This window comes from Deltaproteobacteria bacterium, assembly GCA_023382265.1.
Lineage (GTDB): Bacteria > JAMCPX01 > JAMCPX01 > JAMCPX01 > JAMCPX01 > JAMCPX01.
Genome location: JAMCPX010000047.1, coordinates 1 through 57,671 on the forward strand (window position 1 = coordinate 1; position 57,671 = coordinate 57,671).

General features: G+C 40.6%; 57 protein-coding genes (1 of these 57 running past the window's edge). 22 read left to right on the forward strand and 35 right to left on the reverse strand.

What is annotated here, in order from left to right:
* Positions 1 to 843 (reverse strand): PQQ-binding-like beta-propeller repeat protein (locus M1381_08355; GenBank protein ID MCL4479089.1); only part of this gene is annotated, 843 nt, incomplete at its 3' end.
* A 109-nt stretch (positions 844 to 952) separates the two neighbouring features.
* Here M1381_08355 and M1381_08360 point away from each other — a divergent pair.
* Entirely contained in the window at positions 953 to 1,240 is a 288-nt protein-coding gene (locus tag M1381_08360) for a hypothetical protein (protein ID MCL4479090.1), read from the forward strand.
* 638 nt (positions 1,241 to 1,878) lie between these two features.
* Here M1381_08360 and M1381_08365 read toward each other — a convergent pair.
* On the reverse strand, positions 1,879 to 2,436 hold the full coding sequence (locus tag M1381_08365) for a four helix bundle suffix domain-containing protein (GenBank protein MCL4479091.1): 558 nt from the start codon (positions 2,434 to 2,436) through the stop codon (positions 1,879 to 1,881).
* Between the two features lie 233 nt (positions 2,437 to 2,669).
* On the opposite strand from M1381_08365, the gene M1381_08370 reads away from it, so the two are divergent.
* Positions 2,670 to 2,828 (forward strand): hypothetical protein, encoded by a 159-nt coding sequence (locus tag M1381_08370; GenBank protein MCL4479092.1) that lies wholly within the window; start codon positions 2,670 to 2,672, stop codon positions 2,826 to 2,828.
* Between the two features lie 104 nt (positions 2,829 to 2,932).
* Here the strand turns inward: M1381_08370 and M1381_08375 are convergent, their stop codons facing one another.
* From M1381_08375 to M1381_08425, 11 genes are all read right to left on the reverse strand, one after another.
* Positions 2,933 to 3,247, reverse strand: coding sequence for a HigA family addiction module antitoxin (locus M1381_08375; protein MCL4479093.1), 315 nt, complete (start codon positions 3,245 to 3,247; stop codon positions 2,933 to 2,935).
* 16 nt (positions 3,248 to 3,263) lie between these two features.
* Complete coding sequence (locus tag M1381_08380) at positions 3,264 to 3,545, reverse strand: type II toxin-antitoxin system RelE/ParE family toxin (GenBank protein ID MCL4479094.1); 282 nt, start codon at positions 3,543 to 3,545, stop codon at positions 3,264 to 3,266.
* A gap of 311 nt (positions 3,546 to 3,856) precedes the next feature.
* Positions 3,857 to 4,681, reverse strand: a complete 825-nt coding sequence (locus tag M1381_08385) for a hypothetical protein (GenBank protein ID MCL4479095.1) — start codon at positions 4,679 to 4,681, stop codon at positions 3,857 to 3,859.
* Positions 4,682 to 4,816: 135 nt separating this feature from the next.
* Positions 4,817 to 5,590 (reverse strand): hypothetical protein, encoded by a 774-nt coding sequence (locus tag M1381_08390; protein MCL4479096.1) that lies wholly within the window; start codon positions 5,588 to 5,590, stop codon positions 4,817 to 4,819.
* Positions 5,569 to 5,757: a hypothetical protein gene (locus M1381_08395; protein MCL4479097.1), complete on the reverse strand. Its 189-nt coding sequence runs from the start codon at positions 5,755 to 5,757 to the stop codon at positions 5,569 to 5,571. Before M1381_08395 ends, M1381_08390 begins: the two co-directional genes overlap by 22 nt.
* Positions 5,754 to 6,275, reverse strand: a complete 522-nt coding sequence (locus M1381_08400; GenBank protein ID MCL4479098.1) for a hypothetical protein — start codon at positions 6,273 to 6,275, stop codon at positions 5,754 to 5,756. Before M1381_08400 ends, M1381_08395 begins: the two co-directional genes overlap by 4 nt.
* Complete coding sequence (locus M1381_08405) at positions 6,256 to 7,413, reverse strand: XRE family transcriptional regulator (GenBank protein ID MCL4479099.1); 1,158 nt, start codon at positions 7,411 to 7,413, stop codon at positions 6,256 to 6,258. Before M1381_08405 ends, M1381_08400 begins: the two co-directional genes overlap by 20 nt.
* A gap of 189 nt (positions 7,414 to 7,602) precedes the next feature.
* Positions 7,603 to 7,911 carry a hypothetical protein gene (locus tag M1381_08410; GenBank protein ID MCL4479100.1) on the reverse strand — a complete coding sequence of 103 codons (309 nt, stop codon included), beginning with the start codon at positions 7,909 to 7,911 and terminating at the stop codon, positions 7,603 to 7,605.
* A 426-nt stretch (positions 7,912 to 8,337) separates the two neighbouring features.
* Positions 8,338 to 8,622 carry a hypothetical protein gene (locus tag M1381_08415; protein ID MCL4479101.1) on the reverse strand — a complete coding sequence of 95 codons (285 nt, stop codon included), beginning with the start codon at positions 8,620 to 8,622 and terminating at the stop codon, positions 8,338 to 8,340.
* A gap of 129 nt (positions 8,623 to 8,751) precedes the next feature.
* On the reverse strand, positions 8,752 to 9,612 hold the full coding sequence (locus M1381_08420; protein ID MCL4479102.1) for a hypothetical protein: 861 nt from the start codon (positions 9,610 to 9,612) through the stop codon (positions 8,752 to 8,754).
* Entirely contained in the window at positions 9,599 to 12,532 is a 2,934-nt protein-coding gene (locus M1381_08425; protein MCL4479103.1) for an N-6 DNA methylase, read from the reverse strand. The genes M1381_08420 and M1381_08425 overlap by 14 nt, the downstream gene beginning before the upstream one ends.
* Positions 12,533 to 12,926: 394 nt before the next feature.
* Between M1381_08425 and folD the strand changes: the two genes are divergently transcribed.
* Genes folD through M1381_08460 form a run of 7 tightly spaced genes read left to right on the forward strand, consistent with a single transcriptional unit; the run spans position 12,927 to position 19,350 of the window.
* A complete protein-coding gene (folD, locus tag M1381_08430) occupies positions 12,927 to 13,781 on the forward strand; it encodes a bifunctional methylenetetrahydrofolate dehydrogenase/methenyltetrahydrofolate cyclohydrolase FolD (GenBank protein ID MCL4479104.1) in 855 nt (284 codons plus the stop codon).
* Positions 13,778 to 14,437, forward strand: coding sequence for a methylenetetrahydrofolate reductase C-terminal domain-containing protein (locus M1381_08435; protein MCL4479105.1), 660 nt, complete (start codon positions 13,778 to 13,780; stop codon positions 14,435 to 14,437). Before folD ends, M1381_08435 begins: the two co-directional genes overlap by 4 nt.
* On the forward strand, positions 14,437 to 15,324 hold the full coding sequence (locus M1381_08440) for a methylenetetrahydrofolate reductase (GenBank protein ID MCL4479106.1): 888 nt from the start codon (positions 14,437 to 14,439) through the stop codon (positions 15,322 to 15,324). Before M1381_08435 ends, M1381_08440 begins: the two co-directional genes overlap by 1 nt.
* A complete protein-coding gene (gene gcvT / locus M1381_08445; protein ID MCL4479107.1) occupies positions 15,299 to 16,372 on the forward strand; it encodes a glycine cleavage system aminomethyltransferase GcvT in 1,074 nt (357 codons plus the stop codon). Before M1381_08440 ends, gcvT begins: the two co-directional genes overlap by 26 nt.
* Positions 16,373 to 16,388: 16 nt before the next feature.
* A complete protein-coding gene (gcvH, locus tag M1381_08450) occupies positions 16,389 to 16,778 on the forward strand; it encodes a glycine cleavage system protein GcvH (protein MCL4479108.1) in 390 nt (129 codons plus the stop codon).
* Between the two features lie 2 nt (positions 16,779 to 16,780).
* Positions 16,781 to 18,160 carry an aminomethyl-transferring glycine dehydrogenase subunit GcvPA gene (gene gcvPA, locus M1381_08455; protein ID MCL4479109.1) on the forward strand — a complete coding sequence of 460 codons (1,380 nt, stop codon included), beginning with the start codon at positions 16,781 to 16,783 and terminating at the stop codon, positions 18,158 to 18,160.
* 14 nt (positions 18,161 to 18,174) lie between these two features.
* The gene (locus M1381_08460) at positions 18,175 to 19,350 is read left to right on the forward strand and encodes a thiolase family protein (GenBank protein ID MCL4479110.1); all 1,176 of its coding nucleotides are present in this window, start codon (positions 18,175 to 18,177) and stop codon (positions 19,348 to 19,350) included.
* A 24-nt stretch (positions 19,351 to 19,374) separates the two neighbouring features.
* On the opposite strand, the gene M1381_08465 is transcribed toward M1381_08460, so the two are convergent.
* The 6 genes from M1381_08465 to M1381_08490 form a co-directional block, all read right to left on the reverse strand.
* Positions 19,375 to 19,917, reverse strand: a complete 543-nt coding sequence (locus tag M1381_08465) for a GerMN domain-containing protein (GenBank protein MCL4479111.1) — start codon at positions 19,915 to 19,917, stop codon at positions 19,375 to 19,377.
* A complete protein-coding gene (gene murI, locus M1381_08470; protein ID MCL4479112.1) occupies positions 19,904 to 20,713 on the reverse strand; it encodes a glutamate racemase in 810 nt (269 codons plus the stop codon). Before murI ends, M1381_08465 begins: the two co-directional genes overlap by 14 nt.
* 102 nt (positions 20,714 to 20,815) lie before the next feature.
* Positions 20,816 to 22,432, reverse strand: coding sequence for a tetratricopeptide repeat protein (locus M1381_08475; protein ID MCL4479113.1), 1,617 nt, complete (start codon positions 22,430 to 22,432; stop codon positions 20,816 to 20,818).
* A 1-nt stretch (position 22,433) separates the two neighbouring features.
* Entirely contained in the window at positions 22,434 to 23,576 is a 1,143-nt protein-coding gene (locus M1381_08480; protein ID MCL4479114.1) for an acyl-CoA dehydrogenase, read from the reverse strand.
* Between the two features lie 11 nt (positions 23,577 to 23,587).
* Positions 23,588 to 24,370: an enoyl-CoA hydratase-related protein gene (locus tag M1381_08485; protein MCL4479115.1), complete on the reverse strand. Its 783-nt coding sequence runs from the start codon at positions 24,368 to 24,370 to the stop codon at positions 23,588 to 23,590.
* Between the two features lie 8 nt (positions 24,371 to 24,378).
* Entirely contained in the window at positions 24,379 to 25,224 is an 846-nt protein-coding gene (locus M1381_08490; protein ID MCL4479116.1) for a 3-hydroxybutyryl-CoA dehydrogenase, read from the reverse strand.
* A 242-nt stretch (positions 25,225 to 25,466) separates the two neighbouring features.
* On the opposite strand from M1381_08490, the gene M1381_08495 reads away from it, so the two are divergent.
* From M1381_08495 to M1381_08510, 4 genes are all read left to right on the forward strand, one after another.
* On the forward strand, positions 25,467 to 26,420 hold the full coding sequence (locus M1381_08495) for a zinc-dependent alcohol dehydrogenase family protein (protein MCL4479117.1): 954 nt from the start codon (positions 25,467 to 25,469) through the stop codon (positions 26,418 to 26,420).
* A 253-nt stretch (positions 26,421 to 26,673) separates the two neighbouring features.
* Positions 26,674 to 26,895: a hypothetical protein gene (locus M1381_08500; GenBank protein ID MCL4479118.1), complete on the forward strand. Its 222-nt coding sequence runs from the start codon at positions 26,674 to 26,676 to the stop codon at positions 26,893 to 26,895.
* 74 nt (positions 26,896 to 26,969) lie between these two features.
* Positions 26,970 to 28,841: a GMC family oxidoreductase gene (locus tag M1381_08505; protein ID MCL4479119.1), complete on the forward strand. Its 1,872-nt coding sequence runs from the start codon at positions 26,970 to 26,972 to the stop codon at positions 28,839 to 28,841.
* Between the two features lie 103 nt (positions 28,842 to 28,944).
* On the forward strand, positions 28,945 to 30,348 hold the full coding sequence (locus M1381_08510; GenBank protein ID MCL4479120.1) for a B12-binding domain-containing radical SAM protein: 1,404 nt from the start codon (positions 28,945 to 28,947) through the stop codon (positions 30,346 to 30,348).
* 54 nt (positions 30,349 to 30,402) lie between these two features.
* Here M1381_08510 and M1381_08515 read toward each other — a convergent pair whose 3' ends face one another.
* From M1381_08515 to M1381_08530, 4 genes are all read right to left on the reverse strand, one after another.
* Positions 30,403 to 31,284: an MBL fold metallo-hydrolase gene (locus M1381_08515; protein ID MCL4479121.1), complete on the reverse strand. Its 882-nt coding sequence runs from the start codon at positions 31,282 to 31,284 to the stop codon at positions 30,403 to 30,405.
* A gap of 4 nt (positions 31,285 to 31,288) precedes the next feature.
* Complete coding sequence (leuS, locus tag M1381_08520) at positions 31,289 to 33,757, reverse strand: leucine--tRNA ligase (GenBank protein MCL4479122.1); 2,469 nt, start codon at positions 33,755 to 33,757, stop codon at positions 31,289 to 31,291.
* Between the two features lie 627 nt (positions 33,758 to 34,384).
* Positions 34,385 to 35,044 (reverse strand): outer membrane beta-barrel protein, encoded by a 660-nt coding sequence (locus tag M1381_08525; GenBank protein ID MCL4479123.1) that lies wholly within the window; start codon positions 35,042 to 35,044, stop codon positions 34,385 to 34,387.
* Positions 35,045 to 35,095: 51 nt separating this feature from the next.
* The gene (locus M1381_08530; GenBank protein ID MCL4479124.1) at positions 35,096 to 36,277 is read right to left on the reverse strand and encodes a YncE family protein; all 1,182 of its coding nucleotides are present in this window, start codon (positions 36,275 to 36,277) and stop codon (positions 35,096 to 35,098) included.
* 339 nt (positions 36,278 to 36,616) lie between these two features.
* Here M1381_08530 and fabG point away from each other — a divergent pair, with 339 nt between their 5' ends.
* The 3 genes from fabG to M1381_08545 are packed head-to-tail and all read left to right on the forward strand — an operon-like array spanning position 36,617 to position 38,645.
* A complete protein-coding gene (gene fabG / locus M1381_08535) occupies positions 36,617 to 37,348 on the forward strand; it encodes a 3-oxoacyl-ACP reductase FabG (GenBank protein ID MCL4479125.1) in 732 nt (243 codons plus the stop codon).
* 2 nt (positions 37,349 to 37,350) lie between these two features.
* On the forward strand, positions 37,351 to 37,980 hold the full coding sequence (locus tag M1381_08540) for an outer membrane lipoprotein carrier protein LolA (protein MCL4479126.1): 630 nt from the start codon (positions 37,351 to 37,353) through the stop codon (positions 37,978 to 37,980).
* The gene (locus M1381_08545) at positions 37,977 to 38,645 is read left to right on the forward strand and encodes a hypothetical protein (protein ID MCL4479127.1); all 669 of its coding nucleotides are present in this window, start codon (positions 37,977 to 37,979) and stop codon (positions 38,643 to 38,645) included. The genes M1381_08540 and M1381_08545 overlap by 4 nt, the downstream gene beginning before the upstream one ends.
* Here M1381_08545 and M1381_08550 read toward each other — a convergent pair.
* From M1381_08550 to M1381_08560, 3 genes are all read right to left on the reverse strand, one after another.
* Complete coding sequence (locus tag M1381_08550; GenBank protein ID MCL4479128.1) at positions 38,561 to 39,007, reverse strand: hypothetical protein; 447 nt, start codon at positions 39,005 to 39,007, stop codon at positions 38,561 to 38,563. The two genes, M1381_08545 and M1381_08550, sit on opposite strands and share 85 nt — an antisense overlap.
* A gap of 19 nt (positions 39,008 to 39,026) precedes the next feature.
* Positions 39,027 to 40,259, reverse strand: coding sequence for a beta-ketoacyl-ACP synthase (locus M1381_08555; protein ID MCL4479129.1), 1,233 nt, complete (start codon positions 40,257 to 40,259; stop codon positions 39,027 to 39,029).
* 98 nt (positions 40,260 to 40,357) lie between these two features.
* Positions 40,358 to 41,068, reverse strand: a complete 711-nt coding sequence (locus M1381_08560) for a hypothetical protein (GenBank protein MCL4479130.1) — start codon at positions 41,066 to 41,068, stop codon at positions 40,358 to 40,360.
* A 269-nt stretch (positions 41,069 to 41,337) separates the two neighbouring features.
* Here M1381_08560 and M1381_08565 point away from each other — a divergent pair, with 269 nt between their 5' ends.
* The 4 genes from M1381_08565 (at position 41,338) to M1381_08580 (ending at position 45,271) form a co-directional block, all read left to right on the forward strand.
* Positions 41,338 to 42,291, forward strand: coding sequence for a serine/threonine protein kinase (locus M1381_08565; protein MCL4479131.1), 954 nt, complete (start codon positions 41,338 to 41,340; stop codon positions 42,289 to 42,291).
* Between the two features lie 16 nt (positions 42,292 to 42,307).
* Complete coding sequence (locus tag M1381_08570; protein ID MCL4479132.1) at positions 42,308 to 43,177, forward strand: FHA domain-containing protein; 870 nt, start codon at positions 42,308 to 42,310, stop codon at positions 43,175 to 43,177.
* 33 nt (positions 43,178 to 43,210) lie between these two features.
* A complete protein-coding gene (locus tag M1381_08575) occupies positions 43,211 to 44,437 on the forward strand; it encodes a 2,3-bisphosphoglycerate-independent phosphoglycerate mutase (protein ID MCL4479133.1) in 1,227 nt (408 codons plus the stop codon).
* A 369-nt stretch (positions 44,438 to 44,806) separates the two neighbouring features.
* Positions 44,807 to 45,271 (forward strand): Lrp/AsnC family transcriptional regulator, encoded by a 465-nt coding sequence (locus M1381_08580; GenBank protein MCL4479134.1) that lies wholly within the window; start codon positions 44,807 to 44,809, stop codon positions 45,269 to 45,271.
* 52 nt (positions 45,272 to 45,323) lie between these two features.
* Here the strand turns inward: M1381_08580 and sat are convergent, their stop codons facing one another.
* The 9 genes from sat to M1381_08625 form a co-directional block, all read right to left on the reverse strand.
* Positions 45,324 to 46,553: a sulfate adenylyltransferase gene (gene sat / locus M1381_08585; protein ID MCL4479135.1), complete on the reverse strand. Its 1,230-nt coding sequence runs from the start codon at positions 46,551 to 46,553 to the stop codon at positions 45,324 to 45,326.
* Between the two features lie 124 nt (positions 46,554 to 46,677).
* A complete protein-coding gene (locus M1381_08590; GenBank protein ID MCL4479136.1) occupies positions 46,678 to 47,220 on the reverse strand; it encodes a cysteine hydrolase in 543 nt (180 codons plus the stop codon).
* A gap of 97 nt (positions 47,221 to 47,317) precedes the next feature.
* On the reverse strand, positions 47,318 to 48,118 hold the full coding sequence (gene tatC, locus M1381_08595) for a twin-arginine translocase subunit TatC (protein ID MCL4479137.1): 801 nt from the start codon (positions 48,116 to 48,118) through the stop codon (positions 47,318 to 47,320).
* A 131-nt stretch (positions 48,119 to 48,249) separates the two neighbouring features.
* Positions 48,250 to 49,080, reverse strand: coding sequence for an SDR family oxidoreductase (locus M1381_08600; GenBank protein ID MCL4479138.1), 831 nt, complete (start codon positions 49,078 to 49,080; stop codon positions 48,250 to 48,252).
* Positions 49,081 to 49,250: 170 nt separating this feature from the next.
* A complete protein-coding gene (locus tag M1381_08605; protein MCL4479139.1) occupies positions 49,251 to 50,225 on the reverse strand; it encodes a phosphatidate cytidylyltransferase in 975 nt (324 codons plus the stop codon).
* Positions 50,179 to 51,222, reverse strand: a complete 1,044-nt coding sequence (locus M1381_08610; protein ID MCL4479140.1) for a hypothetical protein — start codon at positions 51,220 to 51,222, stop codon at positions 50,179 to 50,181. Before M1381_08610 ends, M1381_08605 begins: the two co-directional genes overlap by 47 nt.
* A gap of 160 nt (positions 51,223 to 51,382) precedes the next feature.
* Positions 51,383 to 51,979, reverse strand: coding sequence for a D-sedoheptulose 7-phosphate isomerase (locus M1381_08615; GenBank protein ID MCL4479141.1), 597 nt, complete (start codon positions 51,977 to 51,979; stop codon positions 51,383 to 51,385).
* Between the two features lie 2 nt (positions 51,980 to 51,981).
* The gene (locus M1381_08620) at positions 51,982 to 53,448 is read right to left on the reverse strand and encodes a glycosyltransferase family 39 protein (protein ID MCL4479142.1); all 1,467 of its coding nucleotides are present in this window, start codon (positions 53,446 to 53,448) and stop codon (positions 51,982 to 51,984) included.
* Positions 53,445 to 53,996: an isoprenylcysteine carboxylmethyltransferase family protein gene (locus M1381_08625; protein ID MCL4479143.1), complete on the reverse strand. Its 552-nt coding sequence runs from the start codon at positions 53,994 to 53,996 to the stop codon at positions 53,445 to 53,447. The genes M1381_08620 and M1381_08625 overlap by 4 nt, the downstream gene beginning before the upstream one ends.
* A 135-nt stretch (positions 53,997 to 54,131) precedes the next feature.
* Here M1381_08625 and M1381_08630 point away from each other — a divergent pair, with 135 nt between their 5' ends.
* Positions 54,132 to 56,375, forward strand: coding sequence for a PBP1A family penicillin-binding protein (locus tag M1381_08630; protein MCL4479144.1), 2,244 nt, complete (start codon positions 54,132 to 54,134; stop codon positions 56,373 to 56,375).
* A gap of 105 nt (positions 56,376 to 56,480) precedes the next feature.
* Positions 56,481 to 57,671, forward strand: partial view of a diguanylate cyclase gene (locus M1381_08635; GenBank protein MCL4479145.1) — the 5' portion only. Its footprint extends 675 nt past the window's final position; only the first 1,191 of its 1,866 coding nucleotides appear in the window; it begins with the start codon at positions 56,481 to 56,483; its stop codon lies off the right edge, out of view.

Below are 57,671 nucleotides of genomic sequence, written 5' to 3' on the forward strand. Positions count from 1 at the left end.
ATAGATTGTACCGTCTGTCCCGATTGCAGGCGATGTCTGTATGGCAGTGCTGTTGGGAGTCGGGTATGACCATTTCAGCGTGCCATTCGGATTGATTGCATAAAGACTGTAATCAGTCGATCCGGCATAGATCGTTCCGTCTGTCCCGATTGCAGGCGAGGATTCGACGTCATCCCCGGTTGGGTATGTCCATTTTACCGTGCCGTCCGGATTGATCGCGTGAATGTAGTTGTCGTCCGAGCCGACATAGATCGTACCATCCGCGCCTATTGCCGGTGAGGAGTACACACCGTTGCCTGTGGTGTATGACCATTTCAACGCCCCTGTCGTTAAACCGGTATCGACGGAGCTTAGCCCTGTCGATTGGATATTCTGTCTGAACCTGGGCCATGGCGCACCGTTCTGATAACCGCCGGGAGATGGCATCGTGGTAATTGTGTTGGAGTATCCGCTCTCGCCCTGACTGTTGATCGCAGTGACAACAAAGTAATAGGCCGAACCGTTTGTGGCCCCGGTATAGGTGTAGGTGGTATTATTGCTGGAACCAACCTTCAGATACTGTCCCTGGGTTGTTGCAAGTGAGTTCATGACTGCGGCAGTTCCAACGGCCGGCGTAAACGAGTAGATATTATAACTCGTTGCACCTGCGGACACTTGCCAGGTCAGCGGGACCTGCGTATTGCCGATACTTGCGATCAGATTGGTCGGTGGATTTGGTTTTACAGAACCACTGTTAGAACTGCTGCTCGTTCCACTGCTGCAGTCAATAGTGCCGGCACTGATTGCAACCGACAGCAAAAACAATCCCAAACGCCATATATATCTCAATTTCTTAATTTCCATAATTTTCTCCTTTATTTATATTTTATTGAACGGAATCCTTATCACTTCTTTATTTAAGAGCGGACCGGTTGCGTTACGATTTCAGAACTCCTTCTATTCCTCTTATCTTATGAGGAAAGATAACGAAGTAAGAGTTTATCCCCGTGGAGGAATAAAAGGTTTTCTTATGACATCAGATTGCATAAGAGTTGTGTTGATTATAGAGAATGTTAAGCAGTCAAGTCTGGGAGCCGAACTGCTTGCCGTTAGTATTACCGTGTCATCAGAAGGATCGTCATCAATACCTTTCCCTCTGGAACGATGGGCAGACACGTACATACGTATATGCAGCTTCAGCCTGTTAAAAAGCCCCGTAAAAAAGGTATGGTTTGTTTTCTGGGACGAACAAACATGGTGAATTGCCGTAAGGGCGTCGTCATTAACCCCGTGCCCGGGGAAAAAGGCTAAAGCAGAGCAAACAGGTGGGGCGAACGGATGTTCTTCCCTGCCTTGCCTGTCTGAAGACAAGATATAAGTTTGCGGGAAAACGGACATAAGCCGTTGAGCAGCCGATGCATTTTTAATAAAAGAACTCGCTGTTGCTCCGGAGAGTACCAAAAAAAAGACTATCGGCAGATATTTTGTCCTATACAAGCGTTTCATAGAACAACCCTTCTTTATATCCTGTCTGAATGCACGTCAATGATCAAGGTCACAAATGTTCATAGGGTTTACCGGGGAATGCAATAATGGGGTTTACTTATTCCCGCGATTGCACAACCCTACTCATGCCCCCTGATAAGGGGGGGAAAGGGGGTTAAAACGAGATTTAAGTCTTCAGTCTGTTTACCCCGTTAGAAACTAAGTCAATGCAATATTTTGTCATTCCCGTGAAAACGGGAATCCAGTATTCTTTTCCCCTCTAATAAGAGGGGCAAGGGGCGTTATAATTTAAAACAAATGCTGTCCCTCATTTTTCAGTTACACCTGCTTGTTAACCTATTTCACCTTTCAAGGACTGAACCTGCGGTTCCTTTAACTCGTCTTCGGAATAGCTCAAGGTTTTTTCCACGAGCGCACCTGCGTACGCGCTTTGTAAAGCCTTTCTGTGAAGCCACCTTCGGTCAGGAATTGCTGTTCGAGGTTCTGAAGCTGCCGCCCAAGGAGATAGCTTGCCTGATTAACAAGACAAATCAGAGTGTTTGCGGCAACCTCCGGGTCAGAAGAGTCCGACAAGTCCGCCCTGTCAGACAAATTCTTTTTCCGGATCGCAAGCGCCTCCGGTGCATCCTTAGCCCAGATGTGCAAGCCGCGCTGACGGAGAAAAGCTTCAAAGTCCAGCAGCAGCTCCTCAAGGCTTGCCCGCGCAACGCCGGTCAACTTCAGTTCGGTCTTTTTTGAAGTGCCGCTCGCCATACTGCCCTCTGCAATGTTCTGCACGCCGCTGCGTGCAGCCTGCACCATCTGGTCATGCGTGCGCGAGCGCTTGTCGATAAAGCGGTTGCAAAAGGCCACGGTTGCATCATAGACCATCTCGGCAACCTGATAAGACCTCAGTTTCCGGTATCCGCCGTGCGGCGGGATAAGAGCAGGGAGATCGTTTTGATTAAACATCGTGGAGGTTCCTTTTTAGGTAGAATACGCCAACTGGGCGTATAAGTCAATATAACTATAGATTGCGAGGCTTGACGTTATAATAAAAAATGGTTCGTTATTTTATCCCCACGTCCGGGGGGAACACGTGGAAGAGTTTCAATCCTTGTTTTAATGGAACATGGTCTGAGAGATAAGCAAAGGACCGGCACTTTACCCCGTTAGAAAGCCCCACCATTTATGGTGGGGCCAAAATGATAATTGTTAAATTCCTTATAGAAAGGGCGTGGTTTAAAGCCACGTCCTTTCTAACGGGGTTTACTATGGCCAAAAGGAATAAAAAATCCCCTAAAAGCATCCCGTCAGGAAACCCTGATCCCGTTAACGTACCAGATAAGGTTGACTCATCTTAGAGGGTAAAAATAGTATAGCAGAGAAAAAGGTGAGGTCAAAATGCCCCGCGCGGCCTATTTCATATTTCAAGGACACACCATGCGGTTCCCTGTTGATTTGCTTCTCATGCCGCTTTCAGCGTCTTTATTTTTTTAAGTATTCTCTTGTTTTTATTCTGTTCAATCCAGAGGTCTACGGCTCTCTGCGCGTTCAGCCAGAATTCCGGCGTGTTCCCGAACAGGCGGGAAAGCCGCAACGCTATTGATGGGGTAAGAGCACGTCTTTCGCGGAGTAGCTCATTGATTGTTTGTCGGGACACTCTTATTTTAGCTGCCAAGGCCGCGGTAGAAAGACCATAATCCGGCATAAAATCCTTTGTCAGAATCTCACCGGGATGGGTCGGTTTTACCTTCCTTATACTAATGTTCTGTATGCTCATAACACACCTCCTTTCTTTAGTGATAGTCTATTATCTCAACATCATATGCATCTGCATCAGCAAAGCGAAAACATATTCTCCATTGATCATTTATCCTTATACTATATTGGCCTAAACGGTCGCCGCTGAGTTTTTCCAATTTATTACTTGGCGGTACCCTAAAATCTTCGATGCATGTCGCATAATCAAGATATTCCAGACGTCGCAAAGCCCTTTTTAAAATATCGCCCGGCAATCGCTTCGATTTACCGGATATATAGAGTTCACGAGTATGTTTGTCGGCAAACGTCTTAATCATGAACATATATGTAACGAGTCTCGTGACAGTTGTCAAGAGAAGTTTTATCTGTTGTTCATCCAATGTGATATGCTTTTGAAAAAGAGGAACAGATACCCGTTTTAAGAAATACAAAAAAGGGGGTAAATATTTCCGGGCTGATTGTCAATTGTCATTCCGGACTTGTTTTGTGCTCTCAAGGTGATGTAACATGATAATAATACGTGATGCTGAAATAAACTTGTCCTGATGAAGATCGGTGTTCAGCACGACGCTGCGCAGTGGTTTTCCGGCTTCCTTCAAAATCTGATAAGCAATGTCCTTGAATGAGTTCATGTTGTCCTTTCATAAGAAAAAACAGGTGGAACAAAACTACCAGAGCGAAAGAATTCTCTAATATTAGATGCAAGAGCTATAGAACCGCTACTATTCATCGAGAATTTTAGTTCTTTTTGAATCGTCAACTTTGTAAGCATCCTCGAAGCTATTGCTACACGTCCAATGTTTGTAGTCGTTTTGCCAATTTTGATTTTTTCTCTATATGGAAAGACGCCGCTATGTAAAAACTTATTCCTAAATCGAAACAATTCAACAACAAGCAATTCAATCTGATTATACGGTACATCTATATTCCATACAGCTACAAGTTCGAAAAAGAGATCATTTATGGGCTTGTATCTTTTAATAATTTTATTACTATAATCAGTACTGATACGAGGAGCGAGGCACTCAAGAACACTCGTAAGAAGTGCGACTTTGAGTTGAAGTGGACGTACATGTCTCACCTCGAGGTAAGTAAGTAATGCTGATTTTATCCTACGATTAACTGGTCGATGTCTGATTTTGCCATAAGCATCTGTTACGAACTTGGCAATAGATATAGAATCTTCGAGTTCATATGTGCATTCATTCGCTACAGGACAATGCATCTTCGTTGGAGAAGTGCCAACTTCTAAACCGCCGGCAAAAGACCACAAAGCCAAAATATCATCGAGCGAATTGCCATCTTTGAACCACATTGCTTTCTGTGATGACGATGTATTCTGAGTTGCATGGAATGTTACAATATGTCGTCCTTTTCGCGCACGATATGATCTACCTCCGCTCGAATCTCCAAGTGCCGGTAGTTCTTTTATTCGTTGCTCATATTCAGCCACACGCTTAAAGTGGTAACCACCAGCATCCCATTCTGGAATATCAGAGATACCATTATAAATTGGAATCTGTATAGTGTTCATTATCGTTTTAAATCTTCATTATTACTTAAAAAAGATGGAAGCCTCTTACAGAATTTATCTGCTATAGAAGTTTCGGTAATATTTATATGTAGATACAATTTTATCAGTTTTAGCATAGAGATCAAAACAGTATTTTTTGTCCCATTGCCATTGTCCCTTTTCATCCAGATTGAGAATCATAGCGGCATAGCCTTTGGGGGAGATATGAAACAAAAACAAAATTGATTGAAAATTATTCTGCTTAATTTGTGATAATTTATTTTGCAATGCTTCACGATCTTTATCAGATAAACCAGCACACTTTATAATTACAAATAAAACACGCCCTTTATAATCATGTTTTGAATCATCTAATTTCTTTAACACAACATCATAGAGGTCATCTTTTTTAATTACTTGGGTAAGCTCTATATTATACAATTCCTTTGCTAGGAATAGCTCCATACCGCTTTTATAAACATAATCTGGTTTACTACTGATAGGTAATCTACTAATTGTGAAATCATAACTTTCATCTTCGGGATAATAAACCCAATGCTCATAGCTTGAATCCCTTTCATTATAAAGCATCGCAGCAATACAACCAAAGCTGAGTTCATATTTTTTCTTATCATTTTGTTCAAGAGTGTACATACCTTTATTAACTACTGTCTCTAAATCAAGTTGACTTTGGGCAATATTATCCTTTTGTAAGGCTTCAAACCCTAAAGCTATAGCTTCTCTTAAAATGTCCTCGTACATTTTATTAGGAATTTTGGTAAAAAGACGGAGGGTAACATCGATTGTTTTTTTGTCGTCGTGAATATTTATTCTCTTATCTTCTTCCATAATTTTCCCCCCTCAATTATCTTCCTCTCCTCCTCTGTTATCCCGTACAACTCGTACGCCAGTTCATCTATCTGCTTGTCGGTGGTATCGATCTGGCGCTGGAGGACGGTCTTTTCATGGGCTGTTATAACTGTTGGCTGTTGTTTGTTGAGTGGTAGTATCATCATTTCCCCTTTTTCAGTCCGCTTTCTTGTATTTTCATTATGCTACCTTCTGTTAACCATAATTTAAAATATTTCTCGGTATGTTTTTGATCTATTTTTTGGGATATTCCACTTTTATTTAATAGATTTTCAAAAGATATTCCCTGCCTGGATAAATCAAGCAATGCCAAAGCTTTTATTGCAGCCTTATCGCATGTGCATAATATAAGTTCTTTCTGTTTTTGTAGCAGTACAAGTGCCTCTATCTCCCCGCCATGAAGGCTCTCCTGAACATTGTAGTCAAATTGCTCAATGAATTGTGCCAATTCTACCGGTAAACAGGCAAGCTCCTGAATGGTTTTACCAATCTCTTTCTCAAGTTCTATAGGATGTATTTTACCGCCGGTATCCTCGTAATAATATGCTTCCTTATGCAGGACTATTGAGGAAATATAGACCTCGTGCTTTTTGACTATAATTTCCCAAACACCTAACCTATGAAGGTCGATTATTACATCCGCATCAAGAAGCAGTAAAAGCAATAGAGTAATCCTCATTCTCGGTATAACCGTATTTCTTTACAAACGAGGAAATTTCACTGAATGGTTTATTAACATATTCGGCGAATTTTGCTTTCGATATCTTACCCATCTGCATTGCTTTAATGGCAAGGGTAATATACCGGGATGAAATATACGGCCTTTGATCTGCGATATTTGTTTGCCTCATTTCTTTATCGATTTTTCTAATACCTTCTTCTTGCACGCATTTCTCAACATCTTTTTTTCTTAAATGTCTAAGATTTACGAGTCTCCAAAGTAACGCATCAATAGAAACATCAAACTCTCTGGCAATCTCAACAAGGCTTAAATAGGTGATTTTGTTATCTATTAGCTTTTTGGAAAATTCCCTGCTTACTTCTTCAACAGGCAATAAAACAGCTGATGCAAACGCATCTGCCCATTGTTCTACTTTGCTTTTTCCGTCTTTTGATTTTGGATATATTTCCTCATCAGAGAATATTTCCCATGTAATAAGGTGAAAGAATTCGTGAGCAAGATCATAATTACGCCTCCATGGAGCATCGTTAGAATTTATAAGAATTGCCTTGCCAAAATCACTCGCTGTGGAGGCACCAGACCCGGTTATCCCTAAATCCAGATAAAGCACCAAAACATCTAAATCCTGTTCTAATTTGCGAGATATAACGTAAGCAGGCCTCCCTCCAAGATCCAAAATTTTCCTGTAGTATTCTGCCAGCTCTAAAACGTAACTGAAGCCACGATTTGTAAATTCTTGTTTATTCGGTGCTGGAACTGTGGCAATGGAGAGTGCTGTGTGTTCTTCATTTGTAAGTTCTAAAAGTTTTTTATAGTTTTGACATAGCGTAATAAATTGTCGTTCTACCTTTGTTTTATCTTCTGTTTGCTTAGGATCTCTCCATAATATTTTAGTATGTGAAGGTTCCGTCTTCCCGGACATAAAATAATTAATATCCCGTCCGTAGATTCCTGCCAATTTAGAAAGCTCCCAAACCTTTATGTCTCTTTGTCCTGATTCAATATTACTTAAAATTTGATAATTCTGGAAACCCATCTTTTGTGAAACCTCTTTTAATGTATAGCTGAGCGCCTCCCTCTCTTGTTTCAGCAAAAATGATATGCCTTTGACTTTCTCCATCCTTACCTCCTTCCTACCGTCTATACTAATATAAGAAATAATTATATTTATGTCAAATCAATTCAAAATTATATAATAATTTCTTATCCTTCAATTATCTTCCTCTCCTCCTCTGTTATCCCGTATAACTCATACACCAATTCATTTATTCCTTCTGATGTAATATGAAAGTCCAAGCCCATATCCTTATTATTGTTTACTGTGCCCATCCTTCTTTTCGTTCTCAATATCCACATTGCTTGTAGTTACGTTAGGAAAGTAAGCCGTCATCATCCCCATCAGTACGATCAAATAACAATAAGACTGAAAACAAATAAAGTCGCATAGCTCTGAATCTTTGATAACTTTTCCAACTGAATAGCCCAATCCCCCATTACTAAGGGGAACTAAGTTCCATTGTGAACTAATGGGATCGCCGTGCACAATATGACCGAAGGTTTCGCATAGTTGCTTTGCTGCTGTAATATCAATATCGCCGCCACCCATTGTTTCAATCATCTTTGCGAGACTTGGTCTCTCCCGAAACTGCCATCCCTTTTGCCAAACTCCGAGTTCATCACGATGAACGTGAAGATATGAGATAATGGCAGCGCACTCAATCAACGGCCGCATAAGTACTAAGGCGCCGAAAAGGTAGCCCTGTCGAATAAGCTCACGTATTGTTAAAGCAAGATTGATCCCTTGAGGAATAATTTGGCAAGCTGCTTATTGAAGTTCTGACAATTCAGTACGATGAGTATAAGCGACTATGTTTGCATTCGTTTCCAGACAAGTTATGATTACGTTGTCAAAATGAAAAACTGATTCTCTACCCATGTAGGGCTCATTTGATGGTAAATATACTGCTTCAGAATTAGATTCTTTATTGTTCATTTCGTTACTCATATTTTTCCCTCTTCAAGATAGAAAGGACCGTGACCGTTTTTAAATGGCACCATTTCTATTTTTAATCTTTTTTAATTCTTCATCATATTCTTTTAAGACTTCTCTTTTTAACAAGCCTTTCTGTAAGCCAATTTGATTTGCCACTTCCTTACAACTTGCAGGTAAGCTCCAATTGCTATATTGCCTTTCTATTTGCTCACATATGTCTCTATGATTCTCTTTTTCCTCCTGAGAGAATTTTACAATCAGACGACAAATTCTATGTCCTGTCCCGTAATCATCTTCTTCTTTTATATCTATATTTACTCTTTCATCTTCTTTCAATTTTATCGTCTCCTTCAACAATAATAAGTCACAGGACATCTTGCATTATTTTACCTTTGATTATTTTCCTATATCAGCCTCTTAAACCATAGAGCTTATAAAAAAGTTGATCAATTAAGCATTCATTGGTTAATAGTTTAGTTTTAAATACCGTGATACTTTAAATTTCCTCATATATGGTCTTTCTCTAACTTCGTTCATTAATTCCCAATAGGCATTTTGGGGAAACTTATTGTTAATACCTTTAGGAAATGTATACTTTGGCGGCTTTCCATCTTTCAATATTGCTGATCGAGAAAATTCTGGTTTAAGATATTCATAAATCCCCCACCTTATATTATTTAGGAATTCAGCGATTGTGCTACTGTGATAGTTTAGAATGTCAGTATGAAATCTATCATAAAACACATTAAGGCTAAGGAGGGTATCTTCAAAATCAATATTGCATAACTTATTTGATTGAAATATCATTGTAAGTTTTTCTACTATTCCAGATAATCTGGTAAAATTATGCTTTGAAATGTTTCCGCATATTTTTAAGACATCAAATCTTTTTATTGATAAAATGAACTCTTTTTCTATAGAAGGTAACCATACTGGTACTTTGACCTCGCGCTCAAGCCAACTAGTGAATTCTCCTACGACCGATTTTAAATCGTTAATAGAATTATTTTCGTTGAAAGATGGCTTATCACATATTTTTTTTATAGCACTTAAGTATGATTGCTGTCTCCCAGTTATTTTTTCGTCTGGACATGATAGGAAATCTACAAATATAATATTAAATAATTTCTGATGCGTTGGTGAGATAAACATAATATTTGAATGAGGGTCATTACCGGCTAAATCTAATATTTCATAATTAACCATTGAATCAATAAGCTCTTGAATAGCCTTTAAAAGGATCACTTCCTTTTCAACTTCTGAAAAGGGCAATTCATTCATATAAATATTTTCCTTGCTTGATTTCGGCAATTTATCCCCCTTCAATTATCTTCCTCTCCTCCTCTGTTATCCCGTACAACTCATACACCAGCTCATCTATCTGCTTGTCGATGGTATCGATCTGACGCTGGAGGGCGGTTTTTTCATGCTCTGTTTTTGCTGATGGTAATTGCTTGTTGAGTGAAAGCATTTGGTCTACAAGCGATACCATTTTATCATGGCTCGATTTATCTGATGGATTGGCCAAATTTATTGAACGGATTGGAAGTTTAGCAATATCAGATACAAGCACCTTAGGGAAAAGCGCTTTTTGTGATTTTGGGCTTCGCTTGTGATGATACCACGTTATAAGCTCAGAGTTTAATATACCAAGTATGTAAAGAGGAGAAACAGGACTGTTGTCACATTTAATCGGGATAACATCTCTGCTATGATAAAGTTCTCCTTCAAAATAAGCCGCTATGATTCGTCTATCTTTGCCACCGGTAATTTCTTGTACCAATATTCTTTTACCTTCAAAATTATCAGGATCTCTTGGGGCAGCCAACCATGGTCCATATTTTATCCATCTCTTCCCTGTAACTTGAACAGAATACCTGCTTAAATCTCTACCTATAATCTCTGGTTTCCAAAGCTTCCCTTCTTTACTTATTGAATGATAGGGCTTCGATTCAACAGTTTCTTTACTTTGCAGTCCTCCTTTTGGACGTTCACCTTTACCTACTTCATACGGGTTATAGCCAGAGCAAGGCTTAGCCAAGGTGTCTAAGGGAACAGATGCATGGGTAATCTTTTTCAATAAATTACTATCAAGACCTCTCTCAAAAATTCCTATAAAATAGCCCGCATCTATAAAATTATTTTGTTTTATTGAAAAATCTTCTCTCGGTATTTTCTGAAATCCTAATGAGTCATAAATTTTTATATGGACGTCTTTCTGCCGGTTACTCGATATAATAGATACCAAAGTGTTCACTTTAGCATCTTTAAAAACAAATTCCGGCAACCAAACTATTTCGTCGATTGAATACTTCCCTAATATAAATTTTCTTAATGAAAGTGCAGATGGTATCGTTAGCCATGTAACTGGTACAATAAAGCCGTGTATCCCTCTATTATTAAGCAGTCTTAAAGATGCTTCATAAAAAAGAAAATAATGTTCATAGCTACCTTGAGAAGCTATAAAATGATTTTTAAAATAAACTTTTTCATTATCGCCATGTATTTGATGAAATCCATACGGTGGATTGCCGATGACGGCATCGAAGCCGCCGGAGGTCATGATGTCTTTGAATTCGGCGTTCCAGTCGAATGCGTTGATGCGGAGGCGCTCGTCATCGTTGAAGAGGTTCAAGCTTTGCTGTTGATAGAAATCCGGTCCGATGAGGGAGTTGCCGCATTTGATGTTATTTTCGAGATCAGGTAGGGCGCGCTCGTGGAATAGTTTAAATTGCACATCCAATGTCTGGCTGTTCTCGCCTTCCAGAACCTTGAGTAACAGTGACAGCTTTGTAACCTCAACTGCCTGCGGGTCTATGTCGACACCATAAATATTATTGAGAAGGATGCGCTTTCTTTCGTAAGTAGTCAGTCTATAGCTGCCCGACCCATGCCCCGCATGGGTACCCCCTGCCTGATACAATATAGGTCTGGCAGCTTTAGCGTATTTTTCTGCTCCGTCTTTTACATACCAATCCAGATGCCAATCCAATAGATACTGAAAAGCACCGATGAGGAATGACCCGGAACCGCATGCGGGGTCAAGGATACGGAGCTTGCTGATCTGTTTGGGTGTTTTGCCTTCAACCAGTTTGCCGACCGAATTTTTTACAATGTAGTCAACGATGTATGTCGGTGTGTAATAGATACCGCCTGCCTTCCTGACCTCCGGCTTTTCTTCAATCTTGGCATGATGCCCTTCCGTCAGTCTGATGACCTTGCCGAGGAACTGCTCATATACCTGCCCCAGTATGTCGGCAGAAAGAACTGAAAACTCATAAGGGCTCTCGGGATAGTAAAGCCGGTTGATAATATCTTTTATCGGCTCATCATCGATGTTCAGGAAGGGAGTAAGATTGTCCGGCTCTTCTTCACGGTCCCTTTCCTTGCTGAAATGGAAAAGCCCTGAGTTATAGCGCTGGTCTGCACGCTGGAACAATTCGAAAAGGCGTTTATAAACATTTACTCCGTTCATCATGGACTGGAGCTTGCCGTATTGCTCCATGCCCCTGTCCTCACAAATACGCAGGAATATGATCCTGTCTATCGTGCGCTGCACGGCAAAATTAAGCTCCCGTGTAGTAAGCTTGGTATTACGAATAGCTATTTTATGTGCAAGTCCACTGCGCCATGATTCGATTTCTTTGAGGAACTTCTCATCAACAGTAGCCGTGCCTCTTTTAAGCTTGCTTGATTCAGCATACTTGTCAAAAGAGCCTTTGAGCACGGATTCTTTCGAGAATACCGACACAAGGTAATCCCATTGCTGCGGATAGTCTTTATAGATAAAATAGCTTATGCGTGCGGTTGAAGCCTTATCGTCTTTTACAGGGTCTATACGACAGTCATAAACTGCAAATTCTTTAAAATTGGTTAGTATGCCAAGCGGCAGCTTTGCAGACCACGCATACCTTCTAAGCTGGAATGCTGCATCTATATTATCATCAATCTTGATAGAAGGTTTCTTGGCTTCGACAAAGAACTTCCTTGTCCCGCCGATTCTGAAGCAATAATCGGGTGCTTTGATTGCACTGCCAATCTTGATTGCATCCTCGTGTATGACGTCCTTATATGCCTCTGCATTGCCCTGTTCGTTGCTGACATCCCAGCCGAGTGCCTCAAAAAAAGGATTTATAAATTCCTGTCTGAGCTGGGCTTCATTGTATTGGCTGGAGGTGTAGGACTGCTGGTTTCTTTCAAACCGTTCAATGAGTTCGGAAACTTGTTGGGGAAGCTGGTTATCCATGAATAGGATATATCAGACCCAGTTAGAAAGAACAAGTCTGTCTAATCTCAATAAAATGACAGAATTTTGTAACGGGGTAAATTACTGAGGAGTTTTCTATAAAATTCCTCAATACCGCTATGTTTTATTCTTAAACTATTCAACATGGTTTTTAATTCTGCTTCATATAAATTGTATTCAAATGTTTGATAGTACATATTTTACTGGCGTCACTATAAGCAATGGCCGATCGCAGCAGCGTAAAACAAATAGAAACGCGGCTTTGTTGAGCGAAATAGGATTTGCAAGTAAAGCTGATGTATCCGTCCTTACCATTACAAGGATAAAAACATGGGTGAACAAAAAATTAAATTTATTATTGACTAAAAATACTGATATTGTTTAATTAACATATATGGCACAAATAATCGATGGAAAACGGGTTTCGCTCCAGATAAAGTTAGAGATAAAAGGGGCGATTGAGCAATTTAAAAAACGGTATAACATGATACCCGGGCTTGCTGTCATACTGGTCGGTGACGATATAGCATCAGCAACTTATGTAAGAAACAAGCAAAAGGCATGTGAGGATGTTGGTATAAATTCAAGAACATTCAGTTTTTCATCAGATATTGATGAAAAAGAATTGGTCGCCCTTATCAAGGAACTTAACAGAAGTCCGGAATACCACGGCATACTTGTCCAGCTGCCTCTCCCTAAACATATAGATTCAAAAAAAGTCCTAAATTTAATAGACGGACAGAAGGACGTGGATGGATTTCTCCCTGTTAACATAGGCAAGCTTTTTACAGGGGAAGAAACGCTTTATCCGTGTACCCCGAATGGTATTATGACACTTTTAAATGTGTACAATATTCCTGTTTCAGGCAAGCACGCCGTTATAGTTGGAAGAAGTAACATCGTGGGTAAGCCGCTTGCAATTATGATGCTGTCAGCCAATGCAACCGTAACGATCTGTCATACAAAAACAAAGGACATTGAAGGCCTTGTAAATCAGGCAGACATCCTTGTTGCAGCGGCAGGCAGAAGAGGGCTTATAAAAGGAGAATGGATAAAACAGGGTGCCGTTGTTATAGATGTTGGTATGAACAGGTCGGATGATGGCAAGCTTGTAGGTGACGTGGAATTCGAAGAAGCGCAAAAAAGGGCATCCTATATCACACCCGTTCCGGGCGGGGTTGGGCCAATGACTATAGCCATGCTTATGAAGAACACCCTGCTTGCCGCTGAAAGACAGCTCAAGTCATGATCGTAACAGAAAAAAAACCTGAGCGGGAAATCATTGAAGCTTTGAAAGGTTATGAAAGCATATTTATCATAGGATGCGGCTCATGTGCGGATGCATCGAGAACAGGCGGGGAAGAAGAGTGCATGGCCTGGGCAGGGCTCATAGAAAAGACAGGCAGGAAAAAACCATCATACTTTGTTCCCGAAGAAACCTGTCATGTCTTTCATTTGAAAAGCCTTATAAGACAATCAGAACAGGCAAGTAATGCTGATGCATTCCTTGTGCTTGCATGCGGTGCAGGCATACAGTCCGTCGCAGCAGCAATTGACAAGCCTGCTGTTGCAGGACTTAATACCGTATTTCTCGGCACGACGTACAGAGCCGGTGAATTCCTTAAGTACTGCTCAATGTGCGGCAATTGTGTGCTTTCAAGAACGGGCGGTATATGCCCTGTGACAAGATGTCCCAAGGGCTTGTTGAATGGTCCATGCAGCGGCATGGTTGACGGCGTATGCGATGTCGACATCTCAATGAGATGTGTATGGGTTGACATATATGAAGCATTAAAAGTGCAGCATAAAGAAGGGATGCTTTTGGAGATCAATAAACCAAGACCCTATGTGCATTCAAAATACAAAAAGGTTCAGCCGAAGTCAGGTCTAAGGAAATCTATTTAATGTCAAATCTCAGTGAATCATTAAAGCATCGCAAATTTGTTATAACGGCAGAAGTAGCCCCAAGAAAAGGCACGATTGTTTCAAATTTTATAAAAACCGTTAATGCCTTAAAGGGCCATGCCGATGCAATCAACATAACAGATAACCAGAGGGCCATAATGCGTATGAGTTCTCTCGTTGCATCGTACCTTGTTTTAAAAGAAGGGATAGAACCGATATTCCAGCTTACATGCAGGGACAGAAACAGGCTTGCAATTCAATCAGACCTTCTCGGCGCGGGCATGCTTGGGATAAAAAACGTGCTTGCGCTGACAGGAGATCATCCTTCGGCAGGAGATTTTCCCGATGCAAAACCCGTGTTTGACCTTGATGCAACAACACTTCTTTACACCATATCAAGGTTTAACGAGGGTTTTGATCTTAATAATCAGCCGTTAAACGGGCGTACGGAGTTTTTCCAGGGTGCTGCACTTACACCACAGCTCAATCCTTCAGCTCCGGTACTCTTGAGCATAGAAAGAAAGATCAATGCAGGTGCAAGGTTCTTTCAAACACAGCCTGTTTTTAATGTGGAAATGTTTGCCGGGTTTATGGAAAAGATGAAGAGGTTTAATGTCCCCGTAATTGCAGGCGTACTGCTTTTGCACTCAGCGGAACAGGCAAATAAACTCAACAAACAGGTCCCCGGCATAAACATACCGGATAGACTTATCAAAAGACTTGAATCTTCCGCAAACCCCCTAGAGGAAGGGATAAATCTATCGGTAGAACTAGCTGTCAATTTACAACATATTGCACACGGTGTGCATATAATGACAGTAGGACAGGAAAAGGCATTACCAATAATAGTTAAAAGGATCTATGATGAAGTACACCCCTCTTTATGAAGAACATAAAGCACTCGGTGCAAAGTTTATGGAGTTTGGCGGATTTGATATGCCGCTTCAATATACCGGCATTATAGACGAACACCTTACAGTAAGAAACAATGCCGGCATATTTGATGTAAGTCACATGGGAGAAATATTCATAGCAGGTCAGGATGCACTTGAATACTGCGAATACTTAACACCAAACAAGGTCTCAAACCTATTGCCCGGGCAGTCCCAGTACACCTTCCTTTTAAATGAAAGGGCAGGGGTAATCGATGATCTGATCATCTACAGGATCTCAGAAAATGAGTTTATGCTATGCGTAAACGCATCAAACATTGAGAAAGATTACGACTGGTGTCTAACCAATAAAAAGGGTAGTATCCGGATAACGGACAGATCTCCGGATATAGGCATGCTGTCTGTTCAGGGACCTTTTGCCAAAGAAGTAATGCGAAAGATATTTTTATCTATTGAAGGACTTAAAAGACCCAATTTTTCATACACCGACTTCGAGCGTAAGCATTTAATGATATCCAGGACCGGGTATACCGGAGAAGATGGGTTTGAATGTTTTATTGATAAGGATACTGTTGTAGAATTATGGAATAGCATAATGGAGGCAGGCAGGCCGTATGGCATAAAACCTATAGGACTTGGTGCAAGGGACACATTGAGGGCTGAGATGGGGTACCCGCTCTATGGCATGGAATTAAATGAAGATACAACACCTTATGAAGCAAACCTTGGATGGGTAATAAAGATGGATAAACAACAATTTATAGGCAAATCTGCACTGATGAAAGTCATAGAAACAGGATTAACAAAAAAGCTTGAAGGTATTGTTATGAATGGTAGATCAATACCGAGACATAAAAACTATGTTGTTTTTAAAGATAAGATAATTGGTGAGGTGACAACAGGTACATACTCGCCATCTCTGAGCAAAGGCATTGCAATGGCTTATATAGATAACAATGTTTCTCCATCAGAGGTAGGTGTTGACATAAGAGGTATTCTTCATACGGGTTCGTTAATACAATTACCTTTTGTGAAAAAATAAAAGAAGGAGACAGAATATGCAATTTCCAGCAGGACTTAAGTACACAAAAGACCATGAATGGGCAAAGATCAATGAGACATATGTAACAGTAGGTATAACGGATTATGCGCAGGACAAGCTCGGCGATATCGTTTTTGTCGAATTAGAGGAGCCGGGAACACAACTTAAACAGGGCGATAAGTTCGGTACCGTAGAGTCTGTAAAATCGGTTTCAGATCTGTTTATTCCTTTCAGTGGAAAGATCATCGAAATCAATAAAGAACTGCTTGAGCATCCAGAGATTATAAATAAGGAGCCTTTCGGAAGGGGATGGATGATCAAGATAAGTACAGGCTCGATAGACCATGAGCTGTCAAATCTTCTTGATACGGATGCTTACGAAAAATACTGTAAAGAGTCTGATTAGAATTGAAGCTGCCTTTTATTTCAATAACGGAGAAAGAAAAACAGGAGATGCTTGCTGCCATAGGGGTACATTCAACCGATGAGTTTTTTAGCCATATACCTGAAAAAATAAAGGCAAAAGCATTAAAAGCATTTTCAAAGTCTTATGCATTCTCAGAACCATTGAGTGAAATGGAGATAATTGAAGAGATAAAAACCTTCGCAAGTATGAACGAAAAGGCTTTAAAAAAGATAAGCTTCCAGGGTGCAGGTGCTTATAGACATTTTATTCCATCCGCTTTGAACTACGTGTTAAGCAGGTCTGAGTTTCTAACAAGCTATACGCCGTACCAGCCGGAGATAAGCCAGGGCACACTGCAGGCAACGTTCGAGTTTCAGAGTTATGCTGCAATGTTAACAGGCATGGATATTGCCAACGCATCAATGTATGATGGCGCAACAGCCACCGCAGAGGCTGTGTCGATGGCTATGAAAATAACAGGCAGAAACCGTGTGCTTTTGTCAAAGGCATTGCATCCTAATTATGTTGATGTGATAAAAACCTATACCAACGGTATTGGTGCTAATATTGAGTTTATAGATTTTGATCGGGAAACGGGGTTTACATCGGATAAAAATCTGCACTCGATGATAAATGAACAAACCGCTTGCGCTGTTATAGGGTATCCGAATTTTTTTGGCATTGTTGAGCCTATTGACAGGCTATTCGGTATTGTAAAAGAAAACAAAGCTATTCCTATTGCGGTTATCACAGAGGCAATGTCAACGGGTATGCTTAATCCCCCCGGTAGTTTTGGAGCAGGTATCGTTGTAATGGAGTGCCAGTCATTTGGAGTGCCGTTGATGTTTGGCGGTCCTTATATAGGCGTTATTGCAACAAAAAAAGAGTATGTAAGACAATTACCCGGCAGGCTTGTTGGCGAGACCGTTGATAGAGATGGTAACAGGGCATGGACGTTAACCCTTGCAACGAGGGAACAGCATATAAGACGCGAGAAGGCAACATCCAATATCTGTAGTAATGAAGGACTGCTCGCAATTACAGTAGCAATGTACCTCAGTCTTATTGGTCAAACAGGGCTTATTAACACCGCACGGATAAATCATAAGAATGCAGTATATCTTTTGAATAAGCTCAAGGAGAACAATGGCATAACAATACCATTCAGCGGTCCGATTTTTAATGAATTTGTTGTAAGTATAAAAGGCATGGATAGAATGTATGATCAATTGATAAGGCGTGGTTTTATACCCGGTGTAAGCGTCGGCAGGTTTTATGAAGACATGGATGATTACCTTCTTATCAATACAACAGAGCTTCATTCACAAAGGCAGCTGGATTTATTCGTAGAAGCGGCGTATGAGTCGGTGTACAGTAAATAAGGGAGGATTGAACAATGAAAAAAACCGTAATTTTGAGTGCATCGAGAACGCCGGTTGGGAGCTTTCTCGGTTCACTGTCGACGGTGAGCGCACCAAGACTTGGGGCCATTGCAATAAAAGAGGCTACTGCCAGGATCGGACTTGATCCGGCAAAGATTGATGAGGTGGTCATGGGCAACGTGCTTACAGGTGGAGAAGGCCAGGCACCTGCAAGGCAGGCCATGAGATACGCCGGCATACCCGATCATGTCGGTGCAATGACCATAAACAAGGTGTGCGGTTCAGGATTAAAATCGGTGATGCTCGCTGATCAGATCATCCGTTCAAAAGATGCAAGACTGATGATTGCAGGTGGAATGGAAAGCATGAGCAATGCACCGTATTTTATAGATAAGGCAAGAACGGGCTTAAAAATGGGCAATGGCAATATAGTGGATTCCATGATCTGGGATGGTTTATGGGACCCGTATAACAATTTTCACATGGGGAATGCAGCAGAGCTGTGTGCAAAAAAATATAACTACACAAGAGAGGCTCAGGATAAGTTTGCAATAGAGAGCTATAAGAGATCACAGAATGCTATTGCCAAAGGGCTTTTTAAAAATGAGATTATGAAAGTGGAGATAAGTAATAAAAAGGGCACGGTTATTGTTGAAGACGATGAAGAGCCAAAACGCGTTGATTTTGCAAAAATACCAACCCTAAAACCTGCATTTCTGCCTGATGGAACCATTACTGCCGCTAATGCATCAACTATAAATGATGGAGCCGGTGCTGTAATTGTAGCAGATGAGGATTACGCAAAAGAGCTTGGAATAAAACCGCTTGCAAGGATTGTTGCATCAGCACAGGCTGCAATAGAGCCGCAATGGTTCACAATAGCACCTATATATGCCATAAAGAATGTTGTGAATAAGGCTGGCATGAAGCACGGCGATATTGATCTCTTTGAGATAAACGAGGCATTCAGCGTTGTTACAATGGTTACCGTTGATCAACTAAACCTTGATTATGCAAAGGTCAATGTGCGCGGCGGTGCCGTATCAATCGGGCATCCAATCGGGGCGTCTGGCACCAGACTCCTCGTTACATTACTTCATGCAATGAATGATATGAATAAATCAACAGGTCTTGTTACATTGTGCATTGGCGGAGGTGAGGCGGTAGCGATGATTGTTGAACGTGTTTAAACTAAAAAACGCAATGAACGGCCTCTACTTTGTATAATCTGGGGATATCGGTTGTGCAATATCAATGTGTGTTTTAAGGGTTTCAAGCCGTTTGCCATTAATAGTGATCTGAACTGCATTTAAACCATTAATGTTTTTAGCAAGTGAATTAACAATAGAGTATATCGTCGTAATCTCTGCAGAAGAACCCTCCGGTATCTCACTGATAATGTTACCGGATAAATCAATATGAAGTACTCCCTGTCCCTGCCAGCTTGCGTTGTTCACCTTTACGTCTCCTGGTATTGGTGTTGTGAGCCCTGTCATAGAGCCTCTTTCGAGCTCCGAGATAATCATCCTGCATTTGTACAATATATCGGTGGTTGTTAAAACCATTCTTTGTTCCGGTTTAAGTGTATCGGTGTTTGGATCGTAAAAATAAAGCGTTATCAATTCCTGTGATGGTATGGGCTTAATTTTTACACGCGGAAGCTCCGGTCTTGTATATGACCTGTATACTATATAGACTGCACCTAAGGCAGCAATTAGCAGGATTATTATATACGCTTTGTTTTTATTCGTCTTCAAGTACCACCTCTTTTATGTGATCATTAATGTCTTCTGATAAAAGCAATCTACTTATTTTTTTAAACTGCTCTGGAGCATCCGTTACAAAGAATTCAACACTCCCTTTTCCCGCTTTGGCAAGCATGTTATGTCCCAGCAGGTACTCATAAACCTTCTTTGCAACAGACTTACCCGAGTTTATAAGTTTTACATTATTTACCATTACATTGTTTATAACAGAAGATAATAAAGGATAATGTGTACATCCAAGTATGAGTGTATCAATATGGTATTTTTTTATCGGTTCAAGATAGTATTTTGCAATCTCATGTGCAAACTTGCTTCTATGCATGCCCTCTTCCACAATTGGTACAAACAATGGACATGCCTGCTGGTATACCCTTGCATTATTATCAAGTATTGAAATAGTATTTTTGTACGCGTTACTCTTAATCGTTGCCTTTGTTCCGATAACGCCTATATGTCCTGATTTCGATGCTTCTATTGCTTGTCTGGAACCGGGCTCTATTACACCAATGATCGGGAGTTCTGGAAATTCTTTTCTAAGCGTATCCATTGCATAAGAGGATGATGTATTACACGCAACCACGAGTAACTTAATGCCCCTTTTCAGGAGAAAGCGGGTGTTCTGGATCGAATACCTTATCACAGTATCCTTTGACTTATTCCCATAAGGCACTCTTGCAGTATCTCCAAGATAGTATAATGTTTCACCCGGCAATAACTTTCTTATCTCTTTAAGAACAGTTAAACCTCCTACACCCGAATCAAATATGCCTACACCTTTGTTTTCCATAAGCCTAAATAATGCATTTAAAGATAGAGGAAATGAAAGGACAGACTTCTCTATTGCATTTTTGAGGCAAGCAAATTTTTTGTGTGAACCTTGAGAATTGAATCATCTGGTCTCATGCCTTGCTTCACACTGTTTTGCGGAATCAAAAGCCATTTTTGCATCATTTACCTTTCCTGAATGTGTAAAGATTAAACCCTTTGCTATATAAGCATTACAGTATGACGGGAACATCTCTATGACCTGGTTGTATGTAGCCATTGCTTTAACGTTGTTCTTTGACATATAATAAACCCCTGCAAGCAAAGGTAATGCCTTTTCTAAATTTACCCCGTGTTGTATGGCTTTTTCAATACTCTCAATGCTCAATTTATCTTTATTGGAGATATAATACAGCGCTCCAAGTTTGAGTTCTATACCGTTATTAGCTGGAGATAATACGAGTGCCCTTCTATAGGCTAAGACTGCTTTATTAAACTGCTCGGTCTTTTCTTCTCCTCCCATGTGCAATGAATATGTATAATAAATATCGCCCGCGAACTCAAATGCGGTAGCGTCATCGGGATTGGCTGATACGGCCTTTTCAATATACCGAATGGCATTTTTAAGGTTTGATACCCTGTTGGCTTTATCCTCTATAGAAAAATACGATCTTGCAATCCAAATATATGAGCTCTCCTCATCGGGATGGTATTTAAGTGCGGAAGAATAGTATTGGATGGCATTATTGAAATCCTTCAGATTATAATAATCATTACCTGCTACCTTATACATACGGGAGATAATCTCTTTATCACTTATATCCTTAACATGCAGGAGTGCGCTGTTAATAAGTGATAAAGACCTGTTAAAGTCTCCGATTGTATTTAACGTATCGGCGAAATTAGTTATATAATAATAGTAGAGATAATTATTGCCTTTTATTTGCTTTAAACGAGATAATCCCTGATCTATACTTTCTTCTGCCTGCTTATGCATGCCCAAATCGTTTTCCTGCAATGACAGCAATGAAAAAGTTCCGATAAGCTTATCGTCGAGGTCTGTAGCCTTTTTGAGATTCTCTATGGCTGAGTTGGTTTGTCCCATACCCGCATAAGCAAGCCCAAGTGCTCTATATATGGCAGGGTCATTCTTGTATGATGATAATGCCAGGTTTAAAGTATCAGCTGCGTCTCTATAATCCTTTTTTGCAAGATATACCATTCCCATTCCGATAGATGAAACGGGTTCTGATCTTATTTGTTTAAAAGATGATGTGGCTTCGTCCAATTCATTGTTGAATACATACATTTGAGCTTGATTAAAAATGATCGGATATATATAATTTGCCACCGTGGAAACATTCTCCATTAGGACATCACTCGCTTCTCTCTGTCCGTTTGCGTAAAGAGCTACTGCCATATTATTCATAGCGGCAGGGTCATCGGGATACTTCTCAAGTATAGATTCAAAAACCGGTACGGCATGTTGAGGATCATCTTTTATAAGATATGCTGTACCAAGATTGAGCAGATCCTCATAACCAAGTAAACCCTGCTTTAAGCTTAACTCCGCTATTACTTTACCGTATCGTTTATCTTGCATGTACTGGCAGCTAATGCATGAGGATGATGTTTTTTGCTGATTTGTTTCAGCAGGCTTTATTGCATTTTCCGCTACAGCCAGGTTTGAAATTAAAAAAATTAAAGGTACTGTGATAATAAATATTTTTATTTTATTCATACTACTCCTTAAAAATGTTATTTGCTATAACAAGTCTTTGTATCTCTGATGTCCCTTCATATATCTCTGTAATCTTTGCATCCCTGAAATGCCTTTCTACCGCATAATCATTTGTATAACCATACCCTCCGTGTACCTGAATAGCCTTTGTCGTAACCCACATAGCTGTTTCCGATGCGAAAACCTTTGCCATGGCAGCTTCTTTTGTGAAGCTGGCCTTCTTATCCTTCAAATATGCTGTGCGCAATGTAAGGAGTCTTGCCGCATCAATACGTGTAGCCATATCGGAAATCATCCATTGTATAGCCTGAAAATTATATATAAGCTGACCAAAAGCCTCTCTCTGTTTTGCAAATTCCACGGCCTCATCATACGCTGCTCTTGCTATGCCGATGGCTTGAGATGCTATACCTATTCTGCCTCCATCGAGCGTTGACATCGCAATCTTAAATCCATCACCTATATTGCCGATTAAATTTTTCTTTGGAAGTTTTACATCTTCAAGAACAAGCTGTGTTGTTGAAGAAGCTCTTATCCCAAGTTTGTGTTCAAGCTTGCCAACCGAAAATCCTGGAACTCCTTTGGGGACAATGAACGCACTTATACCTTTATGCGCCTTTGCTTTATCGGTCATAGCAAATATGATAGCAATATCCGCTTCTTTCCCATTTGTTATAAAATTTTTTGTACCGTTAAGTATAAAATAATTGCCGTCCTCTATGGCTGTTGTCTGCTGTCTTGCTGCATCGGAGCCTGCATTCGGTTCAGATAAACCAAAGCAACCGAGTTTTTCACCTTTTGCAAGTGGTTTCAAATACTCATTTTTCTGTTCTTCTGTACAATACTTCATAAGTGGATCACATACCAGTGAATTGTTTACCGACATGATTACAGCAGTGCTCGCGCATGCAGATGCGATTTCTTCTATAGCAAGCGCGTAAGAGATTGTGTCAAGTCCTGAGCCGCCATAATCGGGTGAAACCGTCATACCCATAAAACCAAGCTCTGCCAGTCTCTTTACAGTATCGGAAGGAAACTCGCCCGATCGATCAATATCTTTTGCACCAGGCTTTACGACACCATTTGCAAAATCACGCGCTGTTTCCTGTATCATCTTTTGTTCATCTGTAAGTTCAAACTGCATATTGGTGCTCCTTATCTATCTATAAAAACGGGCTTTCTTTTTTCAACAAATGCTTTCAACCCTTCTGTATGATCTTCTGTTGAAAAAAGTACTGCAAATGCATCACGCTCTATCTCAAGTGCCGTTTTCAGATCCGTTTCTATACCGTAATCAATCGCCCTTTTCGCCATAAGTATAGCAGTTTTTGATTTTGATGCAATCTTATTTGCCAAATTTTTTGCTTCTTTCATAAGCTCAGATTTTTTTACAACTTTATTTACTATGCCTATCTCTTTTGCCTCCTGCGCCGTGATCATATCACCTGTCAGCACAAGTTCCATAGCTTTGTTTTTACCAACAAGCCTTGTAAGTCTCTGTGTCCCGCCAAAACCGGGTATAATGCCAAGGTTTATCTCGGGTTGTCCGAATTTTGCATCTTCTGTCGCAATAATCATATCACACGTCATTGCAAGCTCACACCCACCACCCAGCGCATATCCATTGACGGCAGCTATAAAGGGTATGCCTGCCGCGTCCATCTTTTGCTTTATAATCTCTCCTTTTGTAGAAAAATCAGAAGCGTAAAGTGGAGTAAGTTTATTTAACTCTTTTATGTCTGCACCTGCTACAAAAGCCATATCTCCTGCACCAGTAATTATGCAAACCTTTATCTCTTTTCTTTTAGATAATTCGTCAATACTGCTCGAGAGTTCATAAAGAAGCTGCGAATTTAATGCATTCATAACCTCTGGTCTATTCAGTATAATGATTGCGATATTATTGTCAAACTCTAATTTTACCGTTTTATAATCCATGTATCCTCCTAATATGTATAAAATCCCTTACCGGTTTTTCTACCAAGCGCGCCTGCCTCAACATACTTTTTAAGTAAAGGGCATGGCCTGTATTTCGGATCACCAAGATCTTTGTACAGCACTTCAAGTATCGAAAGCATTGTATCAAGCCCGATAAAATCAGCAAGCTCAAATGGACCCATTGGTACATTGGTTCCCATCTTCATTGCTGTATCAATATCCTCTTTTGTGGCTATGTTTTCCATTAAGGCATAGACGGCTTCGTTTATCCAAGGCGATAGAATCCTATTTACAATAAAGCCTGCAGAGTCCTTTGATACAACTGTTGTTTTTCCAAGCTCTTTTGCAAGCTCGGATGTAGTTCTCAAGGTTTCCTCTGATGTTGTAAGCCCGGTTATTATCTCTACAAGTTTCATAATAGGTACGGGGTTCATAAAATGCATGCCTATTATTTTATCGGGTCTTGATGTTATACCCGCTATACGGGTGATTGAAATGGATGACGTATTTGATGCAAGGATCACATCTCTGTTTACAGATTTATCAAGTCTTTTGAACGTGTCCATTTTTAAGTTAACATCTTCCGGAATGGCCTCTACGACAAACTCCGCATACCCGATATCATCAAAATCGGTTGTCATCTTTATCCGTTTTAAGGTATCTTCTCTTCCCTCATTTTTTAGCTTCCCTTTTTGAACAAACTTATCAAGGCTTGATTGAATACTTTTTATTCCCTTATTTAAAAAATCTTCTTTTATATCATAAACAATGACTTCTTTGCCTGCAACAGCCGCGGACTGGGCAATACCGCTACCCATCTGACCTGCTCCAATTACTGCAATTTTGTTTACCATACAGACCTCCCTTCTTTTAGCTTTTATACATCTTGATACAATATGGCAAGAAATAGATTTAATATTATACCCGTTTTCGCGGCATACCTAATCTATGCCACTTGAGTATAAAAATGAAGGCCCTTCCGGCTCTATGATATGCTTCCACTTTAGATAAGATAAGTGTATGCTTATAATATAGTGAGAGAGGGATAAATCCTGACTCGGATATGCTTTAAAAATAAAATGAAAGGGAGGCTTAAATGAAGGCTATGATTATTACCGCTTTTGGCGGTACTGAGGTTTTTAAGGAACAGGATGTTCCAAAACCAGTGCCTGGTGAAAATGATGTGCTGGTAAAGGTTTACGCCACCTCTGTTAACCCTGTTGATTATAAAATAAGAAAGGCCGGAGCATGGGCGGGGGTTAAACCGCCTGCCGTTATCGGTTATGATGTTTCAGGCGTTGTAGAGTTGGTCGGCAGTGGAGTAAATGGTTTGAAGCCCGGAGATGAGGTTTACTACACCCCAGAGATCGTTAAAGGACAGGGCAGTTATGCAGAGTATCATGTTGCAAACGAAGCAATTGTTGCCATTAAGCCGTCAAACCTCAGTCACATTGAAGCTGCAAGCATCCCTCTTGCAGGAAGCACTGCGTTTGACGCTCTTGTTACAATGGCCAACATAAAGGCCGGTGACTCGGTATTGATTCATGCGGGTGCTGGAGGTGTGGGATCCCTTGCAATACAGATTGCGAAGTCACTTGGTGCATATGTCTTTACTACATGCGGTTCCTATAATAAAGAACTTGTCAAACAATTAGGTGCTGATCGCATAATAGATTACAGAGCAGAAAACTTTGTTGATGTTATACTTAAAGAAACGGCCGATAATGGCGTTGATGTGGTTTTTGATACTGTAGGCGGTGAAACCTTATCAGAAAGTGTAAAAGCTACAAGATCTTCCGGAAGGATTGTAAGTATAGTATCGTCCGATGTAAACATTGATACCGCAAAGAAAAAGAACATTACAGTTGATTATATGTTTATGCAGAGGGGACGTTCGAAGCTTGATGCCCTTCGCGCATTGATAGAGCGAGGCAAGATAAGGCCTGTCATTGATTCGGTCATGCCGCTGAAAGATGTTGCCATTGCACACCAGAGGCTGGAAAAGGGCGGCGTAAGGGGTAAGATTGTATTAAAGGTTGTTGAAAGCTGATATAAACGTAATTATGGGCGATACGGGAGCTGTGGTTTGGGGAAGTATGCTTTTATCGGAAATGTTGCCTTCTCTCCGGCAATTGGCCCTGACGGCACAATCTATTTTGATCTAACGACGGCAATCTCTATGCGATTAATTAATATTTTTACGCCTATTTATATAGGCGGGATTTTTTATTATATAAAGTCAGGGACAGATACCAGTTTCGTTATATTTTGACAATAACGAATTTATATAATATCAGTAATGCATGCCTAGAATAGCAAGAGTTGTTGTTAAAAATTATCCATACCATGTAACTCAGCGAGGAAACCATCGACGCATGTTTTTGAAGAGAAAGAAGAATTCATTGACAGGGCGGACGTGTGGGGATGGTAATTTTATACACAGCATAGAAGAGGCACTCGGCAGAGAGAAATTAAAGGCAGGGAAATGCGGAAGGCCAAAGAAAATGGGTATCCCTCATTTATAATTTAAGAGTTTTAAACCAAATGACAAATGCACATGCCGGTGTTATTAAGCGTAATCAAGGGAGAAGTTGAAGCTATGTATAAACAAAAACACTTTATAAGCCTGCTCGAAGCTATTACCCAAAAATCGGACATGTCGGATGATATAAAACAAAAATCGGTTGTACAGCTTGAAGCCTATCTCAAAAACGCCCCCTTTCTTGCAAAGTTTATTTTCACATTGCTGTTATACGCAGTTGAATACCTTCCCATGTTCACCAGACTTACGAGGCTTTCAAAAATGGATATCGATAGAAGGGCAGAGTACATAAGCGGATTTAATGGGAGAATAGGCGGCATTGTTTTGATGGTACTCAAGCTATTCGTGACACTTTCATACTACTCTGTAGATGATATTGAACGCAAGCTCGGGTTTACAAGGCATTGCGGGGATATCAAAGGAAGGGTCAAAAAACCCGTGTTTGTTGACGGGTCTAAAGCGGATAAAGATGTAAGCATAAACGCCGATGTATGCATTATAGGCTCAGGAGCTGGCGGAGCTTCCGCTGCTTATGCAGCTGCAAGAGCCGGCATGAAAACCGTTATTCTTGAGGAGGGGCGGTACCTGACGGGTGAGGATTTCACTCAAAAGCCTGTAGATGCATTTGGAACCGTATACAGGGATCATGGGTTCATAACATCCTTCGGCACACCGCCGATAATCATCCCGCTTGGTAAGTCGGTAGGAGGTACGACGACCATAAACTCGGGGACCTGCTACAGGATGCCTTCATCTGTTATAAAAAATTGGCATGACCAGTACGGCATAGACTGGCTGACGGACGATGAATACAATAGGCTGGCTTCATCTGTAGAAAAAGAAATACATGTCGAGCCTGTACCTGATCGCATATCCGGCAAGAACAGCGGGCTTTTCAAGAAAGGCACGGAGGCACTTGGGCTTGCAGGCGCACCCATACCGAGAAATGCCTATGAATGCGATGGCTGCGCATTCTGTGCATTTGGATGCCCAAGAGATGCGAAATACGGAACAATGCTGAATTTCATCCCTGATGCGATAAAGCACGGGGCGGCATTGTATTCGAATACAAAAGCTGTAAAACTTATAATAAATAACAACAGGATTGAAGGCGTAAAAGGAGCTTTTCTCGACAGGTATGGGAAATCAACATCCAAACAGATTACGGTAAATGCAAAGCACGCTATTGTGTCTGCAGGTGCAATATATACGCCTATTTTCCTGAGGAAAAACGGCTTAAAACATCCCCTCATAGGCAAAAACCTTCATATCCATCCGGCAGCGCGTGTGTCAGCGGTGTTTAATGAGCGGGTTGATGGATGGGTCGGTGTGCCTCAGGGCTATAATATACATCACTATGTTGATGAAGGCATCTTCATACAGGGACAATTTGTACCTCCATCCATATTGTCCCAGTCTATTCCTTATATTGGCAAGCGTCATTCTGAACTGATGGACAAATATGCCTATATGGGCTCATTCGGTGCACTCATATCCGATACAGGCTCGGGCAGTGTTTCACCGGGCCTGAGCAGTCCAATGATTTTTTATACTCTTTCAAAAGAGGATCACGTAAAAATGGTAAAATCCATTGCAATAACGGCAAAGGTCTGGTTTGCGGCAGGTGCAGCAGAAGTCCATACACAGATCGCAACCATGCCTGTAATACATAACGAAAAAGAGGCCGACGATCTACTTAACAAATTACCGCCTGCATGGGCGCTTGAACTCATGGCTTTTCATCCGATGGGTACTGTGATGATGGGTGGTAATGATAATACTGCAGTAGTAAAACCTGATGGGGAAACTTATGAGGTAAAAGGTCTTTATGCTGCAGACGCTTCTTTGTTCCCGACGTCAACAAAACTAAACCCGCAGATTACAATCATGAGTTTCGGTCTGAAGATAGGGGATGGGATTGGCAGGTAGGATAAATTCAGTTTTAGGGGGTTTGCAATTCTAAATGTTTGTGCTAATCTTTCTATAATGAATGATCGCAAATCAAATTTTCTAACGGGGTTTACATATACACATGCGTGAAGGGATAAAGCCAAACAATGTACTCTGCATCTACCCTTATGTAAAAGAGGTGCCTGTTTACGAGTTCTTTCCGCCCATAGGTCTTGAGTATGTCGCAACAGCTGTCAGCGATATGGTCGGGAGTATAAAAATTGTTGATTTCAGGTACGTGAAGGACCCTATGAGTAATTTTACCCCTTCTATAGATACCGCTCTGGTGAGTGTGAACTGGAATTACACCTACGATGAAGTATGTGCCGTGATACGGCAGATTCCTCCGCAGGTCAGGGTCATCGTGGGAGGCCGGCAGGCCACGGATTTTGTCGAGGACCTTTTTAACAGGTGTCCGAACATATCCGTAATCGTAAGGGGGGAGGGTGAACTGACTCTGAGGGACCTGTTCAGCGGCAGGCCTATGGAAGAGGTGAAGGGCATATCGTATATGGACAACGGCAAAGTCATTCATAATGAATCCAGACCGTTGTTTTCTCTTCAAGAAGTTAAGAGACCGGACCGGAGCTTAAGGACAACCAACTACCGTGCCACCATCAAGGGGATTGACCTGGGATTTGGATTCGATGCCATTATGAGTTCGCGGGGATGCCCTTACAGCTGTAAATTTTGCAGCTTCAAGCTTAACCCACTGGGACAGCTGCGGAAATGGGAGGCGAGAAGTCCGGAATCTACGGTCGAAGAAATAGAGGAGATAGATGCCGATTTTGTTGCATTTGTAGACGACAATTTTACCGCTGACATGAAGAGAGTCGAGAAGATCTGCGACCTCATCATTGCAAAGGGAATAAAGAAGATGTTCCTGTGCAACGTACGGATCGATATCGCACGAAAACCTGCTTTGGTTGAGAAGATGAAGAAGGCGGGGTTTAAAATCCTTATGGTTGGACTGGAGTCTGCCCAGGACAAGTCACTGGACGCACTGCAGAAAGGCTTTAAAACAGCCAGGGTGAAAGAGGTATTCCATGTCCTGGCAGGTTCGGGTATGCTCATAAACGGGTATTTTATTATCGGGATTATCGGTGAGGCTGAAGAGGAGATGCTGGAGATCTCAACGTATGCCCGTGATATAGGTATTGACTTCATTTCTTTAAGCAGGCTAAGGTGGGAGAAATTTTCCGCATTGGAGGATATTGTTAAAGTGAACAAGGGGTATTACATAGGTCAGGACAATGGCATATACTCGGACAAGTACGGACGGAAAGAACTGACGGCGATCCTGAAAAAGATCGATAGAAATTTTTACACCCCGTCTCAGATCAAGCAGATTGTAATAAAGGCATTCAGACTCCGCATTCTGACACCGCGCCGTCTGCTCAGACTGATGTACTATGTACCATACATTCTTATGAGGACCCATGCAAGCACCAAAAGAATGAAGAAGGTTATGAAGCAGAACTCCTGAGGCTGTCACAAAAGTACTTATACAATGTTATTTTTCATTCTGGAAAAGCGGCTTTTATTTATTCTCAACGACTGCCTTTACCTTTGCCTGCAGGTTTATAAAATACGCTCTTTCCGGCTGGCTTATGCCGCTTGAGATATAATCCTCTTTATGAATCCGCTCAACAACCGCATCAACGTTTTCGTATTCATTGTAGTATCTTTTTATACGCTCTATAAAATTATTTGTTTCATTTAAAGAATCATCAAAAAAATGCCTAGCCTGTTTCCCCGCAATAATGCCTCCATGTGCAACAGCAATATAATCAACAGGGTACTGCCTGATTTTGTTCAGGCTTTGGATATAAAGTTTATAACTTGTTAAAAATTCCGGCAGGATTTTTCCGCCAGGTTCAAGCACGCCTGCCTCTTCTCCCGTAAACATGATCTTAGGGCCCCTTAAGTAATAGCACATCGAATCCCTAGTATGTCCCGGGGTATAGATTGCTTCAAGTGTATCGTTACCCGTGTCAAAAACCTCACCGCCGTTTAATTTTATATCAAGGCTAAAAGGTTTAAATGACATATCCTCAAAGCTTACCCCCATCATTTTTTCCATATCTTTATTCAATGATGTGATGAGTTTTACAGCATTTTCACTTTTTAAAACTTGTTCTATAAGAAAATATCCTCCCGTCTTAAGATTCGGTATATGTTTTTTAAGATATGGTGCGGAGCCTATGTGATCATAATGGCTGTGAGTGAATAGGTTGTAGGTTTTAACATTTGAGCTGCCTAGATATGATTTTATATATTCAAGGTATATTGAACCAAGTGCACTCACGCCCGAATCTATAATTATGTTAAGTTTTGTACCTTTTACCAGGTAAATAGGCATAAAAGGATTTGCGATCATGTAAACGTTATCGATGATCCTGCCCGGCTCTGTTATCTGCATTTTGTTATACCACAATATTAAGGAGTTTGTTTTTTACGAGTATGAGCCTTTTCACGTGCCTTCCCTGTATGTAAGAGTTTATCTTATCGTCTTTTTTCGCGTTTTCGAATACAATATTTTCATCACTGTTTTCAGGCACTAAAACCTGTCCTCTCAGTCTGCCGTTAATCTGGACTACTACGGTTACGGTACTTTCCTTGATAAGCTCAGGATCAAGAAGGGGCCATACCATATTAACTATCGGCGCATTACCAAGCTCTTTATTGATCTCCTCCGTTATATGCGGAGCAAACGGATTTAAGAGGACAAGCATGGTTTCGATCGCCTCCTTAAAAGCTGGGAGCTGTTCATCATCAATACCCGCTTCCTCTATGTCATAGAGGTCGTTTAAGAACTCCATGAGTGTACTAATGCACGTATTAAAATGGTATCTGTCCTTTATATCGTTTGTAACCTTCTTAATCGTTTTATGAGTGAGTTTCCTTAATGAAAGAGACTTTTCGTCACTGCCTATCTTGTGATCCTTTACCGTTTTAAGCCTGCCGCTATGTTTATAAGCAAGCCTCCATATCCTATCAAGAAACCTTTTTACACCCTCAACGCCTTTGTCAGACCATTCCAGGTCCTTTTCAGGAGGAGATGCAAACAATATGAACAATCGTGCCGTATCAGCTCCGTATTTATTGATAATATCTTCGGGGTCAACAATATTACCGAGAGATTTACTCATCTTTGCTCCGTCCTTTATGACCATACCTTGTGTTAATAGATTATCAAAAGGCTCATCAAACTTTACATACCCGAGATCCTTTAATGCCTTTGTTAAGAACCGTGAATACAGTAGATGCAGTATAGCGTGCTCAATCCCGCCGATATACTGATCGACTGTCATCCAGTACTCAAGTGCGGATGGGACAAAAGGCACGTCTTTATTATCAGGGGATGTGTACCTCAAAAAATACCATGAAGATTCTACAAATGTATCCATCGTATCGGTCTCTCTTCTTGCATTGCCCTTGCAGACAGGGCAGGTTGCACTAACAAATTTTTTGTGCTTTGCAAGAGGTGATTCACCTTCTCCGGTTATGACCACATCCATCGGCAATTCTACGGGCAGTTCGTCTTCCTGAACAGGTTGAATGCCGCATTTATCACAGTAAACAACGGGTATCGGTGCACCCCAGTATCTTTGCCTGGATATGCCCCAGTCTCTTAGTTTGTAGTTTGTTATGCTTTTACCAAAACCCTGTCTCTCAGCTTTTTGTATAACCAGACTTTTCCCTCTCTCATTATCGATACCGTTAAACTCGCTGGAGTTTGCCATTTTACCATCGCCTTCATAAGCTTTTGTCATTGTCACGGGATCGAGCTTTTCTCCATCAGGCTGTATAACAACCTTGATGTCTAAGTTATATTTTTTTGCAAACTCAAAATCTCTTTGATCATGCGCAGGCACCGACATGATTGCGCCTGTTCCGTACTCCATCAAAACAAAGTTAGCCACATAGATAGGAATAGGTTCACCTGTAAATGGGCTTATAGCGTACCTGCCTGTAAACATACCCTCTTTTTCTGCAATCTCTATAGCGCGCGACTTTGTACCGCCCCTTTTTATTCGATCCACAAAAGACACTACCTCTTCCAGCTTTTCTCCTGTTACTATCTTAGAGACGAGCGGGTGCTCCGGGGCTATGCACATAAATGTAATACCATAAACAGTGTCAGCCCTTGTTGTGAAGATGTTTAATGTCCTGTCGAGACCCTGTATTTTAAAATAAAGTTCCACGCCTTCACTTTTGCCAATCCAGTTTCTTTGCATAGCCAGGACTCTTTCCGGCCAGCCCTTTAGCGCATCACATCCTTTTAAAAGCACTTCCGCATAGTTTGTGATCCTGAAAAACCACTGCTCTTTTTCCTCAACAACAACATCGCTTAAGCATCTCCAGCATTTTCCATCAATTACCTGTTCATTTGCTAAAACGGTTTTACATTGAGGACACCAATTCACAGCAGATTTCTGTCTGTAAGCAAGGTCTTTTTTGTACATCTCTATAAAAAATTTCTGCTCCCACCTATAATATTCCGGCAAAGAGGTGTTGACTTCCCTTGACCAGTCATAAGAGAACCCGAGTCTTTTAAGCTGTGCACGCATATAGGATATATTTTTATCAACCCATTCCTTTGGATGTGTCTTATGTGATATTGCCGCATTCTCGGCAGGCATACCGAATGCATCCCACCCCATAGGATGAAGCACATTATAGCCGGTCATCCTTAGATACCTCGCGATCACGTCACCTATGGTATAATTTCTTACATGTCCCATGTGTATCCTGCCTGACGGGTAGGGGAACATTTCAAGCAGATAAAATTTTGTCTTTGACTTATCTTCTTTTATCCTGAAAATATTACGGTCATTCCAAATTTTTTGCCAGTGTAATTCTATACGTTCCGGATTGTATTTTTCTTCCATCTATTCCATCCTTATATAATGTGGTTTAACCCGTTAGAAGCTATACTATATATAGTTCGCGTAGCAGGTTATGAATTTATTATAAAGTTATCTACTAAATATTCAATCGTTTCTAACGGGGTTTATTCCTATTAGCACAAATTATCATATTTTTAAAATGGTTATTTACCAAAATAATCTAACAAGGGGCGGCGGGTAAACCTGCGAGATATGAACCTACCAAAAGAAGAGCCGCATTAAAAGATTAAAAGGGCTGAGGTATCCCCGGTATAGACTTAGAATAGAAGAAATCAGGGTAATCTATTCTGGAAAACGATCCAATGTTTCTGCATAGAATAGAAAAAGCCAGAAATAACATTAATGCTGGTAAGGGAATCAAGTTGGGAAAAATATAGAATAATATTGTCTATTAACCTCCTCAATAATTCATACCCAGTTAGAAACATCAGTCGTTTTATTTAGACAAAGCAGTCTTGTTCTTTCTAATTGGGTTTGATATATGGAATGCATGTAGATTAGAATGGGCGGGAAAACCTCTCCCAGTTTTATTGAAAGAAACCAGCAATCCTTTGTCCAATGTTAACAGTGTGACCTTATTCTTTATTCTGTTTTAAACGACGACTGCCATTAGTTTTTATTCCGGAAAAACCGCCAGAACACCCAGAGTTCCACAGCCAGCTTGCTCCTGTCTATTCTATAGGGCAATGTAAAGCTGTTCGTTTGTTCACCTATGGAACTTATCGCCTGTTTACTTGTAAAACTATGGTATACTACAGCACAGCTTATTGATAAGTGTCCGTCGTGCAGGTATCTTTCATAACCCATACCTATATTATATATAAAACCAGTTAGATCTACAAATCTTCCAGGAATAGGTGTTGTAATCCTATCTTCATAACCGCCCAATCCGGTTCCAAAAATTATGTAAATATCTTCCCATGCACTGAGCGGCAGTATTGGTTTGATATCAAAATCAACCGGTTCAATAAGCTGCCATGAACCTCTAATACCGTTACTGTCAAAAGCACCATCTTCGCCATGATATCCTATCTCTGCGGAAAGATACTTCATAAACTGGTATCCTACCCGTAAGCTTATACCGGCACCAGCTGCATAACCGGATTGATCATGGCCGGTTGGCATGTATGCCCCCAGTGCAGTCCCAATATAGAAATTCCTGTGATCTGCTGATATCGGCCCCTGTGTTAAATACCCTGCAACCGCGGCTGTGCTGCAACCGCACAACAAAGCAAAGAAAATAATTATGAATGCTGCTTTCTTATACATTATAAGGAGGTGCCTCCTTCATTATACATTTAGTTAAACTATTCCCACCTGTCAGGGACAGGCATTTCCCCACCCCAAACTAACATACGCAATCGAGCGATCGCCCTGTAAAGTAACAACCAGATAAGCAGTGCCGTTGTTATTTGTAAAATTAGTTCCGGGTACGGTATTTATGGGATATCCTGCCGGTATCACACTCATATCATAAGGTTTTTTGCCAACATACATTTCCCATGCAACTACCCGTCCTGTCCCCTTTATCAGGGCATCTTCTGAAACAATTGATAAATTCCCTGTATTATATTCACTTACATACGCATACGCACAGTTCGGAGAGAGAACTATCCGCTGGGGGTTGTTAAAGCTCGCATCTGTAACGGTCCTTGCAACAGAAAGAGAATCAACGTTTATGACCGATATGCTGTTTGAGCCCGAATTTACAACGAATAGCCATTTACCATCAGGGGTTTGTGACATGCCGTTTGGTGATATTCCTACACCCATGGTCGCTATAATCGTATTGGTTGTTGTAGAGATGACAGACACAGCATTTCCGGATGATTCACTTACAAAGATATACCTGCCGAACACATCGGCTGCAAGATGGGCGGGACAGCTAAAGCTCGGATCTGTAATCGTCCGTAGGACGGTGTTTGTTGTTGTAGATATCACGGATACAGCGTTTACATCCGTGGCAACATAAAGAGAGCTGCCGTCCGGTGTAACAACAGCATCCCCCATGTTATGAAACGCCGGATCGCTTATGTCCGCTATTACCTGTGAGCCGTTGAGTGCCTGTGAAACGGATATGACCGATATACTTAATCCGTCATTATTTATGACATATAATCTATGACCGGCCTGCCAGAGTGCAATCCCGACGGGATACCCGCCTACCGGGATCGTAACGTTATTGTTGTAGTATCTGTCTATCAATACGCTGTTGTAATCAGCCAGGGTTATGTATGCATCCGAGTTGGCTGGAATATTCTGTGTTGCAACCTCAAAAGGAATACGACCCAAGCCTATTGTTATAACATTTGGAAAAGAGCCATAGTCTCCGTACGGACAGCCTGCAAAAAAGATCAAAGAAAGAATAAAATATTTTGTTAACCTTGTTATTCTTGAGTTAATCTTTTTCTGAATTAAAGAAAAAACGACAACCTCCCAACACAGTGCGATTATATTACAAAAGGACAGAATGTCAAGAAGATGAGGGGTAACCCTTGACATTGGACAGATTTAAATCATAACCGCACCCAACCAAAGCATATCCTGGGTATGCTGCCACTGATAGATTTATTTATCCATAGACTTTGTATTTAGCTTTTTATATATTTCATCCGGCAGGGTTATGTTCAGTCTTATTATACACATTATCTCCTGCATTTATGATTCACATTTTAATATGTATTGTCTTATACAATAGGTGTCTTCTTATCTCTACCCGATAGACCGGAGAGGGTAGACTCGTGGTGATTTGCTGAAGTCCCTTTCCCTCTCTTCAGTTAGGCATTACATTATGCCTATCTCTTGCATTTGTGATCATGACATTGTATAAGACACACCATTATGGAAGATAAAAAACTGGCATTGGTTACCGGCGGGAGCAGGGGGATCGGCCGCTCGACGTGCATTGAACTGGCACGCGCAGGTTATAACGTCATAATAAATTATAAAGTCAATGAAACAGCGGCGCAGGAAACACTGCGTCTGGTGCAAGAGGCAGGCGGGGAGGGTGAAATCTCTCAATTCGATGTTGCAAATGCTTCAGCTACTCAGTCAGCCATAGCCGAACTCCTTAAAAAATATAAGGCCATTCATGTCCTCGTAAATAACGCCGGCATTGCCGCAGACTCACTTTTTGCGATGATGCCTCAGAGGGACTGGCAGTCCGTTATACAGACCTCACTGGACGGTTTTTTCAATGTAACAAAGCCTGTTCTCACGAGTATGTTACGCGTGAAAAAGGGTTGTTCCGTCGTGACCATATCCTCCGTGTCGGGTATCACCGGTAACCGCGGCCAAACAAACTATTCCGCAGCCAAAGCAGGGTTGATCGGGGCAAGCAAAGCCCTTTCTCAGGAAGTATCGCGTCTCGGCATAAGAATAAATGTGGTCGCTCCAGGACTGATCGAGACCGAAATGATCAAGAATGCTCCACGGGACATTATTCTGAAGCTTATTCCCATGGGACGGGTAGGCATGCCCGAGGAAGTGGCAAAGGTTGTGCGTTTCCTTTGCTCGGATGACGCTTCATACATAACGGGACAGGTAATCTCGGTAAACGGGGGCATGGTATAACCGTGCGGTTCTCTCCTACTGTAAAGCGCGGTGTTCTTGCTGTCGCTGTACTATCTATGATACCGCTTCTGGCGGGATGGGCGGAGAACTGGGAAAGTATCCGTCAGGCTATGGCACATGTCCACACTGTATCCTCCGATTTTGTACAGAAGAAAAATCTTAAGATTCTCTCTAAACCCCTCATAAGTGAAGGAAGGTTTTATTACCGTGCACCAGGGGATCTCAGGTGGGAATACACATACCCTATAAAAAATATTCTTCTTGTACACGGGGGCAAAGTGGCCATGTATGTCTGGAATAAAGGTGGTTTTACAAAGGATGAGGGACCCCAGCTTGAGGCAACGCGTATTGTGATGGAACAGATCGCTTCGTGGCTCAATGGGAATTTTCACGACAACAGGGCATTTATCCCAGAGCTGAAGCATGGAAATCCAACACGGATCGTTCTTATTCCGGCTAAGAATTATTTAGCGAAATTCATAAAACGTATAACCCTGACCTTGTCGGGTACCCCGGGTGTTATTTCTTCAATCAGGATACTCGAACCTCACGGGTCATCCACTGTAATCGGGTTCACTCACATATCTTTGAATGCGCATATATCAGACACAACGTTTGAAAGAATAAAATGAAGTATTTATTGTTGTTGTTCATTGCCCTGACAATAACATCGTGCCGCATGTTAACACCTTCGCCGCATGCAATAGTCAGCGACCCTTATCTTAGAGAAAAATGCTTTTCAGCCGGTTCTCCCGGTATATTCCGTGTGGTACACGTCATTCATGCCACTATCCGTGGTAAGAGCAGTTCATTCATCGGCATCACCATAGCGGATGTTTCCACGGATCGTATACGTGCCACATTGCTCAGCGTGGAAGGATTGGTCCTTTTGGATGCTGTAGATAAAAAAGGGAGTATCACTATTTATCAAGCGATGCACCCGTTTAACTCAAAGATATTCGCCCGGGGGTTATTTGATGATATAAAATTCATTTTTTTCCCTCCGCAAGGAAACCTCATAGACGCAAAGGTTAGAGCTGACGGTTCTGTAACGTGCACGTGGATGGATCAAAACCGTGTATTTGAAAAGCATGCAGGTCCTTCCGGTGAGACTATTGTAAGCGAATATGACTCAGACCACAGGGTAATACGCAGGGTAGAACTCTCCCCACCGCTTGTCAAAGGGTTTTACACGCATATCCGTATGGATTCCTATGATTCAGGAGGATATTCTTTATCGTTAGGGCTGCTTGAAGGAGGACCGCTTGATCGACTGGATGGATTGTTTTCACCATGATAGGAAGTAGCAAATCTTTCTATAAAAACCCGTACTACATATTTTGTTAGCGCACGCGCATATTTGATATTATCCTTTCCCATAAGCAGCATGGAAATACCCCATACCATGAAGGAGAAGCCGTATATCAACGGTGCCCCGATGACGAAGATCAACGGTCTTTTCAAATATGTTGCTGCTATCCCGGTGGCCAAAACTCCAGGCCATCCAATCACGTAACTTAAACCGAGCAGGGTTAAACCGAGGATAAACTGGAAAGACGGCGGCTGTTTGAAAAGACTCAAATCCGCTTTAGATGCAACCGCTTCACGGCAGTATGCTGTATGGCTAACCCGGATAGCTATTGTATGAAGAATTGCCATATCATCGCCTATGCATGTATTACACCTTACGGAAAATGAGGGAGGTATTGATCCCTCCGAATGCAAAATTATTGTTCATGCCTGTGTCAAATTTAAGATCTCTGGCATCGCCCATCACATGGTTCAGGGGCGGCAGTTGCGGGTCAGGATGTTCGAGGTTTTTCGATGCCGCTATAAAATGCTCGTTCATCATAAGAATAGTTTCGATGGATTCAAGAGCGCCGCATGCCCCGAGCGTGTGTCCGGTGAATCCTTTGAGTGCACTTACAGGTACGGATGTTCCAAACACCTTGTTCGTTGCGGTTGCTTCAGCCAGATCACCGGCATCAGTGGCGGTTGCGTGTGCATTGATATGACCGATGTCCAGTGCAGCTAAACCGGCATCCTTAAGTGCGATCTTAATCGCACCTGCCATACCTTCTGCACTGGGATTAGTCAGATGAGAGCCGTCGCAATTTGTACCATAACCGACAATCTCGCTGTACATACGTGCTCCTCTGGCACGGGCATGTTCATATTCCTCAAGCACAAGGCATCCGGCACCCTCTCCGACAACCAGTCCATCACGATCAATGTCAAAAGGGCGGGGAGTGGAATTTGGCCGATCGTTATACTTTGTTGACGTTGCCCTCATGATGTCAAATACACCGGCATCCATAAAATGCATCTCCTCCGCACCACCCGCAAGCATGATAAGAGAGCGGCCTTCCTTTATCGCCTCATATCCAAATCCAACTCCCTGGGATCCTGACACGCACGCTGTGCACGATGCAATAACCGGTCCTTTAGTGTGAAACATCATGGCAAGATTGGCTGCACAAGTATGACTCATGAACTGAAGGTAAGTAGATGATTGCATCCCTTTGAGGCTTTTCTTGGCAAATACGTCGGCAATAAAGTCTTCCATGGCATGGGTACTACCCGCGGTTGACCCGAATGATACCCCGCATGATGGGGATCCGATTTCTTCCTCACGTATACCGGAGTCGGAGATCGCCTCCATTGCTGCAACGGCTGCCAGTATGGAAACCCTGCCCATGCTTCGTCTGTAGTTACGAGGTATAATTTTTTCATCCACATCGCCGCACACACCGGCGACCCTGGTACGCAGATGATCGATATTGTTCCATGCAGGCATTGTACGTATTCCTCCGCGCCCTTTCTGAAGCGATTCCTTCATTTCTTTCAGAGTGTTTCCTATAGGTGATCTGAACCCGATGCCGGTAACAACAACCCTTCGTCTTTCAGACATTTTTATTTTTCCCTCGCATTATTATTTCTTAAAGCTTTAAGTAAAAAATGTTTTTATGTCAATGCTTATATTAAAGTGTAGGTATAGAGATTGGCTATTTAGAATCTTATAGCAGCTATGAAGCTGAGCCCGTTTCCTGAAGGCAGTACAGAAAACTTTAGGTCAATTGGTGAATGGTCCCCGTCCGTATAATTTCTTTCGTCGAATATTGCCTTGGCAGGTTCTGTCCATATCTGCAGTTCACTTACAGATGTCCCAACGGCAAAGGCTATGAGTGCTTGCTGCCAGGATGTACCGCCTGCTTCCTTTATTCTATTCTCGTATCCCTTCCATATTACAACCGCACCTGCCGCATTAACAAGAATCCCAAGTAAATGCTGAACCCATGATTTCCCGGCCAGTTCAGCTTCGGATGATTTCTTAAGAAGCAGTTCTGCTGCCGCAAGCTTTTTGGCCCTCTCCCAGGGCGTGTTTTCCGGCATGCTCCTAAGTTCCTCTGCAGCGCTGTTCGCACTAAATGGCAGTATAAGCATACCGGAAAGGCCTATGAGAGACTCTGCCGCAGATACCCCGCCCGTTATCTGAAGTATCTTGTTGTTAGCGGCAAATGCTACGGTTAAAGGAACTATGGCTGCGCCGGAGTAGAACACAACCCAGCCGTTCCACCAGAGCCTTGCAGTGCCGGTCCCGGAATCCAGTGCCTGCTGTATATATTTAATTCTTTCTGAAATTCCATTATCATGGATCGAATCGGCATGTGCATTCACTGTTACTATTATCAGGATTAAATTAACAGTCAGGTATTTCATTAACAACTTCATAAATTTCATAATAGCATGTTCAGTGTGCGTACAGAAGAGAAATTTTTGTTAAATGAAAGATGCGTTTGATAAAAGTTAACCGCAGTATTGAACTAAAGAGCGTAAACCCAACTGCTGAGATTATTTGTAACCCAACATTGCCTGATTCATCTAATGAAGTTTATGCTGTGCTGCCTTTTTGTGCAAATAACAATATCCGTTCAATTGCATACAATTGACAATGTATTCTTATTGTATGTAATATATGTCCAAGAAAAATGGCATTAGAAAAGATCTCAAGGTATGAAATAGAAAAAGAAATCGGCCGTGGGGCAATGGGTGTTGTTTATCTCGCCTATGATCCTGTCATAAAAAGGAAAATAGCATTAAAAACGATCGATCTTCCTAATTCACTTAATGAAGAAAAAAAAAGGGCAATAACGAAAAGTATGCTTACAGAGGTGCGGTCAGCGGGTAGGCTAAATCACCCGAACATTGTAACCATATACGACTATGGTGAGGATGTTATACCTTTTGTTGTAATGGAGTACGTGGAAGGTGAATCTCTTGAAATTATAAGAAAAAAGAAATTGCGGTTTAATATTAACGAAATCCATCCAATAATAGACGGGGTAGCCAGAGCCATTGATTATGCGCATTCAAAAGATATTATTCACAGGGACATAAAACCCGATAATATTATTCTTACAAAGGATATGTGTCCAAAGGTTACCGATTTTGGTATAGCGATGATGCTTGATACATCACCAACGGATGATTCAGCTATAATAGGTTCACCCTCGTATATGTCGCCGGAACAGATCCTCGGCGGAACTGTTGATGGGACGACAGATGTTTTTGCACTCGGAATTGTAATATACTATCTCATCACCGGGGAAAAGCCTTTTTCAGGGAATACCGTACATGCTGTTACCTATAAGATTTTGAATGAAGAGCCAAAACCTCCGAGCTTTTATAATCCATCTTTAACAATGCACGTGGATGGGGTTTTATTAAAAATACTTTCCAAAAACCCAAAAGAACGTTATCAGAAAGCACAGGATGCAGTAGATGCATTGGTTAGAGCTGTAACAAAAAAAGAGGATATCACATCGGCATCGCCAAACGAGATCGGCTTACATAAAAGAGACTTCTCATCAGAGATTTCCATGGTTGATGCGATTATTAAAGATGCAACAACAAGCATGCGAAAACACCTGAGACATAAATAAAAAGAGGTGAAGATATATGGAAATAAACTGTCCTTATTGCGGTAATACTTTTACTATTAATAACATGGCAGAGAAAGACATAACATGTCCTTCATGCAATAAAACCATTTATGCCGACTCTTTGTCTTCAAACACAATGGTTGGAATAAATACAGGTGGTGAGGAAATGCCGGAAGGCATAAGAGTATCTATAACGATCCTCGAAGGAAATGATACAGGTAAAACGATTCAAATCGATAAGCCGCTATTTACAATCGGCAGAGAAAATGCGGATCTCGTCCTTAATGATTCAATGGTTTCAAGAAGGCATGCATTTATACAGTTTTACAAAAGAAGGATCGTTATAAAAGATGCAGGCAGTACAAACGGTATATTCGTCGGTTCTGAAAGGGTAACAGAAACAGAGATAAAGCACCTTGATGAGATCACGATAGGGAACAATAGGCTGCTTATTACAATCTTTCAGGATAATGAAGCAAAACAGGCAGATTCGGCAGGCAGTACGATCTTATTAAAAGAGGAGGTTTCTACAGAAAGCACAACCAGGATTGAAAAACCGGATGATATGGAATTTAAGCTCCCTTATAAGCAAAAGATTTTTCTTGATTTCATTGAAGGCTTCAACAAGGACGCATCTTATGAATTTTTTCAGGGAAAGGTCGTTATAGGAAGGACCGATGGCGATTTAACAATAGATGATCCAAACGTATCAAAAAAACATGCTGTTATTGAAACATGGTCAAGAGATACGTACTTTATAAGGGATCTCGCAAGTACAAATGGAACATTTGTAAATGGGCAAAGGATAACAAGCACAAAGCTAAGGAATAATGATGTAATAACGGTTGGTAATACAAAGATGCGGTTAAGAGTGATCAATCTATAAAAATAAATAGATTTTTTTAATGGGAGTTCTTTTATGAATAATCAAGAATTGGTTCATTCACTTGTCGAGACAAACAATACAAAACTGCTTTTAACAGTCCTTGATGGACTCGGAGGCCTGCCTGTTAATGGGTCAAGTGAGCTTGAAATGGCAAATATTCCAAATCTTAATAAGCTGGCTAACGCATCTGCATGCGGTATGCATATACCGGTTACTTATGGCATCACACCCGGCAGCGGGCCAGGGCATCTCGGCATTTTTGGTTATGATCCGTTGCAATGGGAGATAGGAAGAGGTGTACTAGAGGCGCTCGGGCTTGGCATACATCTTACAGAAAATGACATTGCTATAAGGTGTAATTACGCTCATGTAGAGTATGCCGGACAGAAGATTATTATAAAAGATCGAAGGGCGGGCAGAATACCGACGGATGAGAGTAAAAAACTTACAGCACTGCTTCAGGATAAGATACATGAGATTGATGATGTTAAGATAATATTGCTTCCGGGTATGGAGCACAGATTTGCCCTATTATTAAGATTTCCTCATGCGATTGAGCATGACGCAGATCTTATAGAAGATACCGATCCTCAAAAAGAAGGACTCGAGCCTATAAGGCCTGTGCCGTCAAACCCTCATGCCAAACGCGTTGCAGAGATTGCATTAAAGTTTGTCAATGCGAGTGCATCAATCTTAAAATCGCAGCAAAGAGCAAATTATGTTCTCCTAAGAGGTTTTTCAGCAGTACCAAAGATACCAAAATTTAATGATGTATACGGCATTAAGTCTGTTTCAATTGCTACATATCCTATGTATCTTGGCATTACAAAACTCCTTGGTATGGATACAATAAAAGTAGATGGAGGTATAGAAGACGAGATAAAGGTATTAAAAGATAAGTTTGACAAATATGACTTCTTTTATCTCCATATCAAGAAGACGGATTCTTATGGCGAGGACGGCAATTTTGAAGGTAAGAAAAAAGTACTTGAGGAGTTTGATAAAAATCTGCCTGCCATCCTATCTCTTAAACCCGATGTTATTGTTATAACCGGGGATCACTCTACCCCTTCTTTGGTAAAAGGGCATAGCTGGCATCCTGTCCCTTTACTTTTGAACAGCAGATTTGTTTTTGGTAAAACATCGTCTGCATTCACAGAAAGAGAATGCATCAAAGGAGAGCTTGGGATTTTTAATTCGATACATATAATGTCACTTTTACTTGCTAACGGCATGAGGCTTAAAAAGTTCGGGGCTTGATTTTAGTGTAGTTTTTTTCACTGTTATTTCACAGTCTGTATAACCATCCCGGGTTTCAGATATTTTAAGCGGCAGGCGATCTCCTGCGCCTTTTCATGATCACTCTTGATATGGGTTTATGTACGCCGGCAGTAAGATTAGTGAATCGATGAATTCAGATATCAGATAGAACAGGAGCAGGGCATGAACGTTCCCGGCATTATATATGCAGCTAAACAGGATATCGTTTGTTCATTGTCTCTAATGCGTTTTCTGGATTAATAAATGTAGTGGTAAGGTTGATCCACACTTGACATTGTGACAATGCGTGATTATCCATTTTTAGTAAGGTTAATTAACTTCAAAATCTAATTTTATAAGGATATGCCTATGTTAGACAGGATCGATACAAAGATCATAAGCATACTGCAAAAGGACAGCAGAACCACATACAGGGACATTGCCAAAAGGGTAAAGCTCCAGCCGCCTTCTGTTATTGACCGTGTAAAAAAGCTTGAAAAGGAAGGGGTCATAAAGAGGTATGTGACTGTAATAGACGAAAAGAAGTTGGGTGTTGATGTAACCGCATTTATAGGAGTTTATATCGAACATCCTCAATACATAGACAGCTTTGAAAAGGCTATTGCCGGTATTAATGAGGATATTCTTGAATGCCACCATGTTACAGGAGATTACACCTTACTGCTCAAGGTTAAGACTCGTAACACAACTACTCTGGAGAAACTGATCAAAGAACTGCGTGTAATAACAGGTGTGGTCAGAACATACACAATGGTCGTCTTCTCAACATTGAAAGAGGACTGTGTTGTGTCAGTGAAAGAAATACCTGAATGAGCTATACTCATGTATTATAAAGGCTCAAATCCCGGCTATCATCCCGATGAAATCAATGTTTTTTGTCCATGCCGATACCTTCAGATGCGGCATGTGTTTTAATCTCAACCTTATTTTCAAGTTTATCGTAATATTGTTTTAGGATCTCAGCAACCTCAGGTCTTGTAAACTCGTCAGGCACACCCCTGCCTTCTGACAGCGCCTTACGCAGGGCAGTTCCACTTAAAATAAGCCTGTCTTCTTTACCGTGTGGGCATGTTCTTGTTGATGCCATGCCCTTACATTTATAGCAGTAAAATGTCCAGTCAATTTTTAACGGTTTTATCTTAATCCCGTCATCAGGGACTTCATCAAATATCTTTTGTGCATCAAATGGTCCGTAATAGTTTCCAACCCCTGCATGGTCTCTTCCTATTATGATATGGCTGCATCCAAAATTTTGTCTGAAAATAGCGTGCAGCAGAGCTTCCCTGGGTCCGGCGTAACGCATTTCCATTGGATAACCTGCAACAGCAACCGTATCCTTTACAAAGTATTTTTCTACAAGCACATTAATACATTTTGTCCTGACTTCTGCCGGAATGTCCCCCTCTTTTAGCTTCCCGAGGAGTTGATGTATAAATACGCCGTCGACAACCTCGATCGCAATTTTGGCAAGATATTCATGTGATCTGTGCATTGGATTTCTCAGTTGTAACGCTGCTATTGTATGCCAGCCTTTTTGTTCAAACAGTTTTCTGCTCTGTACGGGCTTCATATAAATGTCTGAAAAGTCTTTCGGATAATAACTTTCGCTTAAAACTTTTACAGGTCCTGCCAAATTTACGTCTCCCTGATCCATTATTTTTTTTACCCCAGGATGCTGCGGATCGGTTGTTCCAAATACCTGTTTGCATTCATATAACTTATCGATTTCATACTTTTCTTTGACCTTCATGGTGCCCATCGGTTCAGATGTTTCATCATCAATTAATGCTATATCAGAGCCTGTAGCTATACTGTCGGCGATATCTTTTGTTACTGAAAGGGTTATCGGGATGGACCAAAAAATACCATCTTGCATACTATAATCATTACATACGCCTTTCCAATCATCGTATCCCATGAATCCTTCAACCGGTGTAAATGCACCTATACCCATCATAATAAGATCGGATGTTTCCCTGCTTGTTATTCTTATCTTTTTAAGTCTGCCGGCTTTTTCTATTTCCTGTTTCTTTTCATCACCCTCGAGCAATAAGGGCTTTAAAGTTTTTGATCCATGCGGTTCTACAAGTGCCATAAACTGATTGCCTCCTCCTGATTTAACTCAAGCATATTCATCTGTTTACATTGCTATCTAACATATTGAAATCTGTGTACATAGAAAATACTTCATTGGATTATAAAATAGGATGGTATGATACTCAAACCTGTCTCGGCTTGAGAACGTTCTTTATCATATTTAATGCAAATACTTTGTTTTCTGTTGTTAAAGCGCTGGTAGAGTTATCAGGTACATCAACAATGAATCCATTCATATATGCGTCCGCCGATGTGTATTGAACGCATATTTCTGTAGCGACCCCGGTAATAATAAGCCTTTTCACACGCAACTTCTTAAGCGTTTTCAATAATCGTGTTTTATAAAAACCCGAATAGGTTGTTTTGCGTATAATAATGTCGTTTTTCTGTGGTGCAAGCTCTGATACGATCTCATCTCCGGGAGTACCTTTTACAGCATGTGCAGGCCAAACTCTGAACTCAGGGTCATCGTGTTTATGTGTATCTACAAGGTATACAACCGGAACGGCATTTGATCTTGCATCATCTAAAATAGCTCTTATATTTGGAATGATCTGTTTGGCTCCCGGGACAAATAAAGGGGCATTATCAAGAACAAAATCGTTAAGCATATCTATTACAAGCACAGCAGTATCCGATGTTTTTACCTTTGACTTTTGTTTCATGCGCACCTCCATTATTAATAAGTTAAGAGTTTATCTTCAATGTTTCAAGTAAAAAGCCGTTGACCGTCATTAATTCAGCAAAGTGTAATGGATAATGTTATTGACTGCCGGCTTCTCCTTTATTATGTCTTCTTCTAACATAAATCATGGATAATGAGATCCCGATCTCATAAAGTGCATAAAGAGGGACCGCGATCAGTGTTTGATTAAAAACATCTGGCGTAGGACTCAGTATTGCACCGAGTATAAACGCTCCTACGATTGCTATCTTCCTTTGTTTTGCGAGCGTTTGCGGTGTTATAATGCCTATAGCAACAAGTATGAGTATGGCGAGCGGCATCTCGAATACGAGCCCAAATGCAAACATAAACTTTAAACAGAAATCCATATAAGCACCTATGCTCAACATGGGAACCAGGTTGCTTGCAAAGGTTAAAAGGAAATTTACTGCAAATGGCAACAGTATAAAAAAGCTGAACAATCCGCCTATTATGAACAACCCGCCGGTGCCGATCACGAATATTCTTACATACTGTCTTTCATTAGGATATAAACTGGGTTTAAGGAAAAGCCATAATTCATAAAGTACAAGCGGCAACACTACAACAAAACCGGCTAAAAACCCTAACTTTAAAGCAACCCAAATAGCTTCTGCGGGCGTTATGAATACAAGCTTTACCGGATTCTTTACATCTATATATCTCAAATATGGCATACGCTGCATGAATTCAAGATGTTTTCTTAAGGGGAATTCCATAACCCATATTAAACGATTATAAAAATAAAACCCTCCAGTTCCAGCGACCGCTATGTATATGATTGACCTTATCAGGTGTCGTCTAAGTTCTTCAAGATGTTCAAAGAAAGATGCCCTTTTTTCTTCCATTTTTTCTTCCATGTTTTATAAAGCAATTTAGCCAAAAATCGCCAAATGTCAAAAAAACTATACATACATTCAGGGGGTATTGAATCAGTGTAAACTGTGTAAAGTGAACCGTAATCCTATAACCGCTGCTCAGCCCATGAGTGCTATTTTTTTTGCGTTAGCTTCTTTATCTTCTCCTCTTTATTTTTCAAGCCCTGCTTTTCGAGCATAGGCCAGAGCATTGGCATAAGCCATGGAAACATAAGCGCAATCCTTGCTATTATACCCTGTGAATGAGGGACATAAACCTCAATCTTGTTTTTCAGGATGGCATTTGCAACACCACTTGCAACATTCTCCGGTTTCTGCGGTTCACCAAGAAAAGACATGGCTGAACCTCCATGTGTTGCCTCATAATGCAACTGCGGAGTTTCAGTTGAATCGGGCATAATGGTTGATATGCTAACCCCCGTATTCTTCAGCTCAAGCCTTACCGCGAGATCAAATCCTCGTATACCGAATTTTGTTGCAGAATAAATAGCAGAACCTGGTTCCGGGACTATGCCTGCAAGAGATGAAGTGTTAACAATATGACCGTATCCCTGTTTTTTCATGATTGGCAGTACCTCTTTTGTTCCGCGTATAATACCGTAAAGGTTGATATATATCTGTTTATCTATTGATGAATAATCTGTAACGTCTATATCTCCTGGCAGTATGATACCTGCATTGTTGCACATAACATCAATTTTACCATGTTTCTGAATTGTTTTGTTAATAAGATTTTTTATCATTTCAAGGTTTGTAACATCTGTATGCACAGCCGTTGCATCAACGCCCTTTGATTTGAGTTCTTGCTCAAGTTCTATAATTCCTCGTTCATTTATATCAGCGAGTACAACCTTTGCCCCTTCATTTGCAAACATGTTTATTATTGCCCTTCCAATCCCACTTGCAGCACCTGTAACTATTACGACCTTATCTTTAAATTTCATGGTATAACCTCCTTTCAAGCTTTTTTGCGTTTTATAACACGACAAATCATGGAAATGCAATAAAGAAGCTTACTTGTTAGATACATCGATCCGCTCTTTTTAAACACACTTTTCAGGTTAAAGATTTCTTCTACTATATGTCAGCAGTATTCAGCACTTATGCCATATCGTCATTTTATAGCTTTCTTTTTAAGAAGCTTGAAAAGATGCCTCCATCCAAAAATAAGAGGGAATCTGTGATCCCATTTCGTAAGGTTAAGTTTCTCCCCTGTTGTCCGCTCGATCTTTGTCTCAAGATAATCAACATAATTCTTGAACGTGTACACGCCTTTTGGCCATCTGTAAACGGCACGTCTTCTGCCTCTGCTTATAAATCCTTTTACATATTGCTTGGAAAAATATGCATTTATAACTTCATATTTCCCTCCCGATTTTTTTACGGTATTATTGTTTATCTCCTGTTCAAGAAGCATCGTATAAATGGTTTTATAAAAATCAGGTTCGCTTTCATAAATGCTTAGAATTTTATCGGGTGTTTCTGTTCGTATCTCCGCTCTATAGCTAAGACCAAGAAGGGTTAAAATGAATTCATCCATTGTGAATTCTTTGCCGTTAATATCGGATAAGGCGAGCATGACATTAAAGTGCAGTGCATTATAAATGTTTTCAATCAAATCAAGCAATACCTGCTCATTTTTAACATACATAATGCCGATCCTCTTCGTGAGCCTGCCTGCTATATAAAGGTCATTTGTTTTTTTTGCGTCGGCTGCATCCCTGAATCCCTTCATATCGATAACGCAGTATTTTGACGGCATGATCACGGCGTTTTTTTCTATTTTTAAGAAATAAGAATTTGGTGGAACGATATTATTTAATGCAGCATGAACACGGGATTTATAAAACCGCATATAATTGTTAACTATAATATAAAAATCAGGATAGCTGGAGTTTGTTGCCATTCTTGAGCTCAAGGTAGAACCGTAAGTAAAAATTATTTCAATGCCCTTAAATGTATTGAGAAAATAGTTGAGAAACAGGTCGGTAGTTTCTGACCGATAAGGGTAGTATTTCTTTGTTACAAGTTCTTTTATCTGTTCAGTATAATGGGTGTTCGTCGGCATTGGCTGATATGATGCTTTCATGGTTTATTATATGATCATTGTTTATCCAGTGTTTAAACTTTAAACCCATTATGTTTGTCCTTATTGATTCGGGAACAATAAAGAAATTCAATGCAGGCCCGTTCTCAATGATAACGTCGGTTTCATTATCATCTGTAAGTTCCCCGTCTATCCCATACCCTGATTCTGACTGTATCGTTACTCTGTGAGCGAGATCATTAAAAGATTTCGGATGCAGTAATTTTCCCGTAGAGAGTGTCCTGACATTTGCTATGATTTCGAACGGATCCATGGATACGGCAAGAAAATAGAAATCATATATGGCTTTCCTTTCGGGCTTATAAAATGGTTTAAACCAGAGAATAAGCTTTTTTAATACAGACGCAACGGCGATTAAGATCTTACCGTCCGCATACGGTTTATTATCTATAATAATATGCACTTTTACCTTTTCAAAATAGCTCTTTGATTTTTTATTTCCGATTATATATCCTCCAATGGCTGTTGTTACAACCGTTGTAGCTGTTTGAAAACTTGGCTGTCCTGTTGCATAATAAAGCTTCTGCAGTTTAAAAGCGATTCCGTTTGAAAATGTAAATCCATACCTTTCACCATGTTTTTTATCTGTAATTTTTAAAAGCATCATGGGTACTGTTGAGAGCTTTTCATCACCATTACGGTATCTCCGTATGTGCTGCATAATTAGCTTTACAGTCTCTACCGGATTTTTTCTTATCCCAAGGTTATTGGCAACCATGTTCATTGTTCCGCCCCTCAAAGGCAGAATGATGGGCAGTTTATTCGAAGGCAAGGATTTTATCATTTGTGTAAGTGTAACTTGCAGAGTGCCGTCTCCACCGTTGATCATCACAAGGTTTATGCCTTCCCTTTTTATAAAATCTAAAGCGGTCTCGATATCATCTGTGGAGTAGGTATCAAAGGTAAAAGTATTATCAAGTATGTAAGGAATAAACTTATCCCTGTTATAACCGTTTATCCTGTTCTTACGAGCGTTCATATTGTTTATTATGCATGAGCGAATTTCCATATTCACCCCCGTATCTATTTATATACATTTTCCAATATTTTTGTCAGCTTTTATTCCCGGCTCAACATAACAATAGCAAAATCTATCTATGCACTGATGGACCAATCAGCGTTGCTCCGGGTATAGGCTTTCATTTAGTGTCAACGCCGTTATTCCGTTTAATCCTGTAATCAATGATGGAACAGATTATATGTCCGATTGTTATATGTGCTTCTTGAATTCTTGGCGTATCCGTATGATCAATAATAACAGGAAAATCAACCATTGACTTTGCTTTGCCTCCGCCGCTGCCGAGCAAACCGATCGTTATCATACCTTTTTCTTTTGCCGTTTTAAATGCGCTAAGAATGTTTTTAGAATTTCCCGAGGTTGTAATGCCGAGTGCCAGATCATTCTTTTTACCGAGCGCATAAAGCTGTTTTGAAAATATGTCATCGAATGAATAATCATTTGCTATGCTCGTTAAAATGGATGTGTCCGTGGCAAGCGATATTGCAGGCAGGGGTTGTCTTTCTATCTTGAATCTGTTCACAAATTCTGCTGCGATGTGCTGGGCATCAGCAGCAGAGCCGCCATTACCGAAAATGAACAGGACATGACCTTCCGTGATTGCATTGTAAATTATGTCCGCTACCTCTTTTATAAGTTCTGCATGCGTGTTTATTAAGCCAAGCTTTAATTCGGCGCTTGATCTCAATTCTGATTTTATAATTCCGATTTCATCCATACCTATTTACCCGTGTAATCATAACCCCTGTATAGAGTAAACGATCGTCTGATATCACCCGTTTTATTATCAACTATGTTGATTACACCAAGCCTTTTTACCTTTTTAAAAAGTCCTTGCGTAACATCATTAAGCTGACCTGTTCCACGATCCACTATGATCATGTTTTTACCTTCTAAAGTTTTTTGATTCTGAAAATAGAGATATGCGTTTTTAGCACTATTGTTTACCTTTAAAAAATAAACCTCAGGCTGCCCTGGCAGGTAAAACGCGAGTTCTGCCGTGATGCCATAATCGGTAGCACCGACAAGTTCTCCTGATTTAATATATTTTTTTGTCTGCATTGCAAGTTGATTCCATCCGGCAAGTCTATTTGAAAAGTGGCGGGCAGGCGGGATATCAAATGTTTTATATACCCATTCCGGATAGTGTTCAAAATATGTTATCAGCAATGTAGTTATAAACATAAGTGATAAGAATGCTATTATTAGTTTTCTGTAGCCTTTTTTATATTGGTCAACGAGTAAGCTGACGCCGCCGATAAAAGGGGCGATATATCCTGCCGCGGGCCAGTTAACCTCTGCCCTGCCTTTGAAAGCGAGGAATGTTATAAATAGAAACGTCGGCAAGGATGTAGCAAGTATTACATTAAATCTCTCATCGTGTCTGAATAACCCTTTGCGTATTGAGTATAGCATTGTATAAAAAACAAGTAAGAATACAAAAGGTGTAAGCACCCCCATGTCTCCAAAAAAAAATGTTGAGAACACAAACCATGGATTATAATGCGAAGGCATGAGGCTAAGTGCCCTTTTAAACATGCCGAAACCGTGCTCAAAATTCCAGATAAAAACAGGGCTTGCCGTTATAATTGTCAATACTGCACCCAAATAAGGTTCTTTCTTAAAGAGCCAGTGCCTATTCCTGTTTGAAATAAGCACAAACAACACAACTTCAAGGCTAAAAAAGAAGAACATGTGATGGCTTAATATCCCGAGTCCAAGCACTATACCTATTAAATACCAGAGCCACGGCTTTTGATTTTTATTCAATTCAAACAGCAAGAATATGAGTATGGTCATAAACAGGATCTGAGGTACGTAATAAGTCGCTATAAATGCATTGGAAGCAACAAAGGGATTAAATATAAAAAGCGCCGTTGCTGTCAATGCTGTTGTAGGCGAGAAAAATCTGTTCCCGATCTCGTAGAAGATGATTGCCGTAACTGTTGAAAATATGTTTGCACCCATTCTGAGTGCGAATTCGGATGAACCAAAAAAATGGATCATAACCATATTGATCCACGAGATCATCGGGCCCATATCAAGGTAACTAAGGGCCGGATGCCTTGCCCAATCCCAGTAATATGCTTCATCGGGTGAAAGCAATAGATGGGCTGTTTTTATATAATAGGTGTTCAGAACAAATGCGAGCAGAATAATGCTGTACCCGATTATACGCTTTTTCATAAGGGACACCCGTAAAAGAATTTAAAATGATATTTCAGATAAAGTATGATTGTTACAAAAATAAAACCAAGCCATGCATTGTATTCTTCATGTTTTATTACAAGTTTAATGTCAAAATCTTTTGTTAGCCTTACGGGTTTTAATTTTGGGAAAAATATAGGCACCTTTGTTTTATAATCAAGGAATTCAGCACCGAATAGCTCTATGAGCATTTTCTCTTCGCCTTTAATCACATTATAATAAACAAAATAAAAGCCCGCGAGGTAGATTATGATAAATATAGCGCTGCTACCCATAATAGATACGCCAAGCCCTATAAAAAAGCTGCCGAGATATAATGGGTTTCTTGTGTAAGAGTATGGCCCATCCACAGATAACTGCTTATTCTTTTTTATATGGCCCGATGCCCATAGTCTTATCATTAAACCAATAATACCTATAGGCAGACCAACGGTCATTCCCATTATATCCGGACTGGCTGCAAAAATAAACAATATTGCAAACACAAATCCTATCTGTATACGGTATTTGGATAAAAACTTGTTCATATTTACTTCTATAGTATTTTTTTTTATTAACTGTCCAGTATTCTCTTTAAATCATTTGTTGTTTAGATTTTTTTGAGTTAACGATTTACCGTTTTGCTTGTTTTACTTTAAAATAGCTATTAATTATTTATTCCAATGAAAAGTAAAACAAAAAAACGTTTATACACATTTTTATATATCGCAGCAGGCATAATCATTGTTGCAGGCTCAGTCTCGCTTGCAATACTTTACGAGCATGTTACGGCATTGTTTCTATCAAGAGGATTTCCATCTTCTTCTATTGTTTATGCATCGCCATCATATCTCAAAAAGGGCATGGGAATATCAATGGACGCGATTCAATCAAAACTCAACACGCTTGGTTATCATCAAGCGAGCGGTATGCCGTATACGGAAGGCACGTATTCAATCTCAGGGAATAAGATTTATCTCTACACAAAAACTTTTCCCATGCCCGGATACACTATAGACCCTGTAAATGCTGTTATCAATATCTCGGATAACCGGATAGCAGATATTTTTACACGGAAACAAGAAAACTTGGACAGCGTTGAACTTGAACCGGAGGTGCTTGCAACATTTTTTGGCGATGATTTTAAAATGCGAATACCCATACGGTTATCATCTCTTCAGGACAATTTGATCAATGCTGTCATTGTAACGGAGGATGTAAGATTTTTTGAGCATGGTGCGATAGATGTTGCAGGTATAGCGAGGGCGTTTATCAAAGACGTCTTATCGTTAAGCATAAAACAAGGCGGCAGCACCATAACGCAGCAGCTTGTAAAAAATCTTTTCTTAAATAACAGGAGAACATTTAAGAGAAAATTTTTAGAAGCAGTTATGTCCATCATGCTTGCGGGCAAGTTCTCAAAGGCACAGATATTGAATGCCTACCTGAACGATATTTATCTCGGACAGGACATGTATGTAAGCATTGTAGGAATAGGCGCGGCAGCAAAATATTATTTCTCGAAAAAGGCAAATGAACTTACACTCAGTCAGTGTGCGATGCTTGCAGGCTTGATTGCATCTCCCGGCAGATACTCGCCCATTGATCATCCTGCACAGGCTATTGAGAGAAGAAACTTTGTACTTAAAAAAATGTTAGAGTACAATGTGATCTCATCCGCGGAGTATGAATCGGCAATAAAGGAACCGCTTGATATTGTCATCTCGCATATCATAGTAAAAGCAGCCCCGTATTTTGTTGATTACATATCCGATCAATTGGAAACGAAGTTTTCAAAGGCCATTCTTTCAACGGATGGATTAAGGGTATTCACAACATTGGATATGGAAACGCAGCTGATGGCAGAAAAAGCATTAGATACAGCGCCGCATAATCTTGAGGGTGCAATGATCGTCATCCAAACGGAGACAGGATATGTGATGGCTTTGATTGGCGGTAGAAATTACAGTAAAAGCCCTTTTAATAGGGCTGTCTTTTCAGAAAGGCAAATCGGTTCATCGGTAAAACCATTTATTTATATGCTCGCATTCTCAAAATTTGCAGAACGTGGATTTTCTCAAGCCTCTATCGTCAACGATGAACCCATGCATATAAAAGTAGGCAAAAATCAATGGGAACCTCGAAACTATGACAGGATTTTTAGAGGTAAAATCACTGTTAGATATGCATTACAACATTCAATAAATATCCCAGCCGTTAAAATCGGAGAAATGGTAGGACTTCAATCTATAGCAGATACTTTAGGCTTGCTTGGGCTTGGTGCCGGTATACAGCCGTTCCCCTCTATAGTACTCGGCAGCATATCTACTTCGCCACTTGATTTATGCCTTGCCTATACCATCTTTTCAAATCACGGATACGAACCTGTAATGCCTATCGGCATAAAGGCAATAACCGATATGCATGATAAAATTATCTATAAAGCCAGGCTTGCATTTAAACCGATTGGTAATGATCAAGCATGCTATATAGTAAATAATGTACTACTCGGCTCAGAAACGGAAGGCACCGGTAAAGGGTTAAGGCGGTTTGATATTAAAGGTGATGTGGCAGGAAAAACGGGCACAACAAACGACTTTCATGATGCGTGGTTTGTAGGATACACACCCGATATTGTAGCTACCGTATGGCTTGGATATGATAATGACGAAGATGTAATAGGAGAGCCTGCCGCAAAAGTCGCCTTGCCCGTAGTGGGGAAATTTCTAAGTATGTATACAACCATGTACGGAGGCAAGGTGTTTGATATCCCTTCGGGTATAAAGTTTGCATGTGTTGATAAATATACAGGCATGACGGGCTCAAGTGCAACGGCATGCGTAACCGGTGCATTTATACCCGGGACGGAACCGAAAATCAGCGGAATAAAAGGTGTGATAGATTGGCTCAAAAGGATATTCAAATAATCCTGCAATGCTTTTATTACGCGCATTATGCTTTATTCGATTATAAGGTTGTTTTTTACCGTCCCAACCCTTGCCTTTTGTAAAAAGGCATTATAATTGGTTTATATGTTAAAGATATTTAAAAGTCGTTTATCTTATAGGCTTGCATCTACAATGCTCCTCATACTTATCGTGATGATGGGTATTAGTCTGTTCATATACACAAAAACCGATAAAAGGTATATAAGTTTGATGACGAATTATCAGTTTTCTATGGTGAGTAATGCTATAAATGACCTTTTTGCAAGTACTGCGGGAAAAAACGGCCATAGCTTATCACCAAAACATATTGTAACGGATGTTGCAGAATCAGGGAATATTGATTATATAACAATATTTAATACCGATGGAAAACCCATTGTAGCGAATATCCCATCCATGCCTCCGCCATTAACAACGGTAGAGTTGAATAAATTAAGGCATGAATCTGACGACAGATCCATTACAGAGGTTTCATCAAGCTCCTTTGATTATATTAAGCCTATATTGCTTAAGCAATCGTGTATGAAATGTCATCATGGCACCGATCGGATTGGTTATTTAAAGTTGAGCTCAAGATATGATCATGTGTTTGAGCACGCTATAGAAATGCCTAAAAAACTTGGCATTATGTTTATCATTGTACTCGTTATCTTTGGTTTCGGCGCTGTAATAACAGTAGAAATTGTTGTTGCATCTCCGCTTAAAAGATTTAACAAACTGATACAAAAAGCCCAGGCAAATAATTTTCTTTCACGCGGATCATCAAACAGGATAGATGAACTCGGAGATATAGAAGAGAGTTTTAACGAGATGCTCTCAAGAATAACAGAACTTATGGCTTCAACCGTGGAGAAGGAACGGGAACTTGTAACAGCAAAAGAAGAATTGCGATACAAAAAGATACTTGAAAAACGTACCGAACAAATAGAAAAAGCAAATAAAGAACTTGAAGCAAGCTTTAGAGAGATATCGCTGTTAAACAACTTTAGCCATTATATAATATCGACTATTGATATGAATGAGCTCTTAAGAATTGCTACTACAACGATTGTGAATACACTTGGATATAGAGAATGCGCAATCCTGTTAAAAGAGAATGATACTCTCAGGGTTTTATCTGCATTCGGATTTGAGGATAATGATAAACTCATTGGTATGGAATTTAAGCTTGATGAAGGTATTAGCGGTCATGCTGCATCAACAGGTGAACCTGCCTTGATAAGAGACACATCAAAAGATATGAGATACCTTCATTATAAAGGACAGCAAATCAAA

What these genes read in the sequence shown, in the direction of transcription:
- M1381_08360 (MCL4479090.1), top strand. Translation starts at nt 953, where the DNA reads ATGAGGAAAGATAACGAAGTAAGAGTTTATCCCCGTGGAGGAATAAAA.
- M1381_08365 (MCL4479091.1), bottom strand. Translation starts at nt 2,436, where the DNA reads ATGTTTAATCAAAACGATCTCCCTGCTCTTATCCCGCCGCACGGCGGA.
- M1381_08370 (MCL4479092.1), top strand. Translation starts at nt 2,670, where the DNA reads ATGATAATTGTTAAATTCCTTATAGAAAGGGCGTGGTTTAAAGCCACG.
- M1381_08375 (MCL4479093.1), bottom strand. Translation starts at nt 3,247, where the DNA reads ATGAGCATACAGAACATTAGTATAAGGAAGGTAAAACCGACCCATCCC.
- M1381_08380 (MCL4479094.1), bottom strand. Translation starts at nt 3,545, where the DNA reads ATGATTAAGACGTTTGCCGACAAACATACTCGTGAACTCTATATATCC.
- M1381_08390 (MCL4479096.1), bottom strand. Translation starts at nt 5,590, where the DNA reads ATGGAAGAAGATAAGAGAATAAATATTCACGACGACAAAAAAACAATC.
- M1381_08395 (MCL4479097.1), bottom strand. Translation starts at nt 5,757, where the DNA reads ATGATGATACTACCACTCAACAAACAACAGCCAACAGTTATAACAGCC.
- M1381_08405 (MCL4479099.1), bottom strand. Translation starts at nt 7,413, where the DNA reads ATGGAGAAAGTCAAAGGCATATCATTTTTGCTGAAACAAGAGAGGGAG.
- M1381_08410 (MCL4479100.1), bottom strand. Translation starts at nt 7,911, where the DNA reads ATGATTGAAACAATGGGTGGCGGCGATATTGATATTACAGCAGCAAAG.
- M1381_08425 (MCL4479103.1), bottom strand. Translation starts at nt 12,532, where the DNA reads ATGGATAACCAGCTTCCCCAACAAGTTTCCGAACTCATTGAACGGTTT.
- folD (MCL4479104.1), top strand. Translation starts at nt 12,927, where the DNA reads ATGGCACAAATAATCGATGGAAAACGGGTTTCGCTCCAGATAAAGTTA.
- M1381_08435 (MCL4479105.1), top strand. Translation starts at nt 13,778, where the DNA reads ATGATCGTAACAGAAAAAAAACCTGAGCGGGAAATCATTGAAGCTTTG.
- M1381_08440 (MCL4479106.1), top strand. Translation starts at nt 14,437, where the DNA reads ATGTCAAATCTCAGTGAATCATTAAAGCATCGCAAATTTGTTATAACG.
- gcvT (MCL4479107.1), top strand. Translation starts at nt 15,299, where the DNA reads ATGATGAAGTACACCCCTCTTTATGAAGAACATAAAGCACTCGGTGCA.
- gcvH (MCL4479108.1), top strand. Translation starts at nt 16,389, where the DNA reads ATGCAATTTCCAGCAGGACTTAAGTACACAAAAGACCATGAATGGGCA.
- M1381_08460 (MCL4479110.1), top strand. Translation starts at nt 18,175, where the DNA reads ATGAAAAAAACCGTAATTTTGAGTGCATCGAGAACGCCGGTTGGGAGC.
- murI (MCL4479112.1), bottom strand. Translation starts at nt 20,713, where the DNA reads ATGGAAAACAAAGGTGTAGGCATATTTGATTCGGGTGTAGGAGGTTTA.
- M1381_08475 (MCL4479113.1), bottom strand. Translation starts at nt 22,432, where the DNA reads ATGAATAAAATAAAAATATTTATTATCACAGTACCTTTAATTTTTTTA.
- M1381_08480 (MCL4479114.1), bottom strand. Translation starts at nt 23,576, where the DNA reads ATGCAGTTTGAACTTACAGATGAACAAAAGATGATACAGGAAACAGCG.
- M1381_08485 (MCL4479115.1), bottom strand. Translation starts at nt 24,370, where the DNA reads ATGGATTATAAAACGGTAAAATTAGAGTTTGACAATAATATCGCAATC.
- M1381_08490 (MCL4479116.1), bottom strand. Translation starts at nt 25,224, where the DNA reads ATGGTAAACAAAATTGCAGTAATTGGAGCAGGTCAGATGGGTAGCGGT.
- M1381_08495 (MCL4479117.1), top strand. Translation starts at nt 25,467, where the DNA reads ATGAAGGCTATGATTATTACCGCTTTTGGCGGTACTGAGGTTTTTAAG.
- M1381_08500 (MCL4479118.1), top strand. Translation starts at nt 26,674, where the DNA reads ATGCCTAGAATAGCAAGAGTTGTTGTTAAAAATTATCCATACCATGTA.
- M1381_08505 (MCL4479119.1), top strand. Translation starts at nt 26,970, where the DNA reads ATGTATAAACAAAAACACTTTATAAGCCTGCTCGAAGCTATTACCCAA.
- M1381_08510 (MCL4479120.1), top strand. Translation starts at nt 28,945, where the DNA reads ATGCGTGAAGGGATAAAGCCAAACAATGTACTCTGCATCTACCCTTAT.
- M1381_08515 (MCL4479121.1), bottom strand. Translation starts at nt 31,284, where the DNA reads ATGCAGATAACAGAGCCGGGCAGGATCATCGATAACGTTTACATGATC.
- leuS (MCL4479122.1), bottom strand. Translation starts at nt 33,757, where the DNA reads ATGGAAGAAAAATACAATCCGGAACGTATAGAATTACACTGGCAAAAA.
- M1381_08525 (MCL4479123.1), bottom strand. Translation starts at nt 35,044, where the DNA reads ATGTATAAGAAAGCAGCATTCATAATTATTTTCTTTGCTTTGTTGTGC.
- M1381_08530 (MCL4479124.1), bottom strand. Translation starts at nt 36,277, where the DNA reads ATGTCAAGGGTTACCCCTCATCTTCTTGACATTCTGTCCTTTTGTAAT.
- fabG (MCL4479125.1), top strand. Translation starts at nt 36,617, where the DNA reads ATGGAAGATAAAAAACTGGCATTGGTTACCGGCGGGAGCAGGGGGATC.
- M1381_08545 (MCL4479127.1), top strand. Translation starts at nt 37,977, where the DNA reads ATGAAGTATTTATTGTTGTTGTTCATTGCCCTGACAATAACATCGTGC.
- M1381_08550 (MCL4479128.1), bottom strand. Translation starts at nt 39,007, where the DNA reads ATGGCAATTCTTCATACAATAGCTATCCGGGTTAGCCATACAGCATAC.
- M1381_08555 (MCL4479129.1), bottom strand. Translation starts at nt 40,259, where the DNA reads ATGTCTGAAAGACGAAGGGTTGTTGTTACCGGCATCGGGTTCAGATCA.
- M1381_08560 (MCL4479130.1), bottom strand. Translation starts at nt 41,068, where the DNA reads ATGAAATACCTGACTGTTAATTTAATCCTGATAATAGTAACAGTGAAT.
- M1381_08565 (MCL4479131.1), top strand. Translation starts at nt 41,338, where the DNA reads ATGGCATTAGAAAAGATCTCAAGGTATGAAATAGAAAAAGAAATCGGC.
- M1381_08570 (MCL4479132.1), top strand. Translation starts at nt 42,308, where the DNA reads ATGGAAATAAACTGTCCTTATTGCGGTAATACTTTTACTATTAATAAC.
- M1381_08575 (MCL4479133.1), top strand. Translation starts at nt 43,211, where the DNA reads ATGAATAATCAAGAATTGGTTCATTCACTTGTCGAGACAAACAATACA.
- M1381_08580 (MCL4479134.1), top strand. Translation starts at nt 44,807, where the DNA reads ATGTTAGACAGGATCGATACAAAGATCATAAGCATACTGCAAAAGGAC.
- sat (MCL4479135.1), bottom strand. Translation starts at nt 46,553, where the DNA reads ATGGCACTTGTAGAACCGCATGGATCAAAAACTTTAAAGCCCTTATTG.
- M1381_08590 (MCL4479136.1), bottom strand. Translation starts at nt 47,220, where the DNA reads ATGAAACAAAAGTCAAAGGTAAAAACATCGGATACTGCTGTGCTTGTA.
- tatC (MCL4479137.1), bottom strand. Translation starts at nt 48,118, where the DNA reads ATGGAAGAAAAAATGGAAGAAAAAAGGGCATCTTTCTTTGAACATCTT.
- M1381_08600 (MCL4479138.1), bottom strand. Translation starts at nt 49,080, where the DNA reads ATGAAATTTAAAGATAAGGTCGTAATAGTTACAGGTGCTGCAAGTGGG.
- M1381_08605 (MCL4479139.1), bottom strand. Translation starts at nt 50,225, where the DNA reads ATGAAAGCATCATATCAGCCAATGCCGACGAACACCCATTATACTGAA.
- M1381_08610 (MCL4479140.1), bottom strand. Translation starts at nt 51,222, where the DNA reads ATGAACGCTCGTAAGAACAGGATAAACGGTTATAACAGGGATAAGTTT.
- M1381_08615 (MCL4479141.1), bottom strand. Translation starts at nt 51,979, where the DNA reads ATGGATGAAATCGGAATTATAAAATCAGAATTGAGATCAAGCGCCGAA.
- M1381_08620 (MCL4479142.1), bottom strand. Translation starts at nt 53,448, where the DNA reads ATGAAAAAGCGTATAATCGGGTACAGCATTATTCTGCTCGCATTTGTT.
- M1381_08625 (MCL4479143.1), bottom strand. Translation starts at nt 53,996, where the DNA reads ATGAACAAGTTTTTATCCAAATACCGTATACAGATAGGATTTGTGTTT.
- M1381_08630 (MCL4479144.1), top strand. Translation starts at nt 54,132, where the DNA reads ATGAAAAGTAAAACAAAAAAACGTTTATACACATTTTTATATATCGCA.